Annotated in this window: 37 protein-coding genes, 1 tRNA gene and 2 pseudogenes; 18 read left to right on the forward strand and 22 right to left on the reverse strand. The window is 65.4% G+C overall.

The window, feature by feature from the left end:
- Window positions 1-123: 123 nt before the first annotated feature.
- Window positions 124-1,209, forward strand: coding sequence for an NAD(P)H-dependent amine dehydrogenase family protein (locus CDN38_RS24140; protein ID WP_075513101.1), 1,086 nt, complete (start codon window positions 124-126; stop codon window positions 1,207-1,209).
- A gap of 112 nt (window positions 1,210-1,321) precedes the next feature.
- Window positions 1,322-3,163, forward strand: coding sequence for an Hsp70 family protein (locus CDN38_RS24145; protein WP_099319226.1), 1,842 nt, complete (start codon window positions 1,322-1,324; stop codon window positions 3,161-3,163).
- Between the two features lie 24 nt (window positions 3,164-3,187).
- On the opposite strand, the gene CDN38_RS24150 is transcribed toward CDN38_RS24145, so the two are convergent.
- Together CDN38_RS24150 and CDN38_RS24155 are read right to left on the reverse strand one after the other, a co-directional pair.
- Window positions 3,188-3,586 (reverse strand): hypothetical protein, encoded by a 399-nt coding sequence (locus tag CDN38_RS24150; RefSeq protein ID WP_233027022.1) that lies wholly within the window; start codon window positions 3,584-3,586, stop codon window positions 3,188-3,190.
- A 206-nt stretch (window positions 3,587-3,792) separates the two neighbouring features.
- A complete protein-coding gene (locus tag CDN38_RS24155; RefSeq protein ID WP_075513103.1) occupies window positions 3,793-4,746 on the reverse strand; it encodes an SDR family oxidoreductase in 954 nt (317 codons plus the stop codon).
- A gap of 78 nt (window positions 4,747-4,824) precedes the next feature.
- Between CDN38_RS24155 and lnt the strand changes: the two genes are divergently transcribed.
- Together lnt and CDN38_RS24165 are read left to right on the forward strand one after the other, a co-directional pair.
- Entirely contained in the window at window positions 4,825-6,324 is a 1,500-nt protein-coding gene (lnt, locus tag CDN38_RS24160) for an apolipoprotein N-acyltransferase (RefSeq protein WP_180276379.1), read from the forward strand.
- The gene (locus CDN38_RS24165; protein ID WP_075513104.1) at window positions 6,321-7,025 is read left to right on the forward strand and encodes an SHOCT domain-containing protein; all 705 of its coding nucleotides are present in this window, start codon (window positions 6,321-6,323) and stop codon (window positions 7,023-7,025) included. Before lnt ends, CDN38_RS24165 begins: the two co-directional genes overlap by 4 nt.
- 7 nt (window positions 7,026-7,032) lie before the next feature.
- Here the strand turns inward: CDN38_RS24165 and CDN38_RS24170 are convergent, their stop codons facing one another.
- Together CDN38_RS24170 and CDN38_RS24175 are read right to left on the reverse strand one after the other, a co-directional pair.
- A complete protein-coding gene (locus tag CDN38_RS24170) occupies window positions 7,033-7,698 on the reverse strand; it encodes an MBL fold metallo-hydrolase (RefSeq protein WP_408633044.1) in 666 nt (221 codons plus the stop codon).
- Window positions 7,647-8,732: an S-(hydroxymethyl)mycothiol dehydrogenase gene (locus CDN38_RS24175; RefSeq protein WP_099319227.1), complete on the reverse strand. Its 1,086-nt coding sequence runs from the start codon at window positions 8,730-8,732 to the stop codon at window positions 7,647-7,649. The genes CDN38_RS24170 and CDN38_RS24175 overlap by 52 nt, the downstream gene beginning before the upstream one ends.
- A gap of 406 nt (window positions 8,733-9,138) precedes the next feature.
- Between CDN38_RS24175 and CDN38_RS24180 the strand changes: the two genes are divergently transcribed.
- The 4 genes from CDN38_RS24180 to CDN38_RS24195 all read left to right on the forward strand — a co-directional run bounded on the left by CDN38_RS24180 (window position 9,139) and on the right by CDN38_RS24195 (window position 12,029).
- Window positions 9,139-9,354, forward strand: a complete 216-nt coding sequence (locus tag CDN38_RS24180; RefSeq protein ID WP_075513124.1) for a hypothetical protein — start codon at window positions 9,139-9,141, stop codon at window positions 9,352-9,354.
- A gap of 93 nt (window positions 9,355-9,447) precedes the next feature.
- Window positions 9,448-10,542: a class I SAM-dependent methyltransferase gene (locus tag CDN38_RS24185; RefSeq protein ID WP_075513107.1), complete on the forward strand. Its 1,095-nt coding sequence runs from the start codon at window positions 9,448-9,450 to the stop codon at window positions 10,540-10,542.
- Between the two features lie 13 nt (window positions 10,543-10,555).
- Complete coding sequence (locus CDN38_RS24190; RefSeq protein WP_075513108.1) at window positions 10,556-11,374, forward strand: serine hydrolase domain-containing protein; 819 nt, start codon at window positions 10,556-10,558, stop codon at window positions 11,372-11,374.
- 142 nt (window positions 11,375-11,516) lie between these two features.
- Window positions 11,517-12,029 carry a DUF3145 domain-containing protein gene (locus CDN38_RS24195; RefSeq protein ID WP_036412540.1) on the forward strand — a complete coding sequence of 171 codons (513 nt, stop codon included), beginning with the start codon at window positions 11,517-11,519 and terminating at the stop codon, window positions 12,027-12,029.
- Between the two features lie 62 nt (window positions 12,030-12,091).
- Here the strand turns inward: CDN38_RS24195 and CDN38_RS24200 are convergent, their stop codons facing one another.
- Both CDN38_RS24200 and CDN38_RS24205 read right to left on the reverse strand, forming a co-directional pair.
- Window positions 12,092-12,571, reverse strand: coding sequence for a hypothetical protein (locus CDN38_RS24200; RefSeq protein WP_075513109.1), 480 nt, complete (start codon window positions 12,569-12,571; stop codon window positions 12,092-12,094).
- 79 nt (window positions 12,572-12,650) lie between these two features.
- Entirely contained in the window at window positions 12,651-13,292 is a 642-nt protein-coding gene (locus tag CDN38_RS24205; protein ID WP_082277383.1) for a cellulase family glycosylhydrolase, read from the reverse strand.
- Between the two features lie 1,016 nt (window positions 13,293-14,308).
- On the opposite strand from CDN38_RS24205, the gene CDN38_RS24215 reads away from it, so the two are divergent.
- Window positions 14,309-14,653: a hypothetical protein gene (locus tag CDN38_RS24215; RefSeq protein ID WP_075513111.1), complete on the forward strand. Its 345-nt coding sequence runs from the start codon at window positions 14,309-14,311 to the stop codon at window positions 14,651-14,653.
- Between the two features lie 265 nt (window positions 14,654-14,918).
- Here the strand turns inward: CDN38_RS24215 and CDN38_RS24225 are convergent, their stop codons facing one another.
- The 3 genes from CDN38_RS24225 to CDN38_RS24235 form a co-directional block, all read right to left on the reverse strand.
- Entirely contained in the window at window positions 14,919-15,446 is a 528-nt protein-coding gene (locus CDN38_RS24225; RefSeq protein WP_075513112.1) for an Rv2253 family sensor-like surface protein, read from the reverse strand.
- 63 nt (window positions 15,447-15,509) lie between these two features.
- Window positions 15,510-16,460 carry a diacylglycerol kinase gene (locus tag CDN38_RS24230; protein ID WP_075513113.1) on the reverse strand — a complete coding sequence of 317 codons (951 nt, stop codon included), beginning with the start codon at window positions 16,458-16,460 and terminating at the stop codon, window positions 15,510-15,512.
- A complete protein-coding gene (locus tag CDN38_RS24235; RefSeq protein ID WP_099319469.1) occupies window positions 16,457-18,037 on the reverse strand; it encodes an FAD-binding oxidoreductase in 1,581 nt (526 codons plus the stop codon). Before CDN38_RS24235 ends, CDN38_RS24230 begins: the two co-directional genes overlap by 4 nt.
- A 47-nt stretch (window positions 18,038-18,084) precedes the next feature.
- Here CDN38_RS24235 and CDN38_RS24240 point away from each other — a divergent pair, with 47 nt between their 5' ends.
- Window positions 18,085-18,654: a TetR/AcrR family transcriptional regulator gene (locus CDN38_RS24240; protein WP_075513115.1), complete on the forward strand. Its 570-nt coding sequence runs from the start codon at window positions 18,085-18,087 to the stop codon at window positions 18,652-18,654.
- Window positions 18,654-20,201, forward strand: a complete 1,548-nt coding sequence (locus tag CDN38_RS24245) for a glycerol-3-phosphate dehydrogenase/oxidase (RefSeq protein WP_099319230.1) — start codon at window positions 18,654-18,656, stop codon at window positions 20,199-20,201. The genes CDN38_RS24240 and CDN38_RS24245 overlap by 1 nt, the downstream gene beginning before the upstream one ends.
- A gap of 80 nt (window positions 20,202-20,281) precedes the next feature.
- Here the strand turns inward: CDN38_RS24245 and CDN38_RS24250 are convergent.
- The 8 genes and pseudogenes from CDN38_RS24250 to aceE all read right to left on the reverse strand — a co-directional run bounded on the left by CDN38_RS24250 (window position 20,282) and on the right by aceE (window position 31,351).
- Window positions 20,282-21,170 (reverse strand): annotated as a pseudogene (locus CDN38_RS24250) (endonuclease domain-containing protein).
- 124 nt (window positions 21,171-21,294) lie between these two features.
- The gene (locus CDN38_RS24255; protein WP_075513117.1) at window positions 21,295-22,716 is read right to left on the reverse strand and encodes an acyl-CoA carboxylase subunit beta; all 1,422 of its coding nucleotides are present in this window, start codon (window positions 22,714-22,716) and stop codon (window positions 21,295-21,297) included.
- A 35-nt stretch (window positions 22,717-22,751) separates the two neighbouring features.
- Window positions 22,752-24,011, reverse strand: a complete 1,260-nt coding sequence (gene kasB, locus CDN38_RS24260; RefSeq protein WP_075513118.1) for a 3-oxoacyl-ACP synthase KasB — start codon at window positions 24,009-24,011, stop codon at window positions 22,752-22,754.
- A gap of 93 nt (window positions 24,012-24,104) precedes the next feature.
- Entirely contained in the window at window positions 24,105-25,370 is a 1,266-nt protein-coding gene (kasA, locus tag CDN38_RS24265; RefSeq protein ID WP_075513119.1) for a 3-oxoacyl-ACP synthase KasA, read from the reverse strand.
- Window positions 25,367-25,714 (reverse strand): meromycolate extension acyl carrier protein AcpM, encoded by a 348-nt coding sequence (gene acpM, locus CDN38_RS24270; RefSeq protein WP_023365075.1) that lies wholly within the window; start codon window positions 25,712-25,714, stop codon window positions 25,367-25,369. Before acpM ends, kasA begins: the two co-directional genes overlap by 4 nt.
- Before the next feature lie 76 nt (window positions 25,715-25,790).
- Window positions 25,791-26,708 (reverse strand): ACP S-malonyltransferase, encoded by a 918-nt coding sequence (locus CDN38_RS24275; RefSeq protein ID WP_075513120.1) that lies wholly within the window; start codon window positions 26,706-26,708, stop codon window positions 25,791-25,793.
- 172 nt (window positions 26,709-26,880) lie between these two features.
- Window positions 26,881-28,203: a PucR family transcriptional regulator gene (locus CDN38_RS24280; RefSeq protein WP_075513121.1), complete on the reverse strand. Its 1,323-nt coding sequence runs from the start codon at window positions 28,201-28,203 to the stop codon at window positions 26,881-26,883.
- A gap of 355 nt (window positions 28,204-28,558) precedes the next feature.
- Window positions 28,559-31,351, reverse strand: a complete 2,793-nt coding sequence (aceE, locus tag CDN38_RS24285) for a pyruvate dehydrogenase (acetyl-transferring), homodimeric type (RefSeq protein WP_075513459.1) — start codon at window positions 31,349-31,351, stop codon at window positions 28,559-28,561.
- Window positions 31,352-31,535: 184 nt separating this feature from the next.
- On the opposite strand from aceE, the gene CDN38_RS24290 reads away from it, so the two are divergent.
- The 4 genes from CDN38_RS24290 (at window position 31,536) to CDN38_RS24305 (ending at window position 33,232) form a co-directional block, all read left to right on the forward strand.
- On the forward strand, window positions 31,536-32,138 hold the full coding sequence (locus CDN38_RS24290; RefSeq protein WP_099319232.1) for an Rv2240c family protein: 603 nt from the start codon (window positions 31,536-31,538) through the stop codon (window positions 32,136-32,138).
- Between the two features lie 81 nt (window positions 32,139-32,219).
- Window positions 32,220-32,642, forward strand: a complete 423-nt coding sequence (locus CDN38_RS24295) for a DUF3052 domain-containing protein (protein WP_075513469.1) — start codon at window positions 32,220-32,222, stop codon at window positions 32,640-32,642.
- On the forward strand, window positions 32,642-33,103 hold the full coding sequence (locus tag CDN38_RS24300; RefSeq protein ID WP_075513460.1) for a peroxiredoxin: 462 nt from the start codon (window positions 32,642-32,644) through the stop codon (window positions 33,101-33,103). The genes CDN38_RS24295 and CDN38_RS24300 overlap by 1 nt, the downstream gene beginning before the upstream one ends.
- 54 nt (window positions 33,104-33,157) lie before the next feature.
- Window positions 33,158-33,232: transfer RNA gene (locus CDN38_RS24305), tRNA-Val, on the forward strand.
- Window positions 33,233-33,353: 121 nt separating this feature from the next.
- Here the strand turns inward: CDN38_RS24305 and CDN38_RS24310 are convergent.
- The 3 genes from CDN38_RS24310 to CDN38_RS24320 form a co-directional block, all read right to left on the reverse strand.
- Entirely contained in the window at window positions 33,354-34,307 is a 954-nt protein-coding gene (locus CDN38_RS24310) for an adenylate/guanylate cyclase domain-containing protein (RefSeq protein WP_075513461.1), read from the reverse strand.
- Between the two features lie 91 nt (window positions 34,308-34,398).
- A complete protein-coding gene (locus tag CDN38_RS24315) occupies window positions 34,399-37,548 on the reverse strand; it encodes a peptidase domain-containing ABC transporter (protein WP_075513462.1) in 3,150 nt (1,049 codons plus the stop codon).
- On the reverse strand, window positions 37,535-38,476 hold the full coding sequence (locus tag CDN38_RS24320; RefSeq protein ID WP_075513463.1) for a hypothetical protein: 942 nt from the start codon (window positions 38,474-38,476) through the stop codon (window positions 37,535-37,537). The genes CDN38_RS24315 and CDN38_RS24320 overlap by 14 nt, the downstream gene beginning before the upstream one ends.
- Window positions 38,477-39,075: 599 nt before the next feature.
- Between CDN38_RS24320 and CDN38_RS29695 the strand changes: the two genes are divergently transcribed.
- On the forward strand, window positions 39,076-40,059 hold the full coding sequence (locus CDN38_RS29695) for a zinc-dependent alcohol dehydrogenase (RefSeq protein WP_233027113.1): 984 nt from the start codon (window positions 39,076-39,078) through the stop codon (window positions 40,057-40,059).
- Between the two features lie 582 nt (window positions 40,060-40,641).
- On the opposite strand, the gene CDN38_RS30085 is transcribed toward CDN38_RS29695, so the two are convergent.
- A complete protein-coding gene (locus CDN38_RS30085; RefSeq protein WP_161951711.1) occupies window positions 40,642-40,803 on the reverse strand; it encodes a hypothetical protein in 162 nt (53 codons plus the stop codon).
- Window positions 40,796-42,766 carry a RiPP maturation radical SAM C-methyltransferase gene (locus tag CDN38_RS24330; protein ID WP_075513465.1) on the reverse strand — a complete coding sequence of 657 codons (1,971 nt, stop codon included), beginning with the start codon at window positions 42,764-42,766 and terminating at the stop codon, window positions 40,796-40,798. The genes CDN38_RS30085 and CDN38_RS24330 overlap by 8 nt, the downstream gene beginning before the upstream one ends.
- 389 nt (window positions 42,767-43,155) lie before the next feature.
- On the opposite strand from CDN38_RS24330, the gene CDN38_RS24340 reads away from it, so the two are divergent.
- Window positions 43,156-45,000, forward strand: a complete 1,845-nt coding sequence (locus CDN38_RS24340) for a carbamoyltransferase family protein (protein WP_161951712.1) — start codon at window positions 43,156-43,158, stop codon at window positions 44,998-45,000.
- A 344-nt stretch (window positions 45,001-45,344) separates the two neighbouring features.
- A pseudogene (locus tag CDN38_RS33595) lies at window positions 45,345-46,453 on the forward strand (AMP-binding protein); the annotation flags it as partial.

The following is a 46,453-nucleotide window of genomic DNA, read 5'->3' on the forward strand; positions in this document are numbered from 1 at the left end:
TCCGCCTGCTTCGGCGTCAAACCCAAACTCACCCAACCATTCTCACCGATCACGCCCGACTATCGGGTCAACGCCACGCGAAAAACACCACCCTCCTAGGGTGAAGCCGGGAGGTGGCGGTTGATGTCGCAACGGGACGCTAAGCGAATAGTCGTCTGGGGCACCGGCTTCGTCGGCAAGATGGTGATCGCCGAAATCGTCAAGCATCCACTGTTCGAGCTGGTCGGGGTCGGCGTCAGCAACCCCGGCAAGGTCGGGCGCGACGTCGGCGACATCTGCGGGCTGCCCGGGCCGGTGGGCATCGTCGCCACCGACGACGTCGACGCCCTGATCGCGCTCCAGCCTGACGCATTGGTGCACTACGGACCGACGGCGATGCGGGCCGACGCCAACATCGCGCTGATCACCCGGTTCCTGCGGGCCGGCATCGACGTGTGCTCGACAGCGATGACGCCGTGGATCTGGCCGACGATGCACCTGAACCCGCCGCAGTGGATCGCGCCCATCACCGAGGCGTGCGAGCTGGGGGAGTCGTCCTGTTTCACCACCGGCATCGACCCGGGATTCGCCAACGACCTGTTTCCCATGACCCTGATGGGGCTTTGTTCCGAGGTACGGCGAGTGCGCGCTGCCGAGCTGCTGGACTACACCAACTACGAAGGCGACTACGAGAAAGAAATGGGCATCGGGCGGGAGCCCGAATTCAGCCCGATCCTGGAAAACCGCGACGTGTTGATTTTCGCGTGGGGCGCCACGGTCCCGATGATCGCCCACGCCGCCGGGATCATGCTCGACGAGATCACCACCACCTGGGACAAGTGGGTGACGCCGACCGAGCGTCACTCGGTGAAGGGCGCCATCTTGCCCGGCCAGGTCGCCGCCGTCCGCTTCACCATCAACGGCATCTACCGGGGCGAGACGCGCATTCAACTCGAGCACGTCAACCGCATTGGCCGCGACGCCGCGCCCGACTGGCCCTCCGGTCACGACGACGACGTCTACCGGGTGGACATCGACGGAACCCCCAGCATCTTCCAGGAAACCGCGTTCCGGTTCACCGACGGCTCGGGCCGCGATGCGGCCACCGCCGGGTGCCTGGCGACCGGGATGCGGGCGCTCAACGCCGTCCCGGCCGTCAACGACCTGTCTCCGGGCTGGGTCACCGCGCTGGACCTGCCACTGATTCCCGGCGCGGGCACCATACGCTGAGCCATGTCGTGATATAGCTCGCGCATAGCCGGCGCAAAGAACGGCTATAGGTGTAGACGGCACAATTTCGGGTAGGCGGGCGCGGGGGCGCGCAGCCGGACGGGGACAAACCATGGCAGAAGGACCACGGCCCGCACTGGGGCTGTCGATCGGTGCCACCAACCTGGCGGCGGTGACCGCCGACCATGCGATCACCCGCAAGCCGGTACTGACCTTGTATCGGCAGCGCCCGCCCGAGGTCGGACTGCCGTCGGAAAACCCGAGACTGGATCAGCCCGGCCTAGTCATGAGCGACTTCGTGGACCGGGTGGGGGACCCGGTCGGCATCGTCGCGGCCGACGGCTCGATGCACCGCAGCGAGGCTCTGCTGGTCGACAGTCTGCGTGCGCTGGCCTACACCGCCACCGGCGGGCGGGCTCTGCCCGACCATGTCGCGCTGACCTATCCCGCCCACTGGGGGTCGGCGGCGGTCGACGCGTTGGGTGCCGCGCTGAGCCGGGTGCCGGAATGGTCGCACGAAACCCAGCCACTGCTGATCCCCGACGCGGCGGCCGCGCTGTTCGCGATGCGGGCCAACCCGGGCATACCGGCCCGCGGCATCGTCGCAGTCTGTGACTTCGGCGGCAGCGGGACCAGCATCACGCTGGTCGATGCGGCCGGCGATTATCAGCCGGTCGCCGAGACAGTGCGTCATCGAGACTTCTCCGGTGATCTGATCGATCGGGCGCTACTGACGTATGTGATGTCGGAGATGCCGGCCACCGGTTCGTTCGACCCGTCCGGGACGGCGGCCATCGGCTCGTTGAACCGGTTGCGAATCGAATGCCGCAACGCCAAGGAGCGGCTCTCCCACAGCACGGTGACCACCTTGGCCGACGAGTTGCCGGGGATGCATCGCGAAATCCGGCTCACCCGAAACGAGTTCGACGAGACGATCCGCGAGGCGTTGGATGGTGTCGCCGCGGTTATGGAACAGACGTTGGCGCGCAACGGAATTCATCCGGCGGACCTGGTCGCGATCGTTTCCGTCGGGGGTGGGGCCAACATCGCGTCGGTCACCACGACGCTGTCGGGTCGATTCGGCGTTCCGGTGGTCACGGCGCCGCGCCCGCAACTGACAGCCGCTATCGGCGCGGCGTTACGGGCCGCCCGAGGGCCCGCCGATACCAGTGCGACGGTGTTGACCTCGGCCCCGGCGGTCGCCGCGACGGCACTGGTCCCCCCGGCCCCGCTGGCACCGGATGGCGCGGATACGCCCGCGTCGGCATTGCAGCCCGCGCTGGCCTGGTCGGAAGCCGACGATGATTCCCGCGTCCTGCCCGTGTCCGACGGCGACTACGCGGATGCCGGCGGTTCCGGCTACACCTCGGCCCGCCCACAGTTGGCGTTTGACCATGACACGCCCGCGGAGTCGAAGCCTGAGCCTCCGGTCATCCCGTGGTATCGCCTGCCGGCGGTGATCATCGTCAGCACGGTCGTCGCGGTGCTGCTGGTCGGCACCGCGGTGGCGATCGCGCTGGGCTCCAACGACAAGCCTGCGACCCGGTCGCCAGGGGTGAGCCCGACCCCGACTACGTCCGCGCCTGCCCCGCCGCCGCCAACCGAGGGGAGCCCGGAGCCGGCGCCGTCACCGCCCGGTACCGAACAGCCGGCGCCGCAAGCGCCGCCAGCGCCACCGCCGTCGACCGAGGCACACCCTCCTACCACCCAAACGACACCCCCCCCGACGACAACCCCACCGCGGGCAAGCACGACGCCGACGACGACGGCGGCCCCGACGACCACCCAGCCGCCCGCAACGACCCAGCCGCTGGCCACCACCCAGCCGCCGGCCACCACGCAGGCACCGCCTACCCAGCAAGCGCCGGCGGTGCCGCAGATACCACCGATTCCGGCCATCCCGCAAATCCCCGGCATCAGCTTCCCGCAGATACCCCAGGTACCCGGGCTCTAGACCCGGTCATCTCACGCCAAGCGCTCAGCCCGCGGTTGTCTCATCCCGGGCTGACTTGAGAACTTCTTCGTTGTAGGCCTGGTCCTTGTCTAGGTCCTTGTCCAGGTTCTCCGCGACCTTCTTGTCTTCGTCTGTTTCTTCGTTGTCCGCCTTGGCTTTTGCGGCCGGCGAACCGGTGTCGTCGGCATATCGAGGATGGCCGTTTTCGTCGAGCCAGTCGCCGACCGCCGTACCGGTAATGGTCCCGCCGGAGCCGGGCAACACCAGCGTCGGCCGGTCCTCATAGGCCGTCATCATTTCGGCCGCGGTTTGTTTGGCTTCGTCGCTGGGTTCCGGCACCTCGGAGGTATCCGGTTTCCCGCCGTCGCTGCTGCCGGCCTGTTGCCGGTGGTCGCTGCGGCCGGCGGCCTGCTCGTCAGTCATGCCCGTGCCCCTTTGTCGTTGCAGTTTGTGACCGGCCCCTCGACTCCGGTTACCCAATGCAGCGCTGGATCGAAACGCCTGCCGGTACGCAGGTCGTCAGTCCCGCGAGACTGCAGCCAAACACGCGACACGGCGCTTGGGCTCGGGGGGCGGTCGCAGTGGCTGCAGTCTCGATGAACACCACCACCGAGAGCGGTTTCGGCCTATCAGGCCGGCGTTGGATAGCGGACCCCCGTGAGACGCTCGGAAACTTCCCAGAGACGTCGGCAGTCAGCGTCGTTGCGGGCCCGGGCGGGCAGCTTGGCCTCCGTCACGCCGCCGCCGGCCGCCTCGTAAAAGCCCCGGGGACCGTAGAACACGCCGCCCTCAGCCTGCGGGGTGGCGGCCGCATACAGCGCGGGCAGTATCCCCTCGTCGATCTCCTGCCAAAAGAACGGAGTCCAACGCCACGACGCCTGGTACAGCCGCTGCATCAGCGCCGGCTTCTCCCGGCCATGCGAAGGTCCGCTGATCTGCAGGTTGGTCTTGGTCAACCCGGGGTGCGCGGCATTGGACATGATCCCCCAGCCGGCCTCGCGGCTTCGGCGGTCCAGCTCGCGCGCAAACATCAGCACTGCCAACTTCGACTGTCCGTAGGCCGCCATGGGGGCGTAGGACTTTTCGAACTGCAAGTCGTCGAAGTGGATACGGCCGCGCCGCGCCGCCAAGCTGCTCAGCGAGACCACCCGCGCGGCCGGCGCCGCGCGCAGCAGCGGCAGCACCTGGGCGGTCAGCGCGAAGTGACCGAGATGGTTGCTGCCGAACTGCAATTCGAAGCCGTCGGCGGTGGTGTCGCGTTCGGGTGGGGTCATGACGCCGGCGTTGTTGATCAGAATGTCGATCGGGCGGCCTTCGGAGTTCAATTGCTCACCCAACGCGGCGACGGAGGCCAGCGACGACAGGTCGAGTGCCTTGATGGTCAGCTTGGCGTCGGGAACCGCGGTGCGGATCTGCTCGATCGCCGCCTCACCCTTGGCGCGGTTGCGGATTGCCATCACCACATCGGCGCCGGACGCCGAGAGCCGTCGGGCCAGCCCGAACCCGAGACCGCTGTTGGCGCCGGTGACGACGGCGAGCTTCCCGGACAGATCGGGCACCGTGGCGATCAGATCGTTAGCCATGCGTTTCACTCCTTTTCCGGTGGCGCCTGTCCAGTGTCCTCCTCGCCGTCGCAGAATCCGACCGGCATGCTGAACACCATGGCCCTCCATTCGGGAACGTGCCGGCGGCGCGTCCCCGGATGGGCGGTGGCGTTGGTCTTCGGCACGCTACCGTCGCTGGCTTTCCCGGCGCCATCGTTGTGGTGGCTGGCGTGGTTCGCGGTGGTGCCGCTGCTGCTGGCGGTACGGGCCGCGGCCACATCGTGGGACGGCGCCGTGCGGGCCTGCTGGGGTGTCGGCGGGTTTGTGTTGACCACTCAATACTGGCTGGCGACCAGCACCGGCCCGCTGTTGGTGGTGTACGCCATGGGCCTCGGTGCCCTGTGGCTGCCGTGGGGATGGATCGCCCATCGGCTGCTGTCGGCGCCGGTGACCGCCGCCCGCATGGCTGCGGTGGTGGTGGTGCTGCCCAGCGCGTGGGTGGCGGCCGAAGCGGTGCGGGCGTGGCCCCCGTTGGGCGGTCCGTGGGCGCTGTTGGGGGCGTCGCAGTGGAATCAGCCCGTCACGCTGGCGTCGGCGTCCCTGGGCGGAGTGTGGCTTACGAGCTTTCTGATGGTCGCTGCCAATGCCGCCATCGCCGTCGCGATCGTGCACCACGGGCCGATGCGGCTGGTCGCGCTGGGGTGTGCGGTGGCATGCGCGGGACTGGGACCGGCGTGGTATCGGCTGGGCCCGGCGCCCGTCTCCGGTCCGACGGTGCGAGTCGCGCTGGTACAGCCCGGCGACATCGACGATGCGACCGTCCGTGAGGCGGCCAGTGAGGCGATCACGGCCACCCTCGTAGGCCAGCGGGTGGACTTGGTGGTTTGGGGCGAAAGCAGCGTGGGGCAGGATCTCACCGGACATCCCGAGGTGCTGGCCCGCTTGGCGGAGTTGTCCCGGCGGGTGGGCGCCGAGCTGCTGGTCAACGTCGATGCGGCAGCGCCGGGCGGGGGCATCTACAAGTCGTCGGTACTCGTGGGTGCCGGCGGAGTGCTCGGCAGTTACCACAAGACCCGTCTGGTGCCGTTCGGCGAATATGTGCCGCTGCGGCCGCTGGTCGGCTGGGTCACCCGCCACAGCAAGGCCGCCGCCGAAGACCGGAAGCGGGGACCGAGGCCGGTGGTGCTATCTGCCGGTGGTCTCGATATCGGGCCGTTGATCAGCTATGAGACCACGTTTTCCGATCTGGCGCGGCGCGAAGCACTGCTGGGGGCCGAGCTGTTGGCGTATCAGAGTTCCACCTCGACATTTCAAGGCAGTTGGGCGCAGCCGCAATTGGCCGCGCAACCCGCGGTGCGTGCGGTCGAGGCGGGCCGCCCGGCGGTGCATGCCGGGTTGTCCGGCGACAGTTCGGCCTTCGACGTCCGGGGGCACCGTCTGGCGTGGTGCCCGTCGGATTTCCGGGGCGCCGTTGTGGTCAGCGTTCCGTTGGGCGCGTGCGCCACGGTGTACCAACGGCTGGGGGATTGGGTGCCGGCGACCGCGTTTGTGGTGCTGATAGGTGCTGTGGTCGTCGCGATGCTTCGCGCCCGTCGGCGTGCCAAACTGCGTGGATGAATAGCAGACGGGTAGCCAAGATTTCGCTGACCCTGGCCGTTGTGACGTTGGTGGTGTCGGTGGCCGGCTTCATCACCACGTTGGTGCTCAACGCATTCTTTCTGGACAAGTACAACGCTTACGGCGAAGTGCCCGTCCCCGGCTCGGGCAGCATCCACCTGCCGGCCGGGGAGGTCACCGTCAGCCTGCACACCGTGGTCATCGGCGGCACCAACGGCACCGGCCTGCCCGTGCCGCCGCTGGGCATCTCGATCGACCCGCCCGAGGGAGTGCCACAACCGCGGGTCACCGAAAGTGTCGGCAGCACAACCACGGTCAACAACGACGCGCATGTGCGGGTGTGGATTGTCCAGGTTCCGGTCGAAGGCACCTACCGCGTGACGACCGAGGGCCAGGTCGGCGGATACATCAACCCGCGACTGGCTTTCGGTCACCAGAGCTCCTACGGCTATCTGGTATGGGTATTCGTCGCCGTCTTCGTCGTCGGCCTGGGGGATCTGGCCTTGTCGGTGATATGGCTGAGTCGCAGCCGGCCTACGACGGTATCGCCGACTTGGTCGGCGCCTGTCGAACCCAGCGAGCCCAGCGCCGAAGGAGTTAAGCTTGAGCGGCTCAAAATCATTGCGGCTCTGCGTGATTCAGGGGCATTGACCGAAAGCGAGTTCCAGGCCGAGAAGCGCCGGATTCTTCAGGGGCACTGACCGTCCTTCAGTGACCGCGGGCAACCCATTGCTCGTAGTGGATGATCTCGTCGCCGATCGTGGTGCTGTCGCCGTGGCCGGTATGCACCACGGTGTCGCCCGGCAACGCCCCGAGCCGTTGGGAGATCGATCGCAGGATCGTGGGGAAGTCGGAAAACGAGCGTCCGGTTGCCCCGGGTCCGCCGGAAAAGAGGGTGTCACCGCTGAATACGACACCCAGCTCCGGCGCATACCAGCACACCGATCCCGGTGAATGGCCCGGGGTATGCAGCGCACGCAACTCCGTCCCGGCCACACGCAGCGTCTCTTCGTCGTCGACAGCGCGAAAGGCTGCGTCCGGGTGCGTCATTCGCCACAGTACGTCGTCGCCGGGGTGCAGTAGCACCGGTGCGTCCAGGGTCTGGCCGAGTTGGGGAGCCACCGTCACGTGGTCGTTGTGGCCATGCGTGCACACCACCGCCACCACATTGCGGCCCCGGACCGCCCCGATGATCGGCGCGGCGTCATGGGCGGCGTCGAAAACCACGACCTCGGAGTCGTCGCCGACCAGCCAGATGTTGTTGTCGACTTCCCAACTGCCGCCGTCGAGTTCGAAAGTCCCATGGGTGACGACGCGCTCGATCACAGCATCACCACCGAGCGCAGCACCGTGCCGTCGTGCATCTTGTGGAATGCCTCCTCGACGTCGTCGAGCCCGATGCGTTCGGAGACGAACTTATCCAGCGGAAGCCGGCCCTGCAGGTAGAGGTCGATCAGGGTGGGGAAGTCGCGTTCGGGTAGGCAGTCGCCGTACCACGAGGACTTCAATGCCCCGCCATGGGAGAAGAAGTCCACCAGCGGCATCTCCAGTCGCATGTCGGGTGTGGGCACGCCCACCAGTACGACGGTTCCGGCCAGGTCGCGGGCGTAGAAGGCCTGCTGCCAGGTTTCGGGCCGGCCTACGGCGTCGATCACCACGTTGGTGCCGAAGCCGTCGGTGAGGTCCTGGATGGTTGCGACGACGTCGGTTTCGCGGGCGTTGACGGTGTGCGTGGCGCCGAATTCGCGGGCCCACCGCAGCTTGCTGTCGTCGGTGTCGACGGCGATGATCTGCTTGGCCCCGACCAGCGCGGCGCCGGCGATCGCGGCGTCGCCCACCCCGCCGCAGCCGATCACCGCCACGCTGTCATCGCGGGTAACCCCGCCCGTGTTGATCGCGGCACCGATGCCGGCCATCACTCCGCAACCCAGCAGACCGGCCACGGCGGGGTCGGCTGCCGGATCGACTTTGGTGCACTGGCCGGAGTGCACCAGCGTCTTGTCGGCGAACGCGCCGATGCCCAACGCTGGGGTGAGTTCGGTGCCGTCGGTCAGCGTCATCTTCTGTTCGGCGTTGAAGGTGTCGAAGCAGTAGTGCGGCCGGCCCCGTTTGCACGCGCGGCACTGACCGCACACGGCGCGCCAGTTGAGGATCACGAAATCGCCCGGCTCGACCGTGATCACTCCGGGGCCGACAGCTTCCACGGTGCCCGCGGCCTCGTGGCCGAGCAGGAACGGGTAGTCGTCGTTGATGCCGCCGTCGCGGTAGGTCGAGTCGGTGTGGCACACCCCGCAGGCGCTGATGTCGACGACGGCCTCGCCGGGCCCGGGATCTGGGACGATGATGTCCACCAATTGGACAGGTTCACCCTTTTTTCGTGAAATCACACCGCGCACTGTCTGATTCATGGCCCCAATCTATAGCGTGCCGGACATACACAGACCGGGTGTTGGCACCAGCGTCACGAAACTGAAAGACCATATTGCGTCCCCGGCGTTGTGCTCCTACTTCTTCCAAGCGCGGTCGATGGCGCTGTGCAATCGTAAACGGCGGGAACGGCGGGCCGGCCGGAATGACCGGCCTTATCGGCGAGGGCGCTTCGGCGTTGGCGGCACCAGCGGGCTGCTGGTGGGGCTGGACGGATTTCGAGGCTCCGGCGCCCACCACGCCGTTGCACGCCGTGCAACAACAAGTAATGCATGCGATCAACCTGCCCTTCGAGTTGGCGACAGGGCGCCCGCTGATCGGCAACGGCACCCCCCGGTCTGCCCGGCTCCGGTGGTGCCGGCGGGACCGGTGGGTGGCTGCTCGGCGATGGCGGAGCCGGCGGAGCCGGTTATCCGGGCACGGCCTTTGCCGGCGGTTTTGGTGGGGACCGGTGGGATCGGCGGTGCGGGTGCGGTGGTGATCGGCAACGGCGGCAACGGCGGCAACGGCGGCAATGGCGGCAACGGAACCACCGCGGGCGGCGCCGTAACCGGCGCCGGCGCACGATTGCTGGGCGAAGACGGGCTCGACGGCGTGCTATAGCCGATCCGCATTGCTGACCACAACCAACACAGGCTGCAGAACCGTCTTCGCCTTGGACCAGCGCCTCACCAGCCCGGTGTAGCGTCGCTGATCATGACGGCAACCGAAACCGGCCCCGAAACCGGCCCCGAAACCAGTGAGGAATTCGGCAACAGAATCGTGGCGGCTATCGACAGCGCGGGTCTGGCGATCCTGCTCAGTGTCGGCCACCAGACCGGGCTGCTGGACACGATGGCCGAGCTGCCGCCGTCGACCAGCGCCCAGATCGCCGAGGCGGCGGGCCTCAACGAGCGCTACGTCCGGGAATGGCTGGGTGGCGTGACCGCCGCGCAGGTCGTCGACTACGACCCAAAGAACGCGACGTATGCGCTGCCCGCACATCGGGCGGCAGCCCTTACCCGAGCCGCCGGGCCCAACAACCTGGCCCGTGTCACGCAGTTCATCGCGTTGCTCGGTGAAGTCGAGCAAAAGGTCATTGACTGCTTCCGGGCCGGCGGGGGCGTGCCCTACAGCGATTATCCGCGCTTCCACACGCTGATGGCCGAGATGAGCGGTGAGGTGTTCGACGCCACCCTCGTCGACGTGGTCTTGCCGTTGGTCGAGGGCCTGCCGGAGCGTCTGCGGGCCGGCGTCGAGGTGGCCGACTTCGGTTGCGGCAGCGGGCATGCGGTTAACCTGATGGCACAGGCGTTCCCGCAAAGCCAGTTCACCGGCATCGACTTCTCGGAGGCGGCGGTGGCGACGGGCGCCGCGGAGGCGGCTGCGCTTGGCCTGGAAAACGCCGCATTCGAGCGACATGACTTGGCGCAGCTCGACAAGGTCCCCGAAAAAATTGCCGCGTACGACGTGATCACCGCCTTCGACACCATCCACGACCAAGCGCAGCCAGCGCGGGTGCTGCAGAACATCTATCGAGCCCTGCGACCCGGTGGTGTGCTGCTGATGGTCGACATCAAAGCGTCGAGCCGACTCGAGGACAACATCGGTGTCCCGCTGAGCACCTACCTGTACACCACGTCGATGATGCATTGCATGCCGGTGTCGTTGGCGCTGGACGGCGTGGGGTTGGGGACCGTGTGGGGCCGCCAGGTGGCCACCTCGATGCTCGCCGACGCCGGCTTCAGTGACGTGTACGTGTCCGAGGTCGAATCAGATCCGTTGAACAACTACTACATCGCCAGGAAGTGAAGCGCCGGACTCGATGGCCGCTTTGGATGTTCTTGACGACTGGCCGGTGCCCGCTGCCGCCGCGGCGGTAATCGGACCCGACGGTGTGCTGGCCACCCATGGCGATACCACGCAGGTGTTCGCGCTGGCGTCGGTCACCAAGCCGTTGGTGGCCCGCGCCGCGCAGATCGCCGTCGAGGAAGGCGTCGTCGACCTCGACAGCCCGGCGGGGCCGCCCGGGTCCACGATCCGTCATCTGCTGGCGCACGCATCCGGGCTGGCGATGCACTCGGCGAAGGAGCTGGCACGGCCCGGCGCCCGCCGGATGTATTCCAACTACGGCTTCACTGTGCTGGCCGAAACACTGCAGCGGGAGTCGGGAATCGAATTCGGCAGCTATCTGACCGATGCGGTGTTCGAGCCATTGGGCATGGCGAATACCCGGCTGGATGGCGGCGCGGCCGCAGCCGGGTTCGGCGCCACGTCGACGGTCGCCGACTTGGCGTTGTTCGCCGGTGATCTGTTGCGTCCGTCGACGGTTTCCGGGCAGATGCACGACGTGGCGACCACCGTGCAGTTCCCGGGCCTGGACGGGGTGTTGCCCGGATACGGGGTCCAGCGCCCCAATGACTGGGGGCTGGGGTTTGAGATCAGGGATGCCAAGTCGCCGCACTGGACCGGTACCCGCAACTCGCCGCGAACGTATGGGCATTTCGGTCAGGCAGGCGGGTTCATCTGGGCCGATCCCGGTGCCGACCTGGCGCTGGTGGTCCTCACGGATCGTGATTTCGGCGAGTGGGCTAGAGGGCCCTGGCCGGCGATTTCGGACTCGGTTTTGGCCGAGTACATCTAATCCAGACTGCACACTAGCGCAACAGTGGTCTCACAAGGCACAATAGACACGCAGACAACATAATTTCGTGGCAGGTATCTCGCTCTGCTGGTTCGCCAGGTCGTTGGGGAAGACGTCCCTCGCGGAACCGAAGGAGCAAGAGATGCGTGCGTCGAACCAGTTCGCCGACGTGACGACCGGCGTGGTGTACATCCACGCTTCGCCTGCGGCGGTATGCCCTCATGTCGAGTGGGCATTGTCGTCGACCCTGCAGGCCAAGGCGAATCTGGTCTGGACGCCGCAGCCGGCGATGCCCGGGCAATTGCGTGCGGTCACCAACTGGGTAGGGCCGGTGGGCACCGGCGCCCGGCTGGCCAATGCGTTGCGCTCGTGGTCGGTGCTGCGGTTCGAGGTCACCGAAGATCCCAGCCCCGGCGTCGATGGGCAGCGGTTCAGCCACACCCCGCAGCTGGGCTTGTGGAGCGGTGCCATGAGCGCCAACGGCGACATCATGGTGGGGGAGATGCGGCTGCGGACGTTGATGGCGCAGGGCGCTGACACCCTTGCCGCCGAGCTGGATTCGGTGCTGGGAACGGCGTGGGACGAGGCGCTCGAGGTCTACCGAGACGGCGGCGACGCGGGTGAGGTCGCGTGGTTGAGCCGGGGGGTCGGTTAGCTACTCCGACCCGAAAGAGCTTTACCGGCGGTAAACGGCTGACCCATGGCACCCGCTAAACATCAGGGTGCCACGACGACTTCGACGGTGTTTGCGCCCGGGTCTGCCACGACGGGCAACAAGGCGGCGCCGGGTGCCGAAGTGACTTGTCCACCTTTGACACTCACTTGATAGCCGTTCGGATACTCGATGGGCGGCGCTGAGATGATTGTCTGCTCGCCGGGGATGAAACTTCCGTGGTGGTCGGCTCGCTCAGTCACGTAGGACAGTTGGAACTTGCCTCTGCGGAATGCCCAGAACTTGGGGGTGCCAGCAACCACCTGGGGGTACGGTTCGGCGAGCGCTGCGAGTTTGGCCGCGTTGACATTATCGCCGGTCGGCGGGAGTGCCGGATTGTAGACCAGAGCTTGCGCATTGGGTGCCGTGCTCGTCGGGTCGTTGCCGGTGTACGCCCACTCCAACCAGCCCATGTTCGGCAGGTCGGCTTGCTGGATCACCTCGGTGATGTTCTGCAGGTTATTGGTCGCGCCAAACTCCGTCATCAGTTGCGGGTCTGGAAGAACTTTGCATAGATGGTCCCGTTGGTTTGCGTGATCGCGTCCAAGACCGGGCAACCGACATCTACATGCACCGTATCTCGGTGGCGCAGTAGTCGTGAAATGCGAAGGCGGTGTGTGGGTCGATCACCTTGCCGAGGTCTGTGTGGATTCCGGCGGCGAATAGCTGATTCGGCTGGAAGAAGACCAACCTCGTCGGGTCGACAGCCCGAATTATCGGAACGATCTTTGTGTAGAAGTTCGTCAACTTGTGGTCCTGGACGGGGCAGCCCAAGACCGGGTTCAAGCACCCTTCCCACACGAATCCCGGAAACGGCTCGTTGAACGCCTCGTAGCCGAATACTGCTGTGTTGTTGCGGAAGTACTCCGCGTCATGCGCAAAGGCGCGTGCAAAGTGGTCCTCGACTCCGATCCCGTCCGGCGCGGGCGCGTCTCGCCAGAACGCGGCATATACATTTTCCAGCGCTGGATTGAGGAAATAGTTGTTGGGAAAGCCGAGTTGAGGGTTGGGCAGCCTCGTTTCCGGCACCGCCCACGCCGGCGCGCCCTCACCTTGGAAAATCTCGTTGTAAATGTCCTGGTGCATATCGAGCAGGCTGACGTTGCCATGCGCCGCCAGCGTCTGCACGGTCTGCGCGATCGAGGCAAGGTAAGTGTCGTCATAGCTGAGCGGTTGGGGTTCGACGGCGGTCGAGAAGACACCCAGCGGTTGTCAACGATCTTGTGGCTGTCCAGACTGCTGGAAACGTCGATGGTACCCACGAATTCAGAAATTCCTGTGGCGATCGCGCGTAGGCGTCGGTGGCCGATTGCCAAGCCGGTCAACAGGTTCGATGGAGCTGACAGGGTTGCCGTGCGGTTGCGCTTGTAGTCATGGGTCCTCGTCTGCCCGTGCCCCTCGTCATCGGCAGCGAGTCCTGCGTGCTGCCGACCGCTTGAATTCAAGCTGGTGTGCGCCCCGCACTGATCGAATCCCGACCCCTCGACCCAGCGATTCAAAACCCAGGCGGCACCGAACCTTCAGAAATGGCAACCGCAGATACTTTTCCGTCGGGGTGGAAGGCGCTCCATCCGCGGATCGAAGAAACGGCGCCAAGGGGCGTAGAACACCTGATCATCGACACCCACGGACAAGTCGGAGATCAAGATCGGATGACCGGTTCGTAAATGGAAGAAGCAGTGAGACTGTTATATACCGTGGTGAGCCAACGAAAGCCCAGTCGATACCGTACAGATATTTCTCGCCGAACGCTAATCAAAAGCCATTATTGATCAATAACATAGAATTATTGAGGTTCATCGATTCCAGTCCTCACTGACGGGATGCCGGTGCGAACACCGGTCCAACGACTTGACAACATCCGTTGACCTGGGCTCCTGCGCAGTGACGATCGACGCACTTATGCCATATACGGCGTAAGCCGTGGGGTATGGCGGCGGGGCCGTTACCGCCTTTCCGGATTCGGCCTGATGTGTCCCGTTCACCGGTCCACTTCGAGTTGACACCGCCGGCCCTCCGTGCCGTAAACTGCCGCAGGTATGTTGCGACTTTTCCGAACTAGTGAGTCAATGTCGAATCTTTATCAGCACAACCGAACTTCAGATCCTTCGCGAGAAGGTCCGTTTACTTACGCTGCCCGGCCGAAGCTCATTCACAAGTTCGGATCTTGGCTTGAAATCAGCCGTATGGATTCAGCACGCTAAAGAAGGGTCAACACACAAATGAAGTCGAACCTTACTCGCCTTGGCGCCGCGACGTTGGGCTGTGCTGCGGTGATTGTGTCTTCTGCTGCGGTCGCCAGCGCTGATCCGCCAGACTCGCACAAGCCGAACATGACGATGGGCTACTGCCCGGGCGGGCGTTGGGGTTTTGGCGAGTTAGCTGTGTGCGACGGCGAGAAGTATCCCGACGGATCGTTCTGGCACCAGTGGATGCGAACCTACATAACCGGGCCGCAGTGGTACTACGACTGCGTCAGCGGCGACGAGCCTCTGCCGGGCCCGCCGCCGCCTGGTGGTTGCGACGGCGCGATTCCGCCCGACCAGCCTGACGCGCCCGCCACCTGACCGCTGCCGGCGGTGATCGCGCCCTGACATGACGCCTATCGACCGCGTCGACGGAGGTCACCCGGGCTGGATCGGGTCGTGTCCGAAGCCTGGCACCCGGCAGCAACCACTCCGGGGAGGCGATCGCCGCCGCGAGGCGGTGTCCAGTTGGCGCGACGAACCGCGACGAACCGCGACGAACCGCGACGAACCGCGACGAACCGCGACGAACATTGCCAAGTTCAGTGCCGTCGCCGCATGATCGCGACCGCAAACGTCGAAGTAGCTAAATAACGCTCTCCGGCTCGAAGGCCGGCTTGGCCGATACCGGCATGTCGACATTTCCCTTGCAGGCGCCGCTGGTGATGTCGGTGTGGAACACGCCGGTGAGGATTCCGTGCGGACCGGGGGTATATGCCGCAATGGATTTCGCCGGGTCGTACTCGATTGTGCCGTCGGGCAGCAGGCAGTCCCACTTCCAGGTGGTCTCTCGCACCCACTGGGAACCGTTCCAGGTGTATTCAATGGGGCGCTGGATGAACTCATTTTTGGCCGGCGGCCCATCGGTCACCGTGGCGATACAGACGCCCGCCGCACAGCTCGAGCTGAAGGAGTATTTCGCCCGGTGGGCGTATTCCGCTCCCCTGGCTGCGATGCTGGTGCCGGTCTTCGCATTGGCCCCGAACGTCACGACGTATTGTCCGTTCCAGCTCGGACCGTCGTCGGCCGTCGCGCGCGGAGCTTTCGACATCACGACACAACACAACGACGCAGCAGTCAAAGCAGCCAGTGCGGTCTGGCGAAGTCCGGACATCTTTCCTCCCTGATCGAGGCCTGATCGGGTTTGGAAAAGATGTCGGGTTCCGTGACCGAGTCGTTACACCGGTGAGGGATTGGGGCGCAGCAGCTGTAGCGCGGCCGGAACCGCGGAGATCTCGGCCGGCAGCGGACACGCGAAGTCGCCGTCGGCGTACACGTTGATGCCGGGGCACTCGACGTCGACGGTCTTGGCCCGTGCGGTGGTCACCTCGTTTAGCTCGACGTGAGTGCCCTTCATGGCGGTGGGGAAGAAGCGGACCAACCTTGTCCGCGATCCCGACGCCACCATGGTGATGTCGAGCAGGCCGTCGGCGGGATCAGCGTTGGGGCAGATCAGCAGCCCGCCGCCGTAGCTGCGGGTATTGCCGAAGGCCGCAAGCGTGAGATCGGTCTCGATTTCCCGGGCGCCGTCGAGGACCAATCGAAACGGCAACGTCCGCAGCTGCGACAGCTCGGCGAGCATCGCGATGTAGTAGCGCATGCGCCCATGCGGCCAACGCATCCGATTGGCTCGATCGGTCACCAGCGAATCGAATCCGGTTGCCGCCACGGTGCCGAACCATTTGTCGACCCCCGCGCGGTCACGGATCCGGCCCAGGTCGATGGTTTCCGCCCAGCCGTCGACGACGATGTCCGCGGCGGCTTCGGGATCCTTGGTGGGAATCCCGAATTCGCGGGCGTGATCGTTGCCGGTGCCCGCCGGAATGATGCCCAGCGGAACATCGGTGCCCGCCAACACCTGCAGCGCATTGGAGATGACACCGTCGCCGCCGGTGACGACGACGGCGTCGGTGCCCTTCTCGAGTGCGGCCGAAACGAGATAACGCGCGTCTTGCGCGTCGTCCCCGATGATTTCGACGACCTCTACACCGCGATGATGCAGCCGGGCGATGGCAATTTGTGCGGCCCGGACCGCGGCGCCGTGCCCCGAGACGGGATTGGTCAGCGCGGTCACCTTGCCGATCTCGCGCCGGCGCGGTTGCCGGGAAACAGGGTTTTCGGCAGTCACGGAATCAGCTTGCCGGGATTGAGAATTCCGGCCGGATCCAGTGTCGCTTTGATCGCTCGCAGCAGTTGTACACCCAGATCGCCGACCTCCTCACGCATCCAGGGGCGGTGGTCGGCGCCAATCGCGTGGTGGTGGGTGATGGTGCCGCCGTTGGCCATGATCGCGTCCGATGCGGCCTTCTTGGCGGCCATCCACTGCTCGATCGGATTGCCCCGCTGCCCCGCGACGACGGTGAAGTACAACGACGCCCCGGTCGGATACACGTGCGACACATGGCACATCACCAGCGCCGGGGTCCCCGATTCCGCCAGTGACCTGGTGAGCGCCTCGGTGACCGCGGCTTTCAATCTCGGGATGTTGGACCAGTCGGTGGCGGTCTCCAGCGTCTCGCACAGCGCGCCGGCCGCCAGCAGCGAGTCGCGCAGGTAGGGCGCGGCGTACCGGCCGCGCTCCCAGGCCTGCGCCGGCCCCTCGCCCAGTGACGTTCCGCCGTGGGCCGCCAGCAACGCGCGCGTCTCGGCGTGCCGGCTTTCGGCGTGTTCCTTGGTGCCCTCGAAAAGGGTGAGTCCCAAACAGCCGCCGGTGATTTGGTTTTCACCGATCGATTCGGTGGTGGCGAGGTTCACGCCGGTCTCGGCCTCATCGGAGAGGCGGACGACGGTGGGTCCGGTTCCGGTTTGGGTGACCGCACGTAGCGCCGCGACGCCGGTAGTGAAGTCGGGGAACGACCAGGCTTCGTAGCGCGTCGTTTCCGGTATCGGGTGGACCCGCAGCCGCACCTTGGTGATGACGCCGAAGGCACCCTCCGAGCCGATCGCAAGTTGGCGCAGGTCCGGACCTGCCGCCGATGCCGCTACCCGGCCCAGATCCAGCACACCCACCGGGGTGATCATGCGCAGCCCGAGAATCATGTCGTTGAACCGGCCATAGCCCGCGGAATCCTGGCCGGAGGAACGGGTTGCCGCGAAACCACCGATGGTGGCGAACAGGAAGCTTTGCGGGAAGTGCCCGAGCGAGAAGCCGTGCTCACCGAGCAGGCGTTCGGCCTCGGGGCCGGTCACGCCGGCGCCCAATTCCGCTATGCCCGATACCTCGTCGAGAAAGTGAAGTTCGTTGAAGCGCCGCAAATCCAGCGAGATCACCGCGCCGAACTCGCCGCGGTCGGGATCGAGCCCGCCGACGACGTTGGTGCCGCCGCCGAAGGGGACGACGGCGATGCCGTGGTCGGAGCAATACCGCAGGATCGCGGCCACAGTGCCGTCATCACCGGGCAGCAACACCGCGTCGGGAGCATCCTGAGGGCCAATGTCCTTGCGCCGCAGCATGTCTGGGGTGGATTTGCCGCCTGCGTGCAGCAACCGGTCGCGGTCGGCGGCGCGGAAGTATTCGGCGCCGACGATTTCGGCCAGCGCATCCTGGTCGGCCTGCGACAAGGTGGACGGGCGCAGCGTCACCTGATCGGGATTAAGCTCGGCTTCATCCGAATCACCAAGGCCAACAACCTGTTTCAGCAGAGCACGGACGCTGTCGGAGAGTGGCTTCGCAGCGGCGGGATCTCCCCACGCGTTCCATTTCATGGGCGGAAGGAGTTCCTCGAGATGTGTCATGCGTTACAGTATTGCATATGCTGTCAACGAGTAATGCTCCCGAAAACATCGGGGCGCGCATACTTGCGGCGGCCGCGAGCTGTGTCCGCGATTACGGTGTTGACAAGGTGGCACTCGCCGAGATCGCACGACGCGCGGGCGTCAGTCGCCCGACCGTTTACCGCCGGTGGCCGGACACGAGGTCGATCATCGCGACGTTGCTGACCAGCCACATCACCGACGTGCTCAACGAATTGCCCCTCGATGGCGACGACCGTGAAGCCGTGGTGAGGCAAGTCGTCGCGGTGGCCGATCGGCTGCGGCGCGACGATTTGATCAAGGCGCTGATGCACTCGGACCTGGCCAGGGTTTACATCACCGAGCGCCTGGGCACCAGCCAGCAGTTCCTGATCGAGGGGCTCGCGGCGCGACTCAAAGTGGCACAACAATCGGGCAGCGTCCGCGCCGGCGACCCCCGTCAACTCGCGACCATGGTGCTGCTCATCGCCCAGTCGACGATCCAGTCCGTCGACATCGTCAATCCGATCCTCGATTCCCAAGCACTGGCTGCCGAACTCACCTACTCACTGAACGGATACCTGGCCTGATGCCCAATTCGACCGCTCTGAACGCCGCGCGCCGCACTGCCGAACTGACCGCTCTGGCCAACGGGGAAGCGTTGGATGTGCTCGTCATCGGTGGCGGGATCACCGGTGTCGGGATCGCGTTGGACGCCGCGTCCCGGGGCTTGCGGGTGGCGCTGGCCGAAAAGCACGACCTCGCGTTCGGAACCAGCCGGTGGAGCTCCAAACTGGTGCATGGCGGGTTGCGCTACCTGGCTAGCGGCAACGTGGGCATCGCCCGGCGCAGCGCGATCGAGCGCGGAATCCTGATGACCCGCAACGCCCCTCATCTGGTGCATGCGATGCCGCAGCTGGTCCCGCTGCTGCCGTCGATGGGTCACGTCAAACGCGCGCTGGTGCGCACCGGGTTCCTGGCCGGTGACGCGTTACGCATGCTGGCCGGCACGCCGTCCTCGACGCTGCCCCGATCGCGCACCATCCCGGCGCAGCGCGTGGTCGAGATGGCGCCGACCGTGCGGCGTGACGGCCTTGCCGGCGGCTTTCTAGCTTACGACGGGCAATTGATCGACGATGCCCGACTGGTAGTGGCGGTCGCGCGCACCGCGGCCCAGCACGGCGCCCGGATCCTGACTTACGTTGGCGCATCGAACGCGACGGGCACTTCGGCGCGGTTGACCGACCAGCGCACCGGCCAAACCTTCGATGTGTCCGCCCGCGCCGTCATCAACGCCGCGGGAGTGTGGGGCGGCCAGATCGACCCCTCGCTGAAGTTACGGCCCAGCCGTGGAACACATCTCGTATTCGACGCCGATGCCTTCGGGAATCCGACTGCGGCGCTGACTATTCCGATTCCCGGTGAGCTCAACCGCTTCGTGTTCGCCATGCCCGAGCAGCTGGGCCGGGTTTACCTCGGTCTGACCGACGAAGATGCTCCCGGCCCGATTCCGGATGTGCCAGAACCATCTTCGGAAGAGATCATGTTCCTGCTGGACACGGTCAACACCGCGCTGGCAACCACACTGCAGACCACCGATGTCATCGGTGCCTATGCCGGGCTGCGGCCACTGATCGACACCGGCGAGGGCCGCACCGCTGACGTTTCCCGCGACCACGCCGTCATCGAGTCCCCGTCGGGGGTGATCAGCGTGGTCGGCGGCAAGCTGACCGAATACCGGTATATGGCCGAGGATGTGCTGAACCGTGCAATCAGCCTGCGGCACTTGCGCGCCGGTGATTGCCGGACTCGCAACCTGCCGTTGATCGGTGCGCCGGCGAACCCAGGGCCTTGTCCACAGGGACCGGCGGCCGGCTTGCCCGGGTCATTGGTGGCGCGTTACGGCGCCGAGGCAGCCAATGTGATCACCACCGCCTCCTGCGAGCATGCCACCGAAGCGGTCGTCGACGGCATCGACGTAACCCGGGCCGAGTTCGAGTACGCAGTGACCCATGAGGGTGCACTGGATGTCGACGACATCCTGGATCGCCGAACCCGAATCGGCCTGGTGCCCCGCGACCGGGAGCGTGTTGTCGCCGTCGCCGAGGAGTTCCTTGCAGGGGCCGCACCGGGGTAGTGGAACTGCGTGGTGAGGAGCAGACACAGAATCGCACTGCGCGGGCCTGTGGCGTGCGATTCTGCGACTGCTCGCCAGCGTCAGATAGCGATGCGCGCGCGGTTCAGGTGGCTGGCGATTCGCTGGGCCAGGCGGTAGGGGTCCTGTCTCACGTCACTGCCGACAATCGGGATAATCGTCCACCCGAGTTCCTGGATCTTGCCCCATCTGGTTTTGTCACGCAGCATCTCGTTGCGCCCGGCATGCCAGTCGACACTTTCGTACTCGGCTGCCAGACGCCTTTCAGGCCAAGCGAAGTCGACCCTCCACAGCTCGCCGTCGCGGCCGCGAATGGGATATTGAAGCTCCGGGAGCGGCAACCCGTGGTCGATGATGACGAGCCGAACTTCGCTCTCCATCGGCGATTCCGCTCGTGGGTCGGCAAGCGGCAGGCAGTTCGCGCACCGCGACGATTCCGCGGCGCCCACGCTGTTCGGTAACGGCACTTTCAATCTCGGAGCGATTGCACCGCATTGATCGCAGTGCGGCGTCAAGGGCGGCCAGAGCTCGGGGACGGCACAGCTGTCGTGCGACCTCGACGGCCGTCCACGCCGGGGCAGTGGCCAAACGACCTGACACCCGCTGCAGCCGGGCGCCGGTGCGCTGGTGAACCATCAAACCGACAGTGGGCCGCATCCGTACGCCGGGGTCGAGCACATGAATGGCGGTGGTGTTCTCTGTGTCGAACCCGTACAACGCGGCCGCAGTGCCCAGGCATGCCACGGCTTGCTGCCCCATCGAGATGTCGAGTGCGGCCAGGCGACCGAGTAGATCCGGCGTTTGGGCCGAGTAGACCCCGTACCACACGCGAACCAGGCCACCGTTTTTGACTTGGACGTCGAGCTGTTGGCGGGTCATGACCGTCAGCAGTTGCGCGGTGGTAGCGAACCCGCCCGCCTTTTTCAACAGCGCTAGCGCTCCAAGGTGCACCGGGACAGCATGCGAGGAGCGGCCGGCCTCGGCCAGTCACGCTGGGGATAACCGCCGCGAGCAGTCACAGAATCGCACTGCGCGGGTCCCGCGCATGCGATTCTGCGACTGCTCGCGGTCAGAACTACAGCGGAATGTTCTTGTGGCGCCCGCGCCGCGCCGGCGCGTGGGCCAGCGCCTCGGTGAGCTTGCTGCGGGTGTGCGCCGGGTCGATCTTCTCGTCGACCACGCCGATGTCGATGGCACTGTCCACACCGCCGGCAATCCGCTCGTGCTCGGCCGCCAGTTCGTCGTGCAGCGCTTCGCGTTCATGCTCGGCCGCCGCAGCCAGCTTCTTCTTGTGCAGGATGCCGACGGCCGCTTTGGCGCCCATCACGGCTACCTCGGCGTCCGGCCAGGCGAACACCTTGGTGGCATTCAGCGAGCGGGAGTTCATCGCAATGTAGGCCCCGCCGTACGTCTTTCGGGTGACCAGGGTGACCCGCGGAACGGTGCACTCGCCGAATGCGTGCAGCAGCTTGGCGCCGCGACGCACTACGCCGCCCCACTCCTGGTCGACACCCGGCAGATAGCCAGGCACATCGACCACCACCACCAGCGGAATCCCGAACGCATCGCAGAGCCGCACGAAACGTGCTGCCTTCTCCGCACTTTCGGAGTTCAGGCAGCCGCCCAGCCGCAGCGGATTGTTGGCCAGCACACCGACCGTGCGCCCGGACAACCGACCCAACCCGACCACCATCGACGGCGCCCAATTGGCCTGGAACTCGTCGAACGGCGTTTCGCTGTCGAGGATCGCGGTCACGATCGGACGCACCTCATAGGCCCGCCGAGGAGATTCGGGCAGCAGCGCGTGGATATCAGTGTCGCCGGCCTCCGCCTTGCTCCGGTCGAAATGGCCTTGCTGGCAGAACAATCCGACCAGCCGGCGGCCCCGCTCGTAGGCGTCGAGCTCGTCGTCGGCGACGATATGGCACACCCCGGACTTCTTGTGGTGGGTTTCCGGACCGCCGAGGGAGGCCATGTCCACGTCCTCACCGGTGACGCTGCGCACCACGTCCGGTCCGGTGACGAACACCCGGCTTTCCGGGGCCATCACGATGACGTCGGTCAACGCCGGACCGTAGGCGGCGCCGCCGGCGGCGAAACCGACGACCACCGAGATCTGCGGAATGTAGCCCGACGCGCGGATCATGGCCTCGAACACCGTGCCGACCGCGTGCAGCGCCCGCACCCCTTCGGCTAACCGGGCGCCACCGGAGTGCCAGATACCCACGATCGGGCTCTGCTCCTCGATGGCGGTGTCGTAGGCGTTGACGATGTGTGCGCAGCCTTCGGTGCCCATGGCGCCGCCCATCACGGTTCCGTCGGTGCAGAACGCGATGGTGCGCACACCGTTCACGGTGCCCGAAGCGGCCAGTACGCCAGAGCGGTCACGCTCGTGCAGCAGCTCCACGCTGCCGTCGTCGAAGAAGGTGCTCAGTCGCAGCAGCGGATCGCGGGGGTCGAGCGACTCGCCGACCGCCTCGGGGGCCATGATCGTCATCGCAGGTCTCCTGTTATTCCGGGGTGGCTCGGGATTTAGTACCGCCCGAAAGCGATTGCCACGTTGTGGCCGCCGAATCCGAACGAGTTGTTGATCGCATACCGGTAATCACCGGGCCGCGGCTTACCCGCCACCACGTCCAAGTCGATCTCTGGATCGAGGTTTTCCAGGTTCAGTGTCGGGGGAACGACCTGGTCTCGCAACGCGAGCACGGTCAGGATCGATTCCACCGCACCGACGGCACCCACCGAGTGGCCCAGCGCGGCCTTGGGTGCGTACACCGCGGCGTTACCGCCGTGCGGGCCGAGCGCGTTGTTGATGGCCTTGCCCTCGGCCAGGTCACCCACCGAGGTCCCGGTGGCGTGCGCGTTGACATGGCCGATGTCGGCCGGCGTCAGGCCCGCGAGCTGAACCGCCCGGCTCATCGCATGCCCGGCCCGTTCCCCGTTGGGGTCGGGCGCCACCATGTGAAAGCCGTCGGAGGTAATGCTGGCTCCCATGATGCGGGCCAGGATGTTCGCGCCGCGGGCCTTGGCGTGCTCCTCGGTCTCGATCACCATGAGCGCACCGGCTTCACCGAACACGAAGCCGCTGCGGTCCCGGTCGAACGGGCGGCAGGCGCCGACGGGATCGTCGTTCTTGGTGGACATCACGATGCGCATCTGAGCGAACGCCGCGATCGGCACCGCCTCGATCTTGGTCTCGACGCCACCGCAGATAGCCACGTCAGCCTCACCGAAGACGATGTTGCGCCACGCCTGAGCGATGCCCTCGGAACCGGACGCACACGCCGACACCGGAGTGATGACACCCGCCTTGGCATGCCGCTCCAGGCCGACCGCCGCGGCGGCGCCGTTGGGCATGTACTTCTGCACGCCAAGCGGTGAGACCGCCTTCATGCCACGAGCACGCAAGTCGTCGTAGCTGAACACCATCTCTTCCGACGAGCCCAGCCCGGTGCCGATGGACACCATCAGCCGGTTGGGGTCGACCTCGGGCGAGCCCGCGTTCTCCCACACTCGGCGGCTCAAAATGGTGGACATCTTCTGCAGGTAGCCCATGCGCCGCAGCTCGACGCGCGTCAGTTGGCTGTCGAACTCCTCCAGCAGATGCCCGCCGATGCGCACCGGCAGATCGAATTCCTCGACGAACGGGTCGTCGAGGACGCGAATCCCACTTTGGCTGTCGAGCAGCAACTTCCACGTGGTTTCCACGTCGGTGGCCAGTGCGGTTGTCATGGCGACGCCGGTGACCACTACGTTCGGGAGCGTTTTCCCGGTAACCAGCTCTGTCATGAGTGTTGCGAACGTTCCTTCCGTATCTGTTCGGCTCACCCCCGCAAGCGGGGGGACCCCCACCTCGGGCCTCGCGGCCCGCGATGTCTTGCTTCAGTAGCGCCCGAAGGCGAGTGCCACATTATGACCGCCGAAGCCGAACGAGTTGTTGATGGCATAGCGGAATTCGCCGTAGCGAGGTTCGCCCGCGACAACATCGAGGTCGATTTCGGGATCGGGGGTCTCGTAGTTCAGTGTGGGCGGGATGACGCCGTCCCGCAGTGTCAACACGGTCAATAGCGACTCCAGCGCCCCGACTGCGCCAATGGAGTGACCTAAGGCCGATTTCGGAGCGTACACCGCGGCATGCTCACAACCGGCGACCCGGATGGCGTTGGCCTCGGCAGCGTCGCCGATCGGTGTCGCGGTGCCGTGCGCGTTGACGTGGTCGATGTCTTTGGGGGACAAGCCCGCCAGCTCCAGCGACCGTGTCATCGCCCGGCCGGCACGCACGCCGTCCGCCGCGGGTGCCACCATGTGGAAGGCGTCCGAGGTGATACCGGCACCCATCAACCGAGCCAACGGCTTGGCGCCGCGGGCCTTGGCGTGCTCCTCGGTCTCGAGCAGCATCAGCGCACCGGCCTCGCCGAACACGAAACCGTCACGGTCCTTGTCGAACGGCCGCGAGGCACGCTCGGGCTCGTCGTTGCGGGTCGACATGGCCCGCATCATCGAGAACGCCGCGATGGGCAGCGCCTCGATGGGACCCTCGACACCGCCGCAGACGGCGACGTCGGCGTCGCCCATGACGATCTGACGCCACGCGTGGGCAATGGCCTCCGAGCCTGATGAGCAGGCCGACACCGGGGTGATCACCCCGGCCCGGGCGCCGAGCTGCAGGCCCACGACCGCCGCGGCGCCGTTGGGCATGATCATCTGAACGGCGAGCGGGGACACCTTGCGAGGCCCGCCCTCGTTCATCAGGTCGTAGCTCTCGACGATCCGCTCGGCCCCACCGAGGCCGGTTCCGACCACGACGGTGAACCGGTCCGGGTCGACGTCCGGACTGCCCGCCGATTCCCACAGGTGTCCACTGAGCAGCTTGGCCATCCGTTGGACGTACGACATGCGGCGCATGTCGAGCCGGCCCATGTGCTTGTCGACGGGCTCCTTGAGGTGGCCACCGATCTTGACCGGTAGGTCCCACTTGGTGATGAACTCGTCTTCGAGGACGTGGATGCCGCTCTCGCCGGCCAACAGACCCTTCCACGTGCTCTCGATGTCCGGCGAGATCGACGTCGTCGCTGTGACGGCGGTTACCACGACGTCCTTGAAAGGAGCGCCGCGGTAACCGCCATTAGCAGTGGAAGGCTTGGTCACTTGCTCTCTGCTTCCAGCCTCGCCTTGACGTTGGCAACAGCCTCGGGGTTCTCCGACTCGAGCTTGGCCCGCAGCGCCTCGGCAGCCTCGGGGTTCTCTTCCTCAAGCTTCTGGATGTAGGCGACGACGTCACCGACGGTGCGCAGACCGGCGAGGTCCTCGTCGGGGATCTTCACGCCGTACTTGTCCTCGGTCTGCACGGCGATCTCCACCATCGACAGCGAGTCGATGTCCAGGTCGTCGACGAACGACTTCTCCGGGGTGACCTCGGAGGGCTCGATACCGGTGACCTCTTCGATGATCTCGGCGATACCGGCGATGATTTCTTCCTGACTGACGGCCACAGTTAGCTTCCCTTCGTAATATGTTGTGGGCAAATCGGATTGACGTACTTTTGTTGGTTCTGGACGAATCCTGCGATTACAGGCTTGCCAACTCGTCCAGATCTGCGGGTGACTTGACGGCGCGCGTCGGAACCCCCCGAAGTTCGCGTTTGGCGATGCCGGTGAGGGTGCCCGCGGGGGGGAACTCCACGATCGCCGTGACTGGGCCCTCTGCGTGGTCACGCAGATAGGCGGTGCACAGGTCCCAGCGCACCGGCTGAGTGAGCTGGGAGACCAGGGTCGACATCGCCACAGCCGCGGAAGTGACGGGCTTTCCGTCGCGGTTGGACAACAGCGTAGCGGTGGGCTCGGCGGTCGCGATGCCCGCCGCCGCGGCGGCGTAGCCCTCCATGGCCGGGGCCATGAACTGGGTGTGGAACGCTCCGGCGACTCCCAGCGCACGCACCCGGGCCTTGGCCGGCGGATCCTCGGTCAGCTTTTCCAGGGCGGTCAGCCGGCCGGCGGCGACGATCTGGCCGGCGGCGTTGCGGTTGGCCGGGACCAGGTCGAGCTGTTCGAGGCGACTCAGCACCTCGGCCTCGTCGCCGCCGAGCACCGCCGACATACCGGTCGGCTCGGCGGCGCACGCCTTGGCCATCTCGGCGCCGCGGGTCGCGGCCAGTGCGACGGCGTCATCGGCCGCCATTACCCCGGCGATCGCGTAGGCCGCGATCTCGCCGACGGAGTGGCCGGCCACGATGAACTCCCGGCCCACCAGCAGACCCCTCTGTGTCAGCTCCTGGTAAGCCAGCAGGGTGGCCGCAACGATCAACGGCTGAGCGACCGCCGTGTCGGTGATCTCCTCGGTCGACGCGGTGGTGCCCAGGCGGGCCAGGTCCAGGCCGCTGGCCTGCGACCACGAGGCGATCCGGTCCGCCGCGCCTGGCAATTCCAGCCACGACGACAGCATTCCCTCGGTCTGGGAGCCCTGTCCGGGCGCAAGCAACGCAATCACGTGTCTAAGAGAACACTGTGGAAACGGTTTTGCGCGGTGTAACAGATTATGAACCTGGTCTTAGGTTTTTGTAGAGACCCTACAAAATAGCCGCGTAAGCTACATGTTTGAGATCGACCCGCGATCTGTGCCCTGAATCACTATTGTCCCGGTTCGGCCGTCGGGCCCCTCCTCAGGCCCCTTCGGCACCCCGCCTGAGCGGGAGCGGAACCGCTGCCATGGCATTGTTCGCGGCGCCCGGATGCGGTGCCGGATAGTTGAGCTGGCCCACTGTCGCGGCCACCCGCAGGACATAGGCGTCGCGCGGTTGGGTCGGATCACGCCCGGTGAAGTCGGTGATCCGCTTGAGCCGGTACCGGATGGTGTTTGGATGAACGAACAACTTCCTGGCACACGCCTCAATCGCGCCGCCACAATCCAGATACGCGTCCAGCGTCTCGATGAGCGTCGGGCCGGCGTCGGCCAGTGGCCGCATCACGTCGGTGTGCAACGCCACGATCGCCGAGGCGTCACCCATCAGGGCGCGTTCCGGCAGCAATTCACGGGCCAGCACCGGGCGCGGTGCGCCGCGCCAGCCGGCGACCGCGTTCATCCCCGAAATCGCCTCGCTGGCACTGTGATAGGCCGCGGTGAGCATGGGAGCGGTCGGCCCGATGACCACCGGCCCGTCGGAGAACGCCTTCAGCAGGTCCTTGAGGAATTTATCGGTGGGCGCCAAGTGGCCGGACACGATGGCCACCAGCCAGGTGCCGTGTACGTCGGTGAGCGCTGCCCGGCCGTGGCGGGCGGCGATGTCGCGGACGTCCTGACTGGCGCGCTTGCTGTCGTCGGCCCCGTCGCGCCCCGGCGCCGGGGTGCCCACCACCACCGTTGCCGGCGCGGTGGTGTCCCAGTTCAGCGCCGCCGCCCGGGACAGCAGCTCCGGGCCGGTGTCGCCGCGTACCACCGCGTCGACCACGCTGGCCTCCATCCGGCTGTCCCAGGTGCCGCGCGCTTCGGCGGCGTCGGCGTAGGCGGAGGCGGCGGTGAAGGCCAGGTCCCGGCTGTACTTCAAGATGCCCACGGTCAGCGCGGTCAACTGCTCCTCCGAGCGGGCCAGCAGCGGCACCACTTCTTCGAAGAACTCCATGGTGACCCGCACCATGTCGACGGTGTGACGCAACGCGATTCGTCGGGTCAGGTCTTGGGGCACCAGTTCGAATGCCTGTGCGGTATAGCTCACGTCGCTGTGCGGGTCCTGCATCCACTCGACGAAGTTGACCACGGCCGTCTGCACCACCAGTGCCACGCTGGCGCGCTGGGACGCCTCCAGATCGGCAAAGAACGGCAACCGTTCCTGCATCACCGAGACCGCCTCGGTGGCCAGCCGGCCCGAGTACTGCTTCAACCGTCGCAGCAGCGAATCGGGCACGGTGTCCAGCAGTTCGAGCGGTGATCGCGACGACGCGAGCTTCGCCAATGGCGAAAACTGGGGCGAAAACTGGTTGTCGTTCACCCCTAAAAGCTACGCCTTTCTTCTGGAACTTCCCGCCAAAGAGTTTGGGCGGTTCTTAGTGTCGTCTTATCCACCGCTCGCGGGCTATGTCCGCTAGGTGTCCGCTAGGTGTCCGCTAGGTATCCGCTAGGAGGCTTCTGAACAACGAACGCGGCAGGGGCGGGAAGAACGCCGACAAGGCCGTCTCTTCGGCGGTAGGTCAGACTTGATTGGTCGACAACGTGGTCGATCGCGTAATCCCTTGCACCACAACATCATCACACGCCACACCGCCCATAGCCGTCAGACACGACGATCGCTGGACGGGTTATTCAGTGCGCTCCTAGGTGTCCGCTAGGTGTCCGCTAGGTGTCCGCTAGGTCGCCGTGCCGGCATCGGCATCCTGCTTCGCTGCCGCCTGCACATTGTCGATCTGGTACTGACGGGCGGCCGCCACGGCCACCGACGGGTCGATTTCACCGTCGCGGGCCAGCGCCTCCAGCACCGCGACGACGGTCGACTCGGCGTCGGTGTTGAAGTAGCGCCGCGCGGCGGGGCGGGTGTCGGAGAAGCCGAACCCGTCGGTGCCCAGCGTCACGTAGGTGCCCGGCACCCAGGGGCGGATCTGCTCGGGGACCGCACGCATCCAGTCCGACACCGCCACCACCGGGCCGGCGGTATCGGCGAGCGCTTTGGTGACGTACGCCTCACCCGCCGGCTGGCCGGGGTTGCGCAGCCGTTGCTTCTCGACGGACACCCCGTCGCGGTTGAGTTCGCTCCAACTCGTCACCGACCACACGTCGGCGGCCACGTCCCACTCGGCGGCCAGCATCTCGGCCGCCCGCAGCGCGTCGGGCATCGACACCCCCGAGGCCAGGATCTGTGCCTTGCTGGAGCGTTGTTCGGTGGCTGCGCGGTACCGGTAGATACCCCGCAGCACGCCCTCGGGATCGAAGTTCTCCGGCTCGGGCGGCTGAACGTAGGGCTCGTTGTAGACGGTGATGTAGAAGAACACGTTCTCCGGGTTCTCCCCGAACATGCGGGCCAGTCCGCTTTCCACGATGTAGGCGATCTCGTAGGCGAACGCCGGATCGTAGGACACCGCCGCCGGGTTCGTGGCGGCCAGCAGCAGCGAGTGGCCGTCGGCGTGCTGCAGGCCTTCGCCCGTCAGCGTGGTGCGGCCCGCGGTGGCGCCGAGCAGGAACCCGCGCGCCATCTGGTCGCCCGCGGCCCACAAACCGTCGCCGGTGCGCTGGAAACCGAACATCGAATAGAAGATGTAGACCGGGATCATCGGCTCGTTGTGCGTCGCATACGACGTGCCGGCCGCGATGAACGAGCCCACCGCCCCGGCTTCGTTGATGCCCTCGTGCAGGATGTGGCCGTCTTGGCTTTCCCGGTAGGCCAGCATCAGTTCGGCGTCGACTGCCGTGTAGAGCTGGCCAAGGCGATTGTAGATCTTCAACGACGGGAACCAGGAGTCCATCCCGAAGGTGCGGGCCTCGTCCGGGATGATCGGGACGATCCGGGGGCCAACCTCCTTGTCGCGCAACAATTCCTTGAACGTGCGCACCGTCGCCATGGTGGTGGCGACCTCTTGGCTTCCGGATCCCTTCTTCAGGGCGGCATAGATATTGCGGCCGGGAAGCTTCAGCGCCTTGGTCTTGGTCCGGCGCGCGGGCACGAAGCCCCCGAGGGTGCGGCGCCGGTCGAGCATGTACCGGATCTCCGGGGCGTCCCGGCCGGGGTGGTAGTACGGCGGCAGGTAGGGGTCTTCGTCCAGCTGGGCGTCGCTGACCGGGATCCGCATGGCGTCGCGGAAGTACTTAAGGTCTTCCAGCGCAAGCTTTTTCATCTGGTGGGTGGCGTTGCGGCCCTGGAAATGCGCGCCTAGCGAATAGCCCTTGATGGTCTTGGCCAGGATCACCGTCGGCTGCCCTTTGTGGTCGACGGCAGCTCGGTAAGCCGCATAGACCTTGCGGTAGTCGTGGCCGCCGCGCTTGAGGTTCCAGATCTCGGAATCGGTCATGTTTTCCACCAGCGCCTTGGTGCGCGGGTCCCGGCCGAAGAAGTGGTCGCGCACATAGGCGCCATCGTTGGCCTTGTAGGTCTGGTAATCACCGTCTGGCGTGACGTTCATCAGGTTGACCAGCGCGCCGTCCTTGTCGGCGTGCAGCAGGGCGTCCCATTCGCGGCCCCACACCACCTTGATCACGTTCCAGCCGGCTCCGCGGAAGAACGACTCCAGCTCCTGGATGATCTTGCCGTTGCCGCGGACCGGGCCGTCGAGGCGCTGCAGGTTGCAGTTGATCACGAAGGTCAGGTTGTCCAGGCCTTCCAGCGCCCCGATGTGTGCCAGCCCGCGGCTTTCCGGCTCGTCCATCTCGCCGTCGCCCAAGAAACACCACACGTGCTGGTCGGAGGTGTCCTTGAGGCCGCGGTCGTGCAGGTAGTGGTTGAACCGCGCCTGGTAGATGGCGTTGAGCGGGCCCAGGCCCATCGAGACGGTGGGGAATTCCCAAAAGTCGGGCATCAGCCGCGGATGCGGGTAGGACGGCAACCCGCCGCCGGGGTGGCTGTGTTCCTGGCGGAAGCCATCGAGCTGGTCTGCGCTGAGTCGTCCTTCCAGGAAGGCGCGCGCGTAAATACCCGGGGATGCGTGGCCCTGGATGAAGATCTGGTCCCCGCCGCCGGGATGCGATTTGCCGCGGAAGAAGTGGTTGAAACCGACCTCGTAGAGCGCCGCGGACGACGCGTAGGTCGAGATGTGACCACCCACGCCAACCCCGGGCCGTTGCGCCCGATGCACCATGATCGCCGCGTTCCATCTGATCCAGGTCCGGTAGCGGCGTTCGACGTCCTCGTCGCCCGGGAACCACGGCTCCAGCTCCGTCGGGATGGTGTTGACGTAGTCCGTCGACGTCAGCGCCGGGATGGCCACCCGTTGTTCGCCGGCGCGTTCCAGCAGCCGCAACATCAGGTAGCGCGCCCGCGACGGGCCGGAGCGCTCCAGCATCTCGTCGAAGGACTCCAGCCATTCGGCGGTCTCTTCGGGATCGATGTCGGGCAGATAGGACGCCACGCCTTCGCGGATAACCCGAACGCGGTCGGGTTCGCTTGCGCTGCTTGGGGTTTTGGCCAAATCGTGGCGGGCGAACTCGGTGGTCACGCGCTACTCCTGGAGTCGGCGGGTGTGCTGCTGGGGACGCGTCGGTGGTCCGTCCCCCTATCGTGCCGCACCGACGTCGCGGGCGGATAGCCGCCGCCCGATCGGTGCTGCGGATCGGGGTGGCCGGAGGCCTCGGTGGAGCGTCGCGGACAGTTGACGCCCCGACCCGGTAACGTCACTAGCCGTGCTCATCGGATGGCGTGCCGCCGCTGGCCGGCACGCGGGGGTGGTGGCCAGTCTGAATGCCAGGCGAGTCGCCCAGGTCTGCGGTTGCATCGCGGTGCTGCTGATGGCAATTCTGGGGTGTACCAGCGTCACCGAGGGCACCGCGACCCCCGACACCAAGGTCGCTCCGGCCTACCGGTCGTCGGTGTCGGTGTCGGTGTCGGCCTCGTCGGCGACGTCCAGTATCCGCGAATCCCAGCGGCAACAGTCGCTGACGACCAAGGCGATCCGCAGCTCCTGTGACACGCTGGCAACCACCAGCAAGGACGCCATCGACAAGGTGAATGCCTTTGTCGCGGCGTTCAATGCCGGCCGCAGCACCGGGCCGACCGAGGGCCCGGCCATCGAAGCGCTCAACAACAGCGCCTCATCGGTGACGGGCAGTCTCAGCGACGCGCTGTCGCGGCAGATGCGCGACGCGCTCAACGCCTATGCCGATGCGGCGCTGGCGGTGGCGAATGCCATCGGCACCCACGCACCGACGGGCGAGTTCAACCGGCGAGTCGATCAGCTCAACGACACCAAGACCAAGGCGCTGAAAATGTGCATGGCCTCCTTTTGAGGCGGCGTTATTGGCTCGATGGCATTTGTGCGACGATAGTGCCCATCACGCGTCGTGTGGTTGAACAAGGGAGGTTCCACGGTGGTCGCGGCGGATCACGCCCCGAGCTACGCTCGCAAACTGGGCATCCAACGAGACCAAGTCGTCCAGGAGTGGGGCTGGGACGAAGACGCCGACGACGAGATCCGGGCGGCGGTCGAGGAAGCCTGCGGCAGCGAGCTGCTGGATGAAGACACCGACGAGGTCGTGGACGTCGTGCTGCTGTGGTGGCGCGACGGCGACGGCGATCTGGTGGACACCCTGATGGACGCGATCAGCCCGCTGGCCGAAGACGGCGTGATCTGGGTGCTGACCCCCAAGACCGGCCGGCCCGGCCATGTGCTGCCCGCCGACATCGCCGAGGCGGCACCCACTGCCGGGTTGATGCCGACCTCGTCGGTCAATCTCGGCAATTGGAGCGCCAGCCGGCTGGTCCAGCCGAAGTCACGGGCCGGGAAGCGCTGATGCTCGACGTCGGGGCCACCGCTCCGGACTTCACGCTGCGCGACCAGAATCAGCAACCCGTCACCCTCAGCGACTATCGCGGCGCGAAGAACGTGCTGCTGGTGTTCTTCCCGCTGGCATTCACCGGGATCTGTCAGGGCGAGCTGGACCAACTGCGTGACCACCTGCCGCAGTTCGAGAACGATGACAGTGCGGCACTTGCCATTTCGGTGGGCCCACCGCCGACGCACAAGATCTGGGCGACGCAGAGCGGGTTCACCTTTCCGGTGCTGTCCGATTTCTGGCCGCACGGTGGGGTCAGCCAGGCCTACGGCGTGTTCAACGACCGGGCCGGCGTCTCCAACCGCGGTACCTTCGTCATCGACCGGTCGGGGATCATCCGATTCGCCGAGATGAAACAGCCGGGTGAGGCCCGCGATCAGCGGCTGTGGACCGATGCGCTGGCGGCTTTGCGAGCCTGAAGGTTTGGGTGGTTGGGCCGCGGGCGGGTAGCCTGCTGCGGACCCCGGTTTCAAGGGCGCGTAGCTCAGTGGTAGAGCTCTGGTTTTACACACCAGCGGTCGGCGGTTCGATACCGTCCGCGCCCACCAATGGATGCAGGTCAGGGTGATATTGGTCAATTCGAACATGACGGCGAACCCCGTTGCGCCAAGACTGTGCCAGCTGGGTTCGCACGTCCGTATTGTCCGTTCCTGGGGCGGGCCCCGTCATCTACGGCGCGGTGCGTGCAATGACCGGATACACGGTCGTTGTTCCGCTTCGGCCCTTGATCTCTACTTGAGCGGGCTGGCCCCACACGTATTGCGCCTCCACGGCGGCATGCACGGCATCGGTGACCATCACGGACGCGCGTCCGGCCCGTCCGGCGATGCCGGCCAACCGGAACGCCACGTTGGTCGCGTCGCCTATGACGGCCTCGACCGATCGTGTCATCGCGGCGATCGCGGCGGTGCCCTGTACCACGCCCCAGCCCATCCGGATCGGCGAACCGTGCGGGTCGCGCAGTGGGAGTTCGGGCGCGATTTCTTCGACCTTCTGGTTCGCCGCTAGCGCGAAGTCGACCGCTAGCTCGTTGGCTTGGGGAAGCGTCTGCAGTTCCCAGACCGCATACAGCGCATCACCGGCGTAATGATTGAGCGTGCCGCGGTGGGCTCTCAGCAACGTGCCCAGCTCGTGCCAAAGGTGGTTCAGGCTCTGCGCGATAAGTCTGTTGTCGGTGACCTCGGAGATCGTCGAGTAGTTGATGATGTCCCCGACCACCATCACCATGGTCGACTCGAAAATTCGAGCCTCGGTCAGTTTTCCGACGGTGTTCCGGACCGTCTTGAACCGGTCCGATCGGAAGGTGAGCGCGACGTCGCCAATCCTGATGTCATCGTTGGGCTTGATCGCAACCAGCACGGCTCGTTCCAGGCGCGCGCCATTGAGCAGAGTGCCGTTGGTGCTTGTATCGATTATGAATGCCTGGTCGGTGACGGAGTCCAAACGGATCTCGCAATGGTTTCGCGAGATGCCCGGCTCGCGTAATACCAGCCGGCGATTTTCGCGGATCCCCGCGCACTCGCGGCCGATGAAGAGTTGATCGAAGATTGCCACTTTGCGCTCGCCGCCGTCGGCCTGGAAGACGAGATGGGCCCGCGGTTCGCGCTCCCAGTCGGTAACCACGGTTACAAGCTAGTCGCACTTCTACGGCTGGACGTGTCGTCTGCCAGAACCGGGTCGACGTACCTGTTCACGCGATGCATGCGCCCTTTACTCACATGCCGAGCTGCTGGCTGCACAGGTAGTAGTAGAGACCTTGCCGCGTCATCAGCTCGTCATGCGTGCCGCGCTCGACCAGCCGACCCTGCTCGAGCACGATGATGATGTCGGCGTCGCGTACTGTGCTGAGCCGATGAGCGATCACAAATGACGTGCGCCCCTGCAGCAGTTGGTCGAGGTTTTCCTTGACGGCCCGCTCGGACTCGGTGTCGAGGGCGCTGGTCGCCTCGTCGAAAACCAGCACCGGTGGACGGTGGTAGACGGCACGCGCGATCGCGATGCGTTGACGCTGGCCGCCGGACAGCAGCAGCCCCGATTCGCCGATCCGTGTTTCATAGCCCATCGGTAGCCGCTCGATGAAACCCGCGGCGTTGGCGACCCGCGCCGCCCACATCACCTGTTCCGGGTCTGGCTGTTCGGTACCGAAGGCGATGTTCTCCGCGATCGTCGCATCGAACATGTGGTTTTCCTGCAGCACAAAGCCGATCTGGCGGCGTAACTCGCGCATATCCAGGCTGGTCAGCTCGGCGCCGTCGTAGAGGATGTTGCCGCCCGTCGGCTCCAGCAGCCCGCACAGGCACTTGATCAGTGTCGTCTTACCCGACCCGCTACGACCTACGATGGCGACCCGGGTACCGGGCTGGACATCGAATTCGACCTCGTCCAAGACCGGCGCCTGGGCCGGACCGGGATACTGAAAGCTCAAGCGCCGGAAGTGAACATGGCCGGAGATGGATTTCACCGGCGTCAATCCCGAGTGATCCGCACCCTGCTCAGGCTCGTGCTCGAGGACGTCGTTGAGTCGACCGAGTAGGACAACCGTGTGCTGCAGCACATCCCATGACTGCACGACGGTCACGATCGGCTGGTTGGTGAGCAGCACCAGCGCGTTGAAGGTGATCAGTCCCCCCACCGTCAGATGGTGGTGCAACACCTGCAGCGCGCCGAGCCACAAGAAGAGCGCCAGGGACAGGAACGAGATCAGCTGAACTGCTCCGTTGAACAGCATTAGCATGCGATCCGCCCGGTACACCTTGCCCGAGAGGTCGTTGAACTGATTGAGCATTATGCGGCGCAGCGACTCCTCGGCGCCCATTGCCTTGACCGTCTCGATGCCCCTGATGGAGTCGATTTGTCGGGACTGGTATTTGCCCCAGGACTCTTCGAGCCCCTCGTAAGTGGGTTGCAGGCGCGCCTGGATGTACCACATGAGTGCCCAATACAGCGGCACGGAACTGATCAGATACACGAGCGTCAGACGCCAACTGAAAACGAACATGAAGGCGACGGCAACGACCACCTGAGCGACGGAGGTCAGGCAGATTACTCCCCTGTTTATCGCGATCTCGCGCGCGGTCTGCAGGCCACTGAGCCGGCGCCCGATGTCGCCGATGCGCCGGGCGTGGAAGTAGCTCATCGGCAGTGCCAGGAGTACCTCGGAAAGCGTGTCCAGGGTCTCTCGGTCCACCCGAACCGCGATACGACTCAGCAGCAGCCTCTGGACGATCGTTACCACCACCGACAGCAGCAGCGCGCCGAACATGACCAACACGAGCATGGTGAGTAGCTGCACGTCGTCCGCGCGGATCACCTTGTCGACGATGAACTTGCTCAACACGGGAATCAGCATCGAGCCGGCGGCGGACAGAAAGGCGAGCACAACCGCGATGAGCAACGTGCGCCGGTAGGGCTTGAAAAACCCGAGGAACCAGCCGAGACGCGAACGTTCCTCCGGGACCTCCAGCAGGGCCTCGGTAGGGGCGAACAGGGCCGCGTAGCCCGACCAATTCGCCTCCAGTTCGGTTCGCTCCAACCGGCGGCGCCCCCGAGCCGGATCGACCACCCAAGCGTGCCGGGCATTGACGTGGTACAGGACGAGCCAGTGGTTGTTCGCCCAGTTCAAAATCGCCGGCAGCGGCATCGTGTCCAGCCGACTCTTGGACACCTGCGCGGCGCGTACTTTGAACCCGAGGGACTCCGCGCCCTGCCTGATGCCTAGCAGACTCGTACCGTCAACGGCGGTGTGGACTGCCTCGCGCACACGCACGGATGACACGTTGCGGCCGTAATAACGGCACACCATCGTCAGCGACGCGCCACCGGCCTCCGTCGCGTCGTTCTGCAGTATCACGGGAAAGCGGCGGATGCGCCTGCGGGGACGCGCAAAACCATCGAACTGCTCGATTTCAATGTCGGCTTGCGCTCGTGGCGGGTACGGGGTCGCGGCGGCACGAGTCTGTTCCTCGCTGAGAACTTCGGGCCCGGCGGCATCCGCTGGCAGCAGCTCGTCAGCGAAGTCGAGCGGCACGTTTGCGAAGCGGCGGTAGTCGTAGGCGGAGACACGCTGCTCGATGTGTTCCCGAAACCGCGGATGCTCGGCGACCAGCTGGGCAAACAGCTGCGGCTCGAGCGCCCACAGCTCGCAATCGCTGACGGCCTCCACGCTGGCCGTGCGATCGGTACCACGCAGCAACGACACCTCGCCGAAGAAATCGCCGCGTCGCAAATACATCCGCTGTTCGCGGACACCGGCGCGATCGATATAGGCGCGCAGCCGGCCGTGGCGCACGACATACATCGGGCCCGCCGGCTCGCCCTGACGAACCACCAGCTCTCCGGCAGGTACCGAGGAGGCGATCAGCCCGTCCAACAGCACCCGCATACCCTCGGGAGGAAGGTCAGCGAAAGCGGTGTATTGGCGCAAGAAATCGCGCAGCTCGTGGCGCCGGATGTACAGGTCGACATAGCGGCCCACCTCCGGCTCGCTACGGACCAACGCCTCGAACACCGCGCGGTCCAGCCGCAGCGCCTCCATGGGGCTGGACGCGCGTACCGTGGCCGTGCGCCGCCGTTCAGGCTCCAGCAACGCACGTTCACCGAAGACATCACCAGAGCGCAGAACGTTGAGCGGGAGCTCCTCTCGGTTATCACCGGCCTTGATCACCCGCGCCGTACCGGACTGGATCACGAACAGCGCGTTTGCTTCATCGCCTTCGGCGACTATCACCTCGCCGAAATCGAACTGCACACGAGTGAACGACGCTTCGACCAGCCGGCGAACGTCTGCCGGCATCAGCTCCAGCAGCGCGACCCGGCGCAGCTCGGCCGGGGCGCTGGGCGCGTGCGGGCGATCAGAGACGCTCATGCCAGTTCACGTGGCGGTTGACCTCGGCTGCCAGCGCGCGCCTGATGACCGTCTCCTCTGCGCGACGGCGCACCATCGTGTCGTCCAGGCTCGGGGCGACTCGCCGCACGACCAGGATCAGCTGATGACCGCTGTCGGTGGCTACCGGGCCGATGAGTTCGCCGGGACTTGCCGCGAGCAACCTCGTGCGCAGTGACGGCTCGGCATCGTCGAGCAGCAAGCTGATTTCGCGCAGCTCCGCTTTCGCAGTGTTGGCGACATCGGCCAGCGCACGGCCATCCAGGCGCACGCACAACGCCGCCTCCCGTAACACCATCTCGTCGCTGTGAATCAAACGCCGCAGGTCCAGACGCGTCCAGCCGACTTGGTTGTCGGTGATCTCGGCGGTCAGTGCTTCTCTGCGCAGTTGATCGGAGCAGAAGCGCTCACGCTCTTCCGGCAGCGCTGCCAGTTCGTCGGGTGACAGGGTCAGGGGCTGATCGCGCAGATGCACCGCGATCTCTTCGGCCATGGTGTGCGCGTATGCGGCTAGCTGTCCCGAGCAGATGCCGTGTACCCAGCACGCGCGCTCGACCACGTCTGGCGACACCCCCGCGGCGTCACCGGAAGGCTCCAGCAGCGAGCGCAACATCTCGCCCTTCCACTCGTCGACAGTGACATCATGTCGCTGGAGCCACTTCTCGAGTTGGTCGGCGGTCAACAAGTTGTGCCGGTGGCGGAAGCTGTCGGCGGCGGCCTGCGCCTGTGCCGCGTCCGGCAGTGCGCCAGCCTCGACAAGTTCGCGCTCACGGACGAGCAGCGCACCAACCCGCTGCTGTAACGCTGGCCAGTGTCCGCGGGCACGAGCCCACTCGACCACCTCGACCCACGTGAAGCAATGGCCCCCGGCGCTAAACACCCGCGCGCTGCGGGCGGTGCTCAGGCTCATAGCGCCTCCCGAACGACGAAGTCGGCACCGAGTGTAAAGGGTACATGCGGAAACCGTGCTGCACGCGACTCCGGCAAGATTGGTGCACATCATTACGAGCGGATTGCGGCCAACCGTGGGGAGGTTCTCGGGCGGTCGTAGGGGTTCCGGTGACCTCGACACCCGGGATGCGGGCAGGTCCCGGGAACAGCTGCTTCGCAGCTGACTGGTTAATCTGCCCCACAACAGGTTTGGCCGACATGGCGGTGTTGTTGCCGCGTTCATCCACCCGAGTATCCGTCGCATTCCACCAACGACCTCGTCGCGCAGCTGCTCAGCACTGGCACATCGATCGAAATCCTATGCATGCCTACACATTTGGCGGTCTGTTGGCGGGTCCCCGGCATCCCGTGCCGTCCGCGCCGCCGCGGAAACGTCTTGCCGAATTGCCTGCGCCTCCATATTTCTTGGGTACACTCTGCACCGACCGAAGGCGCAGTGCGATACGTACAGCGCCCGGAACCCAAGATGGTTCATGCGCCCGAAAGGCGTCACACCGGAAAGGGGCGCGCGAGGTGACGGAGATGCGGGCGGTCGTAAAGCAGGGGCATACGGTGCAGATGTGCCGGGTGCCGGTGCCCGCGCCGGAACCGGGCGAGGTCCTGATCCGGGTCGAGGTGGCCGGTGTGTGCCGCACCGACGTCTTCGTCGCTCAGGGAAGGCTGTCATGTGCGGACCCGGTGATTCTCGGCCACGAGTTCGCCGGCGTTGTCGCGGCGGGCGGGGACAATTACGGGTTTGCTACCGGAGACCGGGTGGTGGTAATGCCGGCGATCCCATGTGGCGCATGCCGCCGATGTGTCACTGGCATGCCGGAATGCTGCCCGCACTATCAGTTCCTCGGAGTAACGCGGCACGGAGCCTTTGCTGAGTACATTGCCGTGCCGGCCGCGGTGGTCCATCATCTGCCGCAGGCGCTGTCTTTCACCGAAGGTGCCTACGCCGAACCGGTATGCGCCTCGCTTGCCGTGCTGAAGGCCGGCATTCAGCCCGGGGAGCGCGGACTGATTTATGGCGACAGCCGGATCGCAGAGCTGACTAAGCGCGTGCTGCTGACTGCCGGCTTCTCGACCGTCGAGACGCACCGGATGGACTCGTCGGCGCCGCTGGAAACGGATGCCTACGACTTCGTCATCGAGACTGAGCCGGTCGCGGCGGCCTTCGACGAGATCATCCGGGTCTTACGTCCCGGCGGCCGCATCGTCCTCAAAAGTCGGCCCCCCGCTCCGGTGGCAGTCGATCTGGCGGCGGCCGTGCGCAAGGAGGTGGTTTTCGAGGCGGTGTCGTACGGTTCGTTCGCCGAATCCCTTGAGTTTCTGCGTCATCACGACCTGGCCGACCTATTCGACGGCGCTCGCCCCTTAGAAGACTTCGCCGTAGTGTTCGCCACTGACGACGTCGGTGAAAATCTCAAAAGCTTTCTAACTCCCTTTCCGGGTGATGCCAACTGGGTAACGTCACGACACATCGACAAAGACGAAGCTCTGCTTGATACCGCGGACGAACTGTCGTCGTTGTCGACACCAAAGTTCGCGGAGGGTTAACCGCAATGCCGGGGATAACTCCGCGCCCCGGGCCGCCACGTAGTGCGTGCCTGACGGAATCGGTGGTATTGACGCAGGCGTCCTCGCCGCTGGCGGACCTGGCGCAGCGGATCAGGCCGTTGGTAGCTGATCTGGTTTGAACACCGAAATCGCCTCGCGGTGTGGGACTTTCGCGCCGGTGGTGATCTCCCCCAGGGGGCGCCGATATGATCGCTTGGTTACCGACACCTTGATTGCAACGGCTATCGCTGAGGTGATTGGATAGCGCCATAAGGTATTTCAGCTGAGCACGCCCCGAGTCCCGTGGAACTTGGGTTGACAATCCACGGTGGATTCTAGAGCGATGTGGGCAATTCCAAGCTGCCAACGCCCGCAGTACATCGCCTCCACGATGGCGCCGTGTAGCCGATGACGCTGGCTGGATGAAGGCCTTTCCGACGGGTCGTGACTGATCGTGTCCGAGCTGTTCCCAGATGCCCCTGTGCGCTTTCTCGGCGGTCCAAGATCTTCGTTGAGCATCGTAATCAGCGCTACCACACCGTGATTCGTCGTTACCCGAGCTGCGGGGGACTGGCGTCGTCGCTATTTTGCGGCCAGCGGTGGCTGCGGCTGTACCGCGGCTGTTCCATGACCAGCAAGCACGATGGCGCTTCCGCTCGCCGATCTCGATGTCACCCAGTCAGGTTGAAAGGTTCCGCCAAGATCGTCCGGCATCACCTGACACTTTTCAATCACGTCAATCACGGTCTCGCAGCGTGAATCGTGAATAGCTTCCTTCCGGCAGCGCGAGCGCCAGATAGTGACCATTTTCAGTGAGCAGCAGACCCGCGTCGATCAGATCGGCGAGCACGCCCGGCAGAGTTTCTGGGCCACCGTGCTTCTCGGCAAGCGCCTCAAGGTGGGCCACGCCATGCACCCGGTCGCATGCGAGAAGCACCTCGCGGTATAGCCCGTCGAGCACATAATGCGGTCGGCGCGCTGCGGGCCGAAGATCCCTTATCGACAAGTGATTTTCGTTGTCGACGTATAAGAGCTCGCTTGTGGAGTGGTTCTGCGCCCACATATCGAGTTGCTCGAGCAGCGGGGCAGTGTAGTGGTGGACCTGCCGCCCGTCTGCGTAGTCGAATCGGAAAAAGTAGGCCAGGTTTGCAATGGCCGGTGCCGGCAAGTCGTACAGGTGCTCGTAGGCCAAATGCGGTCGGACGTTGGTGATGCCGAAGTCCTGCGCCTGTTCGAAGTAGGGGCTGAACCGGTCGAGCCGAATTGGCGCCCTCATACCCGGCGGTTGCAGATGAGTCAGCAGGGGCACCAATGCCGTGCACTGCTCGTAATCGCGGGCTGTTTCACCGGGAAAGCCCCAAATCATATTCCACGCCACATCGATGCCCAATTCTCGACACCACTTGAGCGTCTGGATGTTCTGCAACATGGTGACGCCCTTGCGCATCAACCGCAGGATGTGGGTGCTCAGGCTCTCGATGCCCGGTTGCACACAGATGACACCAGCGTCACGCAGCACGCGCAGTTGATCCTTGGCGACGTTCGACTTGATCTCGTAGAACAGGTTCAGATCTGTGACGCTATCGCGCAGCCGAGGAAGAAAAGTCCGGAAGTAGCTCGTGTCGAGGATGTTATCGACGACACTGATTGCGCGGCCGGGGTAGCGTTGATTCAACGCCATCAGCTCGTCGAGCGCGCGCTGCGGTCGTTTGCTGCGGTACGCCATGCTTAAGCCGTTGAGACCGCAAAATGTGCAGTGGTGTTTGGCGCCCCACCAGCACCCTCGCGACGTCTCGAACGTCACCCGAACGGGCGCCGGGGCGACGTCAGATTCGAAGTGCAACTGTTGGAAAAAGTCGTCATAGTCCGGGTAAGGCAGCGCATTGAGGTCAACAAACCCGGTTTGCTCGTTCGATGGCGCCAACGTCGAAGGCGCGTCGGCCAGCGAAAGAGTCCGGCGAGTCAGGACGCCAGGTAGTCCATCAATGGACTCACCAGCCAGGACTCGAAGCACCAGCTGCGGGAACACCGCGTCTGCCTCACCCGACACCACTGCGTCGAGGAAGCCGAACTGGTGCACCGCCTCGCTGCCCATGGCGCCTTCGACGTTGGCGCCGCCGATCAGAAGGAACGTTTCCGGGAGGGCTTGCCTAACCCGTGATGCCAGTGCCAGGGAAGCGATCTGCTGCTGAAACACACTGGTGAAGCCGAGAATCCGCGGACGGCGGCACACCACTTCGTCGACGCAGTCGTCGAGGAAGGGCGCCACCGCAACGCGGGCGCGCAACACTTCCTCGATGAACTCCTCGCGCTCCGGTGCATCAGCCGCGAAGCGGTGCGAAGACCAAAAGTCATCACTGCGTGAGCCGCGGCCGCGATCCCGGAGGACCTCCTCCACGTAGGCGGCACTGTCTAGGCGCCCCGGTCCCCACAGCGCTTCGGCGAACAACCACTCGCCGACCAGCGCCGTAAGCCGCGGCGTCCCGTTAGCGAGCTCGAAATACAGCTGCGTCCCGATCTTCGCTGCGAATGGGAACGTGAAATATCTAACGGCGCAGCTAATTCCAGCCCGGTTGAGACCAGCCTTCAGCAGTCCGAGCGCAATGGACGGATCGCACAGCGAACCGAACGGCATGCTGACGAGAAGAACATCGTGATCCGCGGCATCGCGGTTTGATGCGGCCTTCGTCAGCGACTGGTGCTCCACGCAACCCCTACCCTGTTCGCCCTTAGCGAGGATACGTCGCGCGATGCGAATAGAGGTAGCGCTCCTCAGTTTCGTGTGGAAATTCGGTGATCTCGTAACCAGCAGATGCTGGATACGGAGTCAGCCGACCGATCCGTGCAGACCGCCCTCCCGGATCACGATGATGACCCAATATGGCGCCGTCGAGAACCTGGTCCACCCGGAACATCCCACCAGCCGGTGAGCGGAAGCACCGTCGTCGACGCTATGGATAAGCTTAGGCATATAAGTCGCCCAGGCGATGTCTGGCGGCGCGCTGAATTGGCGCACGAACATCCGTTACGCCACAATGACGATCCAGGAGTCCGGGTCGGTCATCGTCAGTTCTGAGACCCATGACGCCAAACGGGATGCCCACCTTCGGCTTTTGCGATGGCGGGAGGACGACGAGCTCAATTCCAGAAGATGCGGCACGACTCGCGGGAAAAATTGGGATGAATATCTTGGGGATTAGTGGCTTTGAGAATTCGATGCCGTTCAAGAGAGCCCACTGGCCATCGCTCGACGAACGCGAGTATCGGATCTCGCAGGGACATGATTCCGCGGCGGCCCTGGTAGTCGACGGCCGGGTCGTGGCCGCCGCGGCAGAAGAGCGATTCAATAGGGAAAAGCACAGCCCACGGTTCCCGGTCCGGGCAATCGAGTACTGCCTATCGGAGGCCGGCCTGGCGCTCGCGGACGTTGACGAACTGGCGCACGGGTTTGATTACGAACCCTACCGGCCCCTGTTCTCGCTCGACCCGGTTGCCTCGGAGCTGTACCGCGAAGTCTATTCCCGCGAGGCACTTCTCCGCCTCGTCGAGCGAGATCTGAAGGGCTTCCCTGCGGACCGGTTCCATCACGTCGGCCATCACCAAGCGCATGCGGCGAGCGCCTACTTCACGTCAGGGTTTGACGAATGCCTGGTCGTCGTCATCGACGGCATGGGCGAGGTGGTTAGCGCGACCGTCTATCGAGCGAGCGCGGGAGGGCTGGAGAAGCTTCACGAAATCTCGGCGGCCCACTCGATCGGGATCCTGTATTCACTCGTGACGCTGCACCTCGGCTTCGAGTTCGGGGCCGACGAATACAAAATCATGGGACTGGCGCCGTACGGCGATCCGGAACGGTTCCGCTCGTTCTTCGAACACGCGATTGACCTGCGTCCCAACGGTTCCATCCGGATTCCCCCGCTCACCCTGAACGAATCGCGCGAAGAGCGGGAGAACCAGCTGGTCACACGCCGCTATCTCGCTGAGCACCTGGGTCCGCCGCGAATGCCGGACGACCCGATCACCGACGACCACCGGGACGTCGCCGCGGCCTTGCAGGCCGGTCTGGACCGGGCTATGGAACATCTCTGCGGGCACTTCGGCCGACAGACCGGCTTGCGAAAGCTGGCGATGGCCGGCGGCGTCGCGCTCAATTGCACGGCGAACGGCAAGCTGCTTCGGTCCGGCCTTTTCGACGACATCTACGTTCAGCCCGCTGCGGGTGACGACGGATCTGCGCTGGGGGCAGCTCTGCACCGGGCCTCGTTGCATCACAAGGATTTGCCTAATCGACGATTCCCGGTTCCGTTTCTCGGTCCCGCCCATTCGCACGACGCAATCGAATCAGCGATCTCCGGCGCGGCAGATCGGATCGAGGTGGAACGGTTCGATGGACTGGAGGCGGCGTGTGAGCGCGCGGCTGACCTGATTCGGGACGGTCGGGTCATCGCGTGGTACCGGGGCCGGATGGAGTTCGGCCCGCGTGCCCTGGGGCACCGCAGTATCCTGGCGGATCCCGGACACCCGGAGATGCGCGGCCGCATCAACTCCATGGTCAAGATGCGTGAAGCGTTCCGGCCGTTCGCTCCGGCGGTGACGATCGAGCAGGTGCACCGCTGGTTCGAGGTCCCGCCGATGACCGAGCTCCCGTACATGATCATCACCGTGGACGTGCGGCAAGAACATCGTGCCCAGCTCCCGGCGGTCACGCACGTCAATGGTTCGGCTCGGGTACAGACGGTTAGCTCCGGGGACGATGCGTCGTTCCACACCTTGCTTCGCGCCGTCGGCCGCACTACGGGTCGAGAAATGGTCCTCAACACAAGTTTTAACGTGAAGGGGCAACCGATCGTGAATACCCCCGCAGAGGCCCTGGAGACATTCCTCAGAACGGGGATCGAGTTCTTGTTCCTGGAGAACACCCTTATCAGCCGTCCCCGGTAGTCGAAACCGGACCGCGAAGAGACGGACCTCGGCTCCGCGCTTACGGCACTCGGCGTGCACCAGTGGCTACTTCAATGCCATGCGCTTCAAAATGAAAAACCTCGGTAAACTTCATCCGGCGTTTGCGCTCAGGCAACCCGCAAATCTGGTAGTGAATAGCTCCAGTGGGATTCTGACACCCTTCGTGCGACTGCTGGCCGACCGACCGATCAGGAGGACCGATGCGCACCGATGACCAGCACAGCCTGCGGCCAGCCCTCGCGGCGGTCTCAAAGCTCGCGTAGGCGGCGTCCAGTGCTTTGGGTCAGGTGAGCCGGCCGGGTTTGGAGGGCCGGGTGGGCCCGGATGCGGCTGAGCGTGCTCGGCTGGATGGGTGGGGTAATCGGGCGGTGTTGACCCGGTCGGGGATTACGCCGGTGTCGGTTCCGGTGTTGTTTGCTGCGCAGGTGGCTCGGTGTCCGGATGCGGTGGCGGTGCGGTTTGAGGGCCGGTCGATGACGTACCGGGAGCTCGATGTGGCCGCTAATCGGTTGGCGCACTTGCTGGTTGCTTGTGGTGCGGGGCCGGGTGGGTATGTGGCGTTGGTGTTTTCGCGTTGCGTTGAGGCGATCGTGGCGATGGTGGCGGTGCTCAAAGCGGGGGCGGCGTATCTGCCGATTGATCCGGCGTTGCCCGACGCGCGGATTGGGTTCATGGTTGGCGACGCCGCGCCGGTCGCCGCGGTCACCATTGGCGGGTTGGGTTCGCGGTTGGACGGGCATGAGTTGGTGGTGATCGATGTCGATGATCCTGCTGTGGGCGCCCAATCCGGTACCGCGTTGCCGGCGCCGGGTGCGGATGAGATCGCGTATTTGATCTACACCTCGGGTAGCACGGGGGTGCCTAAGGGGGTGGCGGTGACCCACCGCAATGTGACTGGGTTGTTTGACGGCCTTGAGGTGGGTGTGCGGTTGGGGTCGGGGCAGGTGTGGGCGCAGTGTCATTCGTATGCCTTCGACTTTTCGGTGTGGGAGATCTGGGGTGCGTTGTTGCATGGCGGGTGTTTGGTGGTGGTGCCCGAGGCGGTGACGCGGTCGCCGGAGGAGTTTCATGCGTTGCTGGTTGCCGAGCGGGTCAGTGTGTTGAGTCAAACTCCGTCTGCGGTGGGGGTGTTGGCGCCGGAGGGGTTGGAGTCGGCGGCGTTGGTGGTCGCTGCTGAGCCCTGCCCGGGCGGGCTGGTGGATCGTTGGGCGCCCGGGCGGGTGATGGTCAATGCTTATGGTCCGACCGAGACGACGGTCTATGCGTCGATCAGTGCCCCGTTAACGGCGGGTTCGGGGGCGCCGCCGATCGGTGCGCCGGTGCCGGGGGCGGGGTTGTTTGTGTTGGATGGGTGGTTGCGGCCGGTGCCGGCGGGTGTGGTGGGGGAGTTGTATGTGGCCGGTGCCGGGGCTGTCTCTTATACACATCTCCG

Source organism: Mycobacterium ostraviense (genome assembly GCF_002705925.1).
GTDB lineage: Bacteria > Actinomycetota > Actinomycetes > Mycobacteriales > Mycobacteriaceae > Mycobacterium > Mycobacterium ostraviense.

Coding starts and splice junctions, on each gene's coding strand:
- CDN38_RS24140 (WP_075513101.1), top strand. CDS start 124: ATGTCGCAACGGGACGCTAAGCGAATAGTCGTCTGGGGCACCGGCTTC.
- CDN38_RS24145 (WP_099319226.1), top strand. CDS start 1,322: ATGGCAGAAGGACCACGGCCCGCACTGGGGCTGTCGATCGGTGCCACC.
- CDN38_RS24150 (WP_233027022.1), bottom strand. CDS start 3,586: ATGACTGACGAGCAGGCCGCCGGCCGCAGCGACCACCGGCAACAGGCC.
- CDN38_RS24155 (WP_075513103.1), bottom strand. CDS start 4,746: ATGGCTAACGATCTGATCGCCACGGTGCCCGATCTGTCCGGGAAGCTC.
- lnt (WP_180276379.1), top strand. CDS start 4,825: ATGGCCCTCCATTCGGGAACGTGCCGGCGGCGCGTCCCCGGATGGGCG.
- CDN38_RS24165 (WP_075513104.1), top strand. CDS start 6,321: ATGAATAGCAGACGGGTAGCCAAGATTTCGCTGACCCTGGCCGTTGTG.
- CDN38_RS24175 (WP_099319227.1), bottom strand. CDS start 8,732: ATGAATCAGACAGTGCGCGGTGTGATTTCACGAAAAAAGGGTGAACCT.
- CDN38_RS24180 (WP_075513124.1), top strand. CDS start 9,139: ATGGCGGAGCCGGCGGAGCCGGTTATCCGGGCACGGCCTTTGCCGGCG.
- CDN38_RS24185 (WP_075513107.1), top strand. CDS start 9,448: ATGACGGCAACCGAAACCGGCCCCGAAACCGGCCCCGAAACCAGTGAG.
- CDN38_RS24190 (WP_075513108.1), top strand. CDS start 10,556: ATGGCCGCTTTGGATGTTCTTGACGACTGGCCGGTGCCCGCTGCCGCC.
- CDN38_RS24195 (WP_036412540.1), top strand. CDS start 11,517: ATGCGTGCGTCGAACCAGTTCGCCGACGTGACGACCGGCGTGGTGTAC.
- CDN38_RS24200 (WP_075513109.1), bottom strand. CDS start 12,571: ATGACGGAGTTTGGCGCGACCAATAACCTGCAGAACATCACCGAGGTG.
- CDN38_RS24215 (WP_075513111.1), top strand. CDS start 14,309: ATGAAGTCGAACCTTACTCGCCTTGGCGCCGCGACGTTGGGCTGTGCT.
- CDN38_RS24225 (WP_075513112.1), bottom strand. CDS start 15,446: ATGTCCGGACTTCGCCAGACCGCACTGGCTGCTTTGACTGCTGCGTCG.
- CDN38_RS24235 (WP_099319469.1), bottom strand. CDS start 18,037: ATGAAATGGAACGCGTGGGGAGATCCCGCCGCTGCGAAGCCACTCTCC.
- CDN38_RS24240 (WP_075513115.1), top strand. CDS start 18,085: ATGCTGTCAACGAGTAATGCTCCCGAAAACATCGGGGCGCGCATACTT.
- CDN38_RS24245 (WP_099319230.1), top strand. CDS start 18,654: ATGCCCAATTCGACCGCTCTGAACGCCGCGCGCCGCACTGCCGAACTG.
- CDN38_RS24255 (WP_075513117.1), bottom strand. CDS start 22,716: ATGACGATCATGGCCCCCGAGGCGGTCGGCGAGTCGCTCGACCCCCGC.
- kasB (WP_075513118.1), bottom strand. CDS start 24,011: ATGACAGAGCTGGTTACCGGGAAAACGCTCCCGAACGTAGTGGTCACC.
- CDN38_RS24300 (WP_075513460.1), top strand. CDS start 32,642: ATGCTCGACGTCGGGGCCACCGCTCCGGACTTCACGCTGCGCGACCAG.
- CDN38_RS24315 (WP_075513462.1), bottom strand. CDS start 37,548: ATGAGCGTCTCTGATCGCCCGCACGCGCCCAGCGCCCCGGCCGAGCTG.
- CDN38_RS24320 (WP_075513463.1), bottom strand. CDS start 38,476: ATGAGCCTGAGCACCGCCCGCAGCGCGCGGGTGTTTAGCGCCGGGGGC.
- CDN38_RS29695 (WP_233027113.1), top strand. CDS start 39,076: ATGTGCCGGGTGCCGGTGCCCGCGCCGGAACCGGGCGAGGTCCTGATC.
- CDN38_RS24340 (WP_161951712.1), top strand. CDS start 43,156: ATGCCCACCTTCGGCTTTTGCGATGGCGGGAGGACGACGAGCTCAATT.